Source organism: Janibacter sp. Soil728 (assembly GCF_001428305.1).
In the GTDB taxonomy this organism is placed as follows: domain Bacteria; phylum Actinomycetota; class Actinomycetes; order Actinomycetales; family Dermatophilaceae; genus Janibacter.
In genome coordinates, this window is the sequence record NZ_LMRZ01000004.1 from 1 (window position 1) to 55610 (window position 55610).

Annotated in this window: 60 protein-coding genes, 1 tRNA gene and 2 pseudogenes (1 of these 63 running past the window's edge); 49 read left to right on the forward strand and 14 right to left on the reverse strand. The window is 68.3% G+C overall.

The genetic code is table 11. The features are described from left to right. The first annotated feature begins 100 nt into the window (after positions 1–100). Positions 101–1279, forward strand: coding sequence for an IS481 family transposase (locus ASG73_RS06725; RefSeq protein ID WP_055992837.1), 1179 nt, complete (start codon positions 101–103; stop codon positions 1277–1279). An 813-nt stretch (positions 1280–2092) separates the two neighbouring features. Here the strand turns inward: ASG73_RS06725 and ASG73_RS06730 are convergent. Together ASG73_RS06730 and ASG73_RS06735 are read right to left on the reverse strand one after the other, a co-directional pair. Further along, the gene (locus ASG73_RS06730; RefSeq protein ID WP_055992840.1) at positions 2093–3028 is read right to left on the reverse strand and encodes a cation diffusion facilitator family transporter; all 936 of its coding nucleotides are present in this window, start codon (positions 3026–3028) and stop codon (positions 2093–2095) included. Continuing rightward, positions 3028–3405 (reverse strand): ArsR/SmtB family transcription factor, encoded by a 378-nt coding sequence (locus ASG73_RS06735; protein WP_055992843.1) that lies wholly within the window; start codon positions 3403–3405, stop codon positions 3028–3030. Before ASG73_RS06735 ends, ASG73_RS06730 begins: the two co-directional genes overlap by 1 nt. Positions 3406–3491: 86 nt before the next feature. Here ASG73_RS06735 and cmtR (ASG73_RS06740) point away from each other — a divergent pair, with 86 nt between their 5' ends. The 18 genes from cmtR (ASG73_RS06740) to ASG73_RS17490 all read left to right on the forward strand — a co-directional run bounded on the left by cmtR (ASG73_RS06740) (position 3492) and on the right by ASG73_RS17490 (position 19043). Next, entirely contained in the window at positions 3492–3881 is a 390-nt protein-coding gene (gene cmtR, locus ASG73_RS06740; protein ID WP_055994351.1) for a Cd(II)/Pb(II)-sensing metalloregulatory transcriptional regulator CmtR, read from the forward strand. Then, positions 3878–5845, forward strand: a complete 1968-nt coding sequence (locus ASG73_RS06745; RefSeq protein WP_055992846.1) for a heavy metal translocating P-type ATPase — start codon at positions 3878–3880, stop codon at positions 5843–5845. Before cmtR (ASG73_RS06740) ends, ASG73_RS06745 begins: the two co-directional genes overlap by 4 nt. Next, positions 5842–6486 (forward strand): DsbA family protein, encoded by a 645-nt coding sequence (locus ASG73_RS06750; protein ID WP_055992849.1) that lies wholly within the window; start codon positions 5842–5844, stop codon positions 6484–6486. The genes ASG73_RS06745 and ASG73_RS06750 overlap by 4 nt, the downstream gene beginning before the upstream one ends. Then, complete coding sequence (locus ASG73_RS06755; protein ID WP_055992852.1) at positions 6467–7099, forward strand: vitamin K epoxide reductase family protein; 633 nt, start codon at positions 6467–6469, stop codon at positions 7097–7099. Before ASG73_RS06750 ends, ASG73_RS06755 begins: the two co-directional genes overlap by 20 nt. Before the next feature lie 144 nt (positions 7100–7243). Then, positions 7244–7837 (forward strand): TlpA disulfide reductase family protein, encoded by a 594-nt coding sequence (locus ASG73_RS06760; protein ID WP_055992855.1) that lies wholly within the window; start codon positions 7244–7246, stop codon positions 7835–7837. Then, positions 7834–8592: a cytochrome c biogenesis CcdA family protein gene (locus ASG73_RS06765; RefSeq protein ID WP_055992857.1), complete on the forward strand. Its 759-nt coding sequence runs from the start codon at positions 7834–7836 to the stop codon at positions 8590–8592. The genes ASG73_RS06760 and ASG73_RS06765 overlap by 4 nt, the downstream gene beginning before the upstream one ends. Positions 8593–8820: 228 nt before the next feature. Beyond that, positions 8821–8946, forward strand: a complete 126-nt coding sequence (locus tag ASG73_RS18490) for a hypothetical protein (protein WP_268766353.1) — start codon at positions 8821–8823, stop codon at positions 8944–8946. A 35-nt stretch (positions 8947–8981) separates the two neighbouring features. Next, positions 8982–9341: a Cd(II)/Pb(II)-sensing metalloregulatory transcriptional regulator CmtR gene (cmtR, locus tag ASG73_RS06770; RefSeq protein WP_055992860.1), complete on the forward strand. Its 360-nt coding sequence runs from the start codon at positions 8982–8984 to the stop codon at positions 9339–9341. Beyond that, a complete protein-coding gene (locus ASG73_RS06775; RefSeq protein ID WP_055994354.1) occupies positions 9338–9934 on the forward strand; it encodes a cadmium resistance transporter in 597 nt (198 codons plus the stop codon). The genes cmtR (ASG73_RS06770) and ASG73_RS06775 overlap by 4 nt, the downstream gene beginning before the upstream one ends. A 385-nt stretch (positions 9935–10319) precedes the next feature. After that, the gene (locus tag ASG73_RS06780; protein WP_055992863.1) at positions 10320–10619 is read left to right on the forward strand and encodes a hypothetical protein; all 300 of its coding nucleotides are present in this window, start codon (positions 10320–10322) and stop codon (positions 10617–10619) included. Between the two features lie 414 nt (positions 10620–11033). Next, positions 11034–11273, forward strand: coding sequence for a hypothetical protein (locus ASG73_RS06785; protein ID WP_156466180.1), 240 nt, complete (start codon positions 11034–11036; stop codon positions 11271–11273). An 11-nt stretch (positions 11274–11284) separates the two neighbouring features. After that, positions 11285–11623, forward strand: coding sequence for a hypothetical protein (locus tag ASG73_RS06790; protein WP_055992869.1), 339 nt, complete (start codon positions 11285–11287; stop codon positions 11621–11623). Continuing rightward, positions 11620–14259, forward strand: a complete 2640-nt coding sequence (locus tag ASG73_RS06795) for an ATP-binding protein (protein ID WP_055992872.1) — start codon at positions 11620–11622, stop codon at positions 14257–14259. Before ASG73_RS06790 ends, ASG73_RS06795 begins: the two co-directional genes overlap by 4 nt. After that, a complete protein-coding gene (locus ASG73_RS06800; protein WP_055992874.1) occupies positions 14250–16319 on the forward strand; it encodes a hypothetical protein in 2070 nt (689 codons plus the stop codon). The genes ASG73_RS06795 and ASG73_RS06800 overlap by 10 nt, the downstream gene beginning before the upstream one ends. Before the next feature lie 17 nt (positions 16320–16336). Then, complete coding sequence (locus ASG73_RS06805; protein WP_055992877.1) at positions 16337–16831, forward strand: hypothetical protein; 495 nt, start codon at positions 16337–16339, stop codon at positions 16829–16831. Next, on the forward strand, positions 16831–17892 hold the full coding sequence (locus tag ASG73_RS06810) for a M23 family metallopeptidase (RefSeq protein WP_156466181.1): 1062 nt from the start codon (positions 16831–16833) through the stop codon (positions 17890–17892). Before ASG73_RS06805 ends, ASG73_RS06810 begins: the two co-directional genes overlap by 1 nt. 32 nt (positions 17893–17924) lie before the next feature. Beyond that, positions 17925–18152, forward strand: a complete 228-nt coding sequence (locus ASG73_RS06815; RefSeq protein WP_055992883.1) for a hypothetical protein — start codon at positions 17925–17927, stop codon at positions 18150–18152. 342 nt (positions 18153–18494) lie between these two features. Continuing rightward, a complete protein-coding gene (locus ASG73_RS17490) occupies positions 18495–19043 on the forward strand; it encodes an HD domain-containing protein (protein WP_082567068.1) in 549 nt (182 codons plus the stop codon). Here the strand turns inward: ASG73_RS17490 and ASG73_RS17495 are convergent. After that, positions 19040–19510 carry an NUDIX hydrolase gene (locus ASG73_RS17495; protein ID WP_082567069.1) on the reverse strand — a complete coding sequence of 157 codons (471 nt, stop codon included), beginning with the start codon at positions 19508–19510 and terminating at the stop codon, positions 19040–19042. The genes ASG73_RS17490 and ASG73_RS17495 overlap by 4 nt on opposite strands. A 291-nt stretch (positions 19511–19801) precedes the next feature. Further along, complete coding sequence (locus ASG73_RS06825; protein WP_055992889.1) at positions 19802–20545, reverse strand: hypothetical protein; 744 nt, start codon at positions 20543–20545, stop codon at positions 19802–19804. A gap of 971 nt (positions 20546–21516) precedes the next feature. Between ASG73_RS06825 and ASG73_RS06835 the strand changes: the two genes are divergently transcribed. From ASG73_RS06835 to ASG73_RS06865, 8 genes and pseudogenes are all read left to right on the forward strand, one after another. Next, entirely contained in the window at positions 21517–22881 is a 1365-nt protein-coding gene (locus ASG73_RS06835) for an FtsK/SpoIIIE domain-containing protein (protein ID WP_055992895.1), read from the forward strand. Further along, positions 22868–23182: a WhiB family transcriptional regulator gene (locus ASG73_RS18620; protein ID WP_082567071.1), complete on the forward strand. Its 315-nt coding sequence runs from the start codon at positions 22868–22870 to the stop codon at positions 23180–23182. The genes ASG73_RS06835 and ASG73_RS18620 overlap by 14 nt, the downstream gene beginning before the upstream one ends. Beyond that, entirely contained in the window at positions 23179–23442 is a 264-nt protein-coding gene (locus tag ASG73_RS06845) for a hypothetical protein (RefSeq protein WP_082567072.1), read from the forward strand. The genes ASG73_RS18620 and ASG73_RS06845 overlap by 4 nt, the downstream gene beginning before the upstream one ends. An 88-nt stretch (positions 23443–23530) precedes the next feature. Next, a partial coding sequence (locus ASG73_RS18625) for a replication initiator (RefSeq protein ID WP_442905342.1) occupies positions 23531–23859 on the forward strand: 329 nt, incomplete at its 3' end. Position 23860: 1 nt separating this feature from the next. Beyond that, positions 23861–24950 (forward strand): annotated as a pseudogene (locus tag ASG73_RS06850) (replication initiator); the annotation flags it as partial. Between the two features lies 1 nt (position 24951). Next, positions 24952–25278, forward strand: a pseudogene (locus ASG73_RS18630) (replication initiator); the annotation flags it as partial. Positions 25279–25302: 24 nt separating this feature from the next. Further along, positions 25303–25503, forward strand: coding sequence for a helix-turn-helix transcriptional regulator (locus ASG73_RS06860; RefSeq protein WP_055992909.1), 201 nt, complete (start codon positions 25303–25305; stop codon positions 25501–25503). Between the two features lies 1 nt (position 25504). Next, the gene (locus ASG73_RS06865) at positions 25505–26590 is read left to right on the forward strand and encodes a tyrosine-type recombinase/integrase (RefSeq protein ID WP_055992912.1); all 1086 of its coding nucleotides are present in this window, start codon (positions 25505–25507) and stop codon (positions 26588–26590) included. A 52-nt stretch (positions 26591–26642) separates the two neighbouring features. On the opposite strand, the gene ASG73_RS06870 is transcribed toward ASG73_RS06865, so the two are convergent. Further along, positions 26643–26719 (reverse strand) — tRNA-Thr (locus ASG73_RS06870). Positions 26720–26783: 64 nt separating this feature from the next. Beyond that, positions 26784–27677 carry an alpha/beta fold hydrolase gene (locus ASG73_RS06875; RefSeq protein WP_055992914.1) on the reverse strand — a complete coding sequence of 298 codons (894 nt, stop codon included), beginning with the start codon at positions 27675–27677 and terminating at the stop codon, positions 26784–26786. Positions 27678–27716: 39 nt separating this feature from the next. Here ASG73_RS06875 and ASG73_RS06880 point away from each other — a divergent pair, with 39 nt between their 5' ends. Beyond that, the gene (locus tag ASG73_RS06880) at positions 27717–28163 is read left to right on the forward strand and encodes an SRPBCC family protein (protein ID WP_055992916.1); all 447 of its coding nucleotides are present in this window, start codon (positions 27717–27719) and stop codon (positions 28161–28163) included. On the opposite strand, the gene ASG73_RS06885 is transcribed toward ASG73_RS06880, so the two are convergent. Beyond that, positions 28147–28773, reverse strand: coding sequence for an inorganic diphosphatase (locus ASG73_RS06885; protein WP_055992921.1), 627 nt, complete (start codon positions 28771–28773; stop codon positions 28147–28149). The genes ASG73_RS06880 and ASG73_RS06885 overlap by 17 nt on opposite strands. Positions 28774–28879: 106 nt before the next feature. On the opposite strand from ASG73_RS06885, the gene dacB reads away from it, so the two are divergent. The 9 genes from dacB (at position 28880) to ASG73_RS06930 (ending at position 38202) form a co-directional block, all read left to right on the forward strand. Further along, the gene (gene dacB, locus ASG73_RS06890; protein ID WP_235499382.1) at positions 28880–30253 is read left to right on the forward strand and encodes a D-alanyl-D-alanine carboxypeptidase/D-alanyl-D-alanine endopeptidase; all 1374 of its coding nucleotides are present in this window, start codon (positions 28880–28882) and stop codon (positions 30251–30253) included. A gap of 71 nt (positions 30254–30324) precedes the next feature. Next, positions 30325–31368, forward strand: coding sequence for a zinc-dependent metalloprotease (locus tag ASG73_RS06895; protein ID WP_055992926.1), 1044 nt, complete (start codon positions 30325–30327; stop codon positions 31366–31368). A 1-nt stretch (position 31369) separates the two neighbouring features. Further along, complete coding sequence (gene tilS, locus ASG73_RS06900) at positions 31370–32374, forward strand: tRNA lysidine(34) synthetase TilS (protein ID WP_055992929.1); 1005 nt, start codon at positions 31370–31372, stop codon at positions 32372–32374. Between the two features lie 28 nt (positions 32375–32402). Beyond that, positions 32403–32954 (forward strand): hypoxanthine phosphoribosyltransferase, encoded by a 552-nt coding sequence (gene hpt, locus ASG73_RS06905; protein WP_055992932.1) that lies wholly within the window; start codon positions 32403–32405, stop codon positions 32952–32954. Positions 32955–33324: 370 nt separating this feature from the next. Beyond that, entirely contained in the window at positions 33325–35445 is a 2121-nt protein-coding gene (gene ftsH / locus ASG73_RS06910; RefSeq protein ID WP_055992933.1) for an ATP-dependent zinc metalloprotease FtsH, read from the forward strand. 3 nt (positions 35446–35448) lie between these two features. Next, on the forward strand, positions 35449–36024 hold the full coding sequence (folE, locus tag ASG73_RS06915; protein WP_055992935.1) for a GTP cyclohydrolase I FolE: 576 nt from the start codon (positions 35449–35451) through the stop codon (positions 36022–36024). After that, positions 36021–36878: a dihydropteroate synthase gene (gene folP, locus ASG73_RS06920; RefSeq protein ID WP_235499383.1), complete on the forward strand. Its 858-nt coding sequence runs from the start codon at positions 36021–36023 to the stop codon at positions 36876–36878. The genes folE and folP overlap by 4 nt, the downstream gene beginning before the upstream one ends. Next, positions 36875–37729 (forward strand): 2-amino-4-hydroxy-6-hydroxymethyldihydropteridine diphosphokinase, encoded by an 855-nt coding sequence (gene folK, locus ASG73_RS06925; protein ID WP_055992938.1) that lies wholly within the window; start codon positions 36875–36877, stop codon positions 37727–37729. The genes folP and folK overlap by 4 nt, the downstream gene beginning before the upstream one ends. Next, complete coding sequence (locus ASG73_RS06930) at positions 37729–38202, forward strand: DUF3180 family protein (protein WP_055992942.1); 474 nt, start codon at positions 37729–37731, stop codon at positions 38200–38202. The genes folK and ASG73_RS06930 overlap by 1 nt, the downstream gene beginning before the upstream one ends. Here the strand turns inward: ASG73_RS06930 and ASG73_RS17500 are convergent. The 3 genes from ASG73_RS17500 to ASG73_RS06945 form a co-directional block, all read right to left on the reverse strand. Then, a complete protein-coding gene (locus tag ASG73_RS17500) occupies positions 38195–38989 on the reverse strand; it encodes a class F sortase (RefSeq protein ID WP_082567073.1) in 795 nt (264 codons plus the stop codon). The two genes, ASG73_RS06930 and ASG73_RS17500, sit on opposite strands and share 8 nt — an antisense overlap. A 158-nt stretch (positions 38990–39147) precedes the next feature. Further along, positions 39148–40368, reverse strand: a complete 1221-nt coding sequence (locus tag ASG73_RS06940; RefSeq protein ID WP_055992950.1) for a DUF6801 domain-containing protein — start codon at positions 40366–40368, stop codon at positions 39148–39150. A 159-nt stretch (positions 40369–40527) separates the two neighbouring features. Then, entirely contained in the window at positions 40528–41709 is a 1182-nt protein-coding gene (locus tag ASG73_RS06945) for an NADH-quinone oxidoreductase subunit D (protein WP_055992953.1), read from the reverse strand. Positions 41710–41764: 55 nt separating this feature from the next. Here ASG73_RS06945 and ASG73_RS06950 point away from each other — a divergent pair, with 55 nt between their 5' ends. Beyond that, a complete protein-coding gene (locus tag ASG73_RS06950; protein WP_055992956.1) occupies positions 41765–42994 on the forward strand; it encodes an SGNH/GDSL hydrolase family protein in 1230 nt (409 codons plus the stop codon). Here the strand turns inward: ASG73_RS06950 and ASG73_RS06955 are convergent. Next, positions 42977–43915, reverse strand: coding sequence for an SAM-dependent methyltransferase (locus ASG73_RS06955; RefSeq protein WP_055992959.1), 939 nt, complete (start codon positions 43913–43915; stop codon positions 42977–42979). The two genes, ASG73_RS06950 and ASG73_RS06955, sit on opposite strands and share 18 nt — an antisense overlap. Before the next feature lie 94 nt (positions 43916–44009). Between ASG73_RS06955 and ASG73_RS06960 the strand changes: the two genes are divergently transcribed. The 11 genes from ASG73_RS06960 (at position 44010) to ASG73_RS07010 (ending at position 53780) form a co-directional block, all read left to right on the forward strand. Continuing rightward, positions 44010–44912, forward strand: coding sequence for a Rossmann-like and DUF2520 domain-containing protein (locus ASG73_RS06960; RefSeq protein ID WP_055992961.1), 903 nt, complete (start codon positions 44010–44012; stop codon positions 44910–44912). Then, positions 44909–45817 carry a pantoate--beta-alanine ligase gene (panC, locus tag ASG73_RS06965; protein ID WP_055992964.1) on the forward strand — a complete coding sequence of 303 codons (909 nt, stop codon included), beginning with the start codon at positions 44909–44911 and terminating at the stop codon, positions 45815–45817. Before ASG73_RS06960 ends, panC begins: the two co-directional genes overlap by 4 nt. Positions 45818–45874: 57 nt before the next feature. Next, complete coding sequence (gene panD / locus ASG73_RS06970; RefSeq protein ID WP_055992967.1) at positions 45875–46318, forward strand: aspartate 1-decarboxylase; 444 nt, start codon at positions 45875–45877, stop codon at positions 46316–46318. Continuing rightward, positions 46311–48143, forward strand: coding sequence for an L-aspartate oxidase (locus tag ASG73_RS06975; RefSeq protein ID WP_055992970.1), 1833 nt, complete (start codon positions 46311–46313; stop codon positions 48141–48143). The genes panD and ASG73_RS06975 overlap by 8 nt, the downstream gene beginning before the upstream one ends. Then, positions 48140–49024, forward strand: coding sequence for a carboxylating nicotinate-nucleotide diphosphorylase (gene nadC / locus ASG73_RS06980; RefSeq protein WP_055992973.1), 885 nt, complete (start codon positions 48140–48142; stop codon positions 49022–49024). Before ASG73_RS06975 ends, nadC begins: the two co-directional genes overlap by 4 nt. Next, a complete protein-coding gene (locus tag ASG73_RS06985; protein WP_055992976.1) occupies positions 49021–49650 on the forward strand; it encodes an ABC transporter ATP-binding protein in 630 nt (209 codons plus the stop codon). Before nadC ends, ASG73_RS06985 begins: the two co-directional genes overlap by 4 nt. Then, positions 49643–50971, forward strand: coding sequence for a DUF6297 family protein (locus ASG73_RS06990; protein WP_156466184.1), 1329 nt, complete (start codon positions 49643–49645; stop codon positions 50969–50971). Before ASG73_RS06985 ends, ASG73_RS06990 begins: the two co-directional genes overlap by 8 nt. A 151-nt stretch (positions 50972–51122) precedes the next feature. Beyond that, a complete protein-coding gene (lysS, locus tag ASG73_RS06995) occupies positions 51123–52574 on the forward strand; it encodes a lysine--tRNA ligase (RefSeq protein ID WP_082567149.1) in 1452 nt (483 codons plus the stop codon). A gap of 1 nt (position 52575) precedes the next feature. Next, positions 52576–52782, forward strand: coding sequence for a hypothetical protein (locus tag ASG73_RS07000; RefSeq protein WP_055992983.1), 207 nt, complete (start codon positions 52576–52578; stop codon positions 52780–52782). Between the two features lie 42 nt (positions 52783–52824). Beyond that, complete coding sequence (locus ASG73_RS07005) at positions 52825–53154, forward strand: histone-like nucleoid-structuring protein Lsr2 (protein WP_055992985.1); 330 nt, start codon at positions 52825–52827, stop codon at positions 53152–53154. Between the two features lie 11 nt (positions 53155–53165). Next, complete coding sequence (locus ASG73_RS07010) at positions 53166–53780, forward strand: (2Fe-2S)-binding protein (RefSeq protein ID WP_055992988.1); 615 nt, start codon at positions 53166–53168, stop codon at positions 53778–53780. On the opposite strand, the gene ASG73_RS07015 is transcribed toward ASG73_RS07010, so the two are convergent. The 3 genes from ASG73_RS07015 to ASG73_RS07025 form a co-directional block, all read right to left on the reverse strand. Next, complete coding sequence (locus ASG73_RS07015; protein WP_055992990.1) at positions 53767–54168, reverse strand: VOC family protein; 402 nt, start codon at positions 54166–54168, stop codon at positions 53767–53769. The genes ASG73_RS07010 and ASG73_RS07015 overlap by 14 nt on opposite strands. A gap of 79 nt (positions 54169–54247) precedes the next feature. Beyond that, on the reverse strand, positions 54248–55135 hold the full coding sequence (ligD, locus tag ASG73_RS07020) for a non-homologous end-joining DNA ligase (RefSeq protein ID WP_055992992.1): 888 nt from the start codon (positions 55133–55135) through the stop codon (positions 54248–54250). Beyond that, positions 55128–55610, reverse strand: partial view of an ATP dependent DNA ligase gene (locus tag ASG73_RS07025; protein WP_055992994.1) — the 3' portion only. Its footprint extends 411 nt past the window's final position; 483 of the gene's 894 nt are visible here — the last part of the coding sequence; its start codon lies beyond the right edge, outside the window; its stop codon occupies positions 55128–55130. The genes ligD and ASG73_RS07025 overlap by 8 nt, the downstream gene beginning before the upstream one ends.

Below are 55610 nucleotides of genomic sequence, written 5' to 3' on the forward strand. Positions count from 1 at the left end.
GTGTGCTGGCTCAGGACATCGGAATAGGGTGTCTCGCGACATCGGAATAGGGGTGTCTCGGGTCATCGGCATAGCCGCGGATGGCTCGCGATGCTGAGGGATGTCGAAACGGCGCTTGGTCATCACCGCAGTTCTGTCCGGCCAATCCCAGGCCGAGGTCGCTCGCACCTACGGTGTCTCCCAGGGGTGGATCAGCCGCCTGATGGCCCGATACCGCGACGAGGGCGACGCCGCGTTCGAGCCGCGATCCCGCCGCCCGAAAACCACCCCGAACGCGAACCCAGCAGCCACGGTCGACCTGGTCCTGCAGCTACGCGACCAACTGTCCGCGCAAGGGCTTGACGCCGGAGCCGACACCATCGGCTGGCACCTGCGACACCACCACAAGATCGAGCTGTCCCGGGCCACGATCAACCGGATCCTCGTGCGCGCCGGCAAGGTCACGCCCGAGCCGAAGAAGCGCCCGAAGTCGTCCTACATCCGCTTCGAGGCCGAGCAGCCCAACGAGACCTGGCAGTCCGACTTCACGCACTTCCGCCTCGCCGGTGGCCGCGACGTGGAGATCATCACCTGGCTGGACGACCACTCCCGCTACGCCCTGCACATCAGCGCCCACACGCCAGTGACCGGCCCGATCGTGCTGGCCACCTTCAAGACCACCGTGACCGAGCACGGTTGCCCCGCAAGCACACTGACCGACAACGGGATGGTCTACACCGCCAGGTTCGCCGGCGGCCGCGGTGGGAAGAACGCCCTGGAGACCTACCTGAACAGCCACGGCATCACCCAGAAGAACTCCCGACCAGCCCACCCCACGACCTGCGGCAAGGTCGAACGCTTCCAGCAGACGATGAAGAAATGGCTCCGAGCCCAACCCGAGCAGCCCGCTACCGTCCACGCCCTGCAAGCCCTGCTCGACACCTTCCGCGACGAGTACAACCACCGCCGCCCCCACCGCTCCCTACCGCACCGCGCCACCCCCGCCACGACCTACAACGCCCGCCCCAAAGCCCAGCCGGGAACCACGACCGCAACTCACGACCGCGTACGCAAGGACAAGATCGACACATCCGGCGTCGTCACCCTGCGCCATCACGGCCGACTGCACCACATCGGCATCGGCCGGACCCACGCCGGAACCTACGTCCTGCTCCTGGTCCAAGACCTGCACATCCGAGTCATCAACGCCGCCACCGGAGAACTCCTGCGCGAGCTCACCCTCGACCCCACCCGCGACTACCAACCCACCGGTCGACCCCCCGGCCCACAAAAGCAATAGCCGGACCTACATTTCTGTAGGTCCGGCTATTCCGATGTCCTGAGACATCACATGGAGCCGCCTGTCGGAATCGAACCGACGACCTTCTCATTACATATGTCTATTGCGTCTCCTTCGGGNCTACCAACCCACCGGTCGACCCCCCGGCCCACAAAAGCAATAGCCGGACCTACATTTCTGTAGGTCCGGCTATTCCGATGTCCTGAGACATCACATGGAGCCGCCTGTCGGAATCGAACCGACGACCTTCTCATTACGAGCACGAAGGGTGCGCAGTGCGGCCCGATTGCGGGCAGTGCAGTCGGTGCGTTTCGTGAGTTCTACACCCCGTTGTGCGCCGAGGGGGTACCACGGGGGTACCAACTCCCGCGGAGGTCCATCGCCCCGATAGCGGAGCAGAGAAGAGCTCGTAGAGGTTCGGTCAAGGCCCCCTTCTTCGCGATGCCGCCCACCGCATGTTCGGGAGGACATACCTGGACCATGCAACCGAGCTGGGCCTTGACCGGTTCTCGAAGAGGTCGGATCGTCGCCCGCCGGGGAGATGGATCGGACGAGAGTCGCACCCCCACCTGCGCCGCCGACAAGCGTGCGTAGGTGGGGGTGCGCGTAGGGCGAGGAACGAGCCCGGAGCGCGGGGGTCCCTACCGGAGCGCGCGCCGGAGGCGTGCGCGCGGGCCGAAGGCCCGCCTTGAGTCAGTAGGGAAAGTCATCACACCAGGTGCTGGAGGGCGGGTTCTGGTGACGCCGCGTCGTCGGACGAACTACAAGAGTGCGAAGGGTTCCAATTCACCCCCCGAAGGGTGGTGGTTCGCTCTACGTGTGTTGAACCGAGGTGCATGCTCGCTCTCGTACTGCGGTCGTCTCCAGCTGGATGGTGGCATGCTCGAAGGAAACGGGAAAGTGCTCCTTCACACACGAAATGAGCTGCTCCAGAATCTGTGGTGCGTGGCCCGATTCGAAGCACTCGTCATCTATCACGACGTGCGCGGAGATGACGGGCAGGCCAGTGCCGATCGTGGAGGCGTGCAGGTCGTGGACCTCGCGAACATGCTCCAGCTCAAGGATGTGTGTCCGCACGGCGTCCAGGTCGACGTCCTTCGGGGTGAACTCCATCAGCACCCGCACGGTCTCGCGCAAGAGCTTGTATGCGCGGGGGAGGATTAGGGCCGCGATGAACAGCCCGGCGATGGTGTCCGCTCGTTGGAACCCTGTGGTGGCGATCACGATGGCGGCCACGATCACCCCGAGGGACCCCAAGGCGTCGTTGAGCACTTCGAGGAATGCCGCGCGCATGTTGAAGTTCGCGTCGCGACTGGAGGACAGGACCGCCATCGCGCCGATGTTGGCTATAAGTCCGATGATGCCGAAGAGCAGCAGTTCCCTGGCTTGGACCTGCGTGGGCTCAACCAGTCGGCGGACCCCTTCGATGGCCGCGTAAGAACCCACCAGCAGCAGCAACGCCGCTTGGCCCAGTGCAGCGACGATCTCGATGCGCGCAAAACCCCACGTGCGCTGGCTGCTGGGGGGCCGCAGCATCATGGTGGCTGCGATAACCGCGACCAGCAGGCCGGTGGAGTCCGATAGAGCGTGGGCAGTGTCCGTCAGCAGCGCCAGGCTGCCGGTGATGACGCTTCCGATCGCCTGCGCGATGACGATGAACGAGGTGATGCCAAAGGCAATCAGAAGGCGGTTGCGCAAGCCACTGCCCGCTTGCCCATGTGTCGGGCGGTGGTGGTGGTCGGATCCCATCAGACCTCCTCGGTCGTAAGTTGGTCGTGGTCACGGTGCTCGCGCAGGGACAACGACGCGCCCGACGCTGCCAGTAGCGCATCCGCGCTTTCGAACAGGGCACACAGTCGGGACGAATCGGTTAACGAGAACCACGACGCGCGGCCCTCGGTCCGCACCCTCACCAGCCCACAGTCCCGCAGGCACGCCAAGTGCTTGCTCACCGTCGACTGAGCAAGGTGCATGTGGTCGACCAAGTCGCGGACCCGATGCTCCCCACTGGAGAGGTGCTTCAGGAGCGCCAGGCGCGTCGGCTCGGCCAAGGCATGGAACAAGGCAGCGCAGGCGTCAGACACCTCCATCGCGACTGGATCTTCATGCTGGCTATTGATCGTCATAGAGCGATGCTACCGTCGCGGAGCGATCAATTGGCGCCCAGTACCCCGGCTGGCATACAGGTCAGTCGTCAATGTATGGTCACTGGATGCTGACTAGTGCCGCTCGACTGGACGTGCTCAATCGTTTGGGTAGAGCGATGGCGGATCCGACTCGAGCGCGGATCTTGGTGTCGTTGTTGCAGGACGCGAGTTATCCAGCGCAGTTGGCTAAGGATCTAGGACTGAGCCGCACGAACGTCTCGAATCATCTGGCCTGTCTGCGCGGCTGCGGGATCGTGACCACCGCACCGGAGGGACGTCGCACCCGGTACGAGATCGCCGACGCGCATCTGACTCGGGCGTTGGAGACCTTGATGGACGTGGTCTTGGCGGTCGACGACGGCGTCCCCTGCATGGATGCGGACTGCGATGTACCGCTGTGCTGCGGGGCCACGCCTCCACTCATCCTCGAAGAGACGAATGAGGTTGCGCGATGAGCGATGCGTGCTGTGGAGACTCTGACGAGACGGCACCCGATGACCTGGTGCCGTGGTGGCGCGATCGGGGCCTGGCCTTGCCGGCCATCGCGGGCGTTTTCTGGCTGAGTGGCTTGCTCCTGGAGTTCGCCGGCGCCGAGGTCCCCGCCGTGGTCATCTACGCGGTCGGTGTGGCGGCCGGGGCCTGGACGTTCGCCCCGAGCGCGGTGCGCCGCCTGGTCACGGGGCGGGGGAGTGGCCGGCTGGGTGTGGGCCTGTTGATGACGATCGCCGGCACCGGCGCTGTGCTTCTAGGGCACGTGGGTGAGGCTGCTGCTTTGGCCTTCCTGTTCTCGATTGCCGAGGCACTTGAGGACCGCGCTATGGACCGGGCCCGTCACGGGCTGCGGGCGTTGTTGTCCCTGATCCCGGAGACCGCGGTGGTCTCGCGTCCGGGACGTGACGAGCGGATCCCGGCTGATCAGGTCCGGCGGGGCGATGTCCTCGTCGTCGGCGCTGGCGATCGGGTGAGTACGGACGGCGTGGTCGAGGTTGGTCATTCGTGGATGGACACCTCTGCGATCACTGGAGAGTCGATCCCCGTCGAGGTCGCACCCGGCGTCGAGATCGCGGCCGGATCGGTCAACACCTCGGGCACGTTGCGCATCACAGCAGTCGCCGATGGGCGCGACAACTCCCTGACTCAGATGGTCGAGCTCGTCGAGCAGGCGCACGCGGACAAGGGCGAGCGTGCGCGCCTGGCTGACCGCATCGCCCAACCACTCGTCCCGTTGGTGCTGCTGGCCGCTGCTCTGGTTGCGGCGTACGGGTTCGTGGTGGGCGACCCACAGACGTGGATCGAGCGTGCGCTGGTGGTGCTGGTCGCGGCCTCACCCTGTGCGTTGGCGATCGCGGTCCCGGTCACGGTGATCTCAGCGATCGGCTCGGCCAGCAAGTTCGGGGTGATCATCAAGTCGGGAGCAGCTTTCGAGCAGCTCGGGACGATCCGCACGGTCGCCTTCGACAAGACAGGCACCCTGACTCGCAACGAGCCCCGGGTGGTGGCCACTCAGGCGGCCAAGGGTCACACCGACGCGGAGGTGCTCTCCTTGGCCGCGGCTCTGGAGGCCACCAGCACCCACCCCCTGGCGGCGGCGGTGGTCGCTGCCTCACCAGATCATCCTGCGGCGAGCGATGTCCATGAGCACGCCGGGCACGGTGTCACCGGGTTGGTGGAGGGACGCCGGGTACGCGTTGGCAGCCCCCGCTGGGTCGCCCCGAACGACCTGAGCAAGCAGGCCGACGCCATGGCCAGCCAAGGTATGAGCCTCATAGTGGTCGAGGTCAACGATCAAGCGTGCGGCGTGATCGGCATCCGCGACGAGCTGCGCCCTGAAGCAGCCCAGGCCGTCTCCGCCTTGCACCAGCAGGGCGTGTCCACCGTGATGCTTACCGGTGACAACACTCGCACCGCGCAGGCCATCGCTAGTGAAGCCGGCATCCGAGAGGTTCACGCGGAGACCCTGCCCCAGGACAAGGCCGACCACATCCGTGCCTCGATGGCCACGGCCCCGACGGCGATGATCGGCGACGGCATCAACGACGCGCCCGCGCTGGCCACGGCCACCGTCGGTATCGCGATGGGTGCCAGTGGTTCCGCCGCCGCAGTCGAGTCCGCAGACGTCGCCTTCACCGGCCACGACCTGCGGCTGCTGCCACAAGCCCTCGCACATGCCCGCCGCGGACGAGCGATCATGACCCAGAACGTCGTCCTGTCCGTGGCCCTGATCGCGGTCCTCTTCCCGCTCGCCCTGTTCGGCGTGCTGGGTTTGGCTGCGGTCGTGCTGGTCCACGAGGTCGCGGAGGTCATCGTCATCGCCAACGGTTTGCGAGCTATCCGCACCCAGCGCCATTCCCAGCCTGTGGCCAGAAACGATGACTACTCTGCGCGCCAGCAGCGCCCTTCGATGATTGGATCCCGATGAGCAAGAGCCTGAAACTGTCCATGGCCATGATCGTGGCGGTTCTGGTGGCGTTGGTGGCTGCGGTGACGTTCAGCCGGGCCGGCGAAGAGCCGGCACCCACGGGGTCCGGAAGCGGGGCGTCCGCGCCCTTGGTCCGCGATGACAGCCCCCGCCTGACCTCCGGCAAGAAGGCAGTGTTCGTGGAGTACCTCGACTTCGAGTGCGAGGCCTGCGGCGCAGCCCACCCCGTCATGACAGACCTGCGAGAGAAATACGGCAAAGACGTGACCTTCGTGGTGCGCTACCTCCCCCTCCACGGAAACTCGATGAACGCGGCGCTAGCTGCCGAGGCCGCCCGTGAACAGGGCAAGTTCGAGGAGATGCACGACAAGCTCTTCGAGACGCAGGCCGAGTGGAGCCACTCTGAGTCGTCCAAGGAGAAGACCTTCGAGGGATATGCCCAGGAGCTGGGGCTGGACATGAAGCAGTACCGCGCCAGCCTGAAGGACCCCGCCGCCGCGCAGCGCATTGAGCAGAGCACGAAGGACGCCCAGACACTGGGCGTCACCGGCACACCCACCTTCTTCCTCGACGGCAAAAAGATCGAGCCGACCACCATCGCCGACTTCGAGACCAAGCTTGATGCCGCAATCGAAGACTGAGCCGACCGTCGTCACCCCGGCGACTGCGGTCAACGCACGTGGACTGGGCTGGCTGTACCTCGTCGGTGGCCTGATCGGGCTGCTCTGCGCCGTCGTGCTACTCGTGGAGAAGATCGAGCTACTCAAGAACCCGGACTACGTCCCCTCCTGCAGCATCAACCCGATCCTGTCCTGCGGCTCGGTCATGGTCACCCCGCAGGCAGACGCCTTCGGTATCCCCAACCCGCTCATCGGAGTCGCCGGGTTCGCGGCCCTTGCCATGCTTGGAGCAGTCCTGGTCAGTGCCACGAGCCTTCGTGCATGGTTGTGGGTGGCGGCCCAGGCAGCGGTAACCCTCGCGGTGATGTTCATCCACTGGCTGATCTTCCAGAGCCTGTACGTCATCGGAGCCCTGTGTCCCTATTGCATGGTCGTGTGGGTCGTGACCATCGCCGTCTTCTGGCACACCACCATCCACAACCTCCAGCGTTGGCGAGCCACCACAGTTCGGCACGTTCCCCGGGTGGTAGCAATGCTCATCGAGTACCGCGCAGCAGCCCTGACCGCCTGGTACCTCGTGATCATCGTGCTCATCGCTATCAGGTTCTGGGACTACTGGGTCACGCTCCTGTGATTACTGACCCGTGGACCGAATCGCAATCACGCCGAGAGGCCGAGCTGCATCCTCCAGCCACCTCGGCACTGACGAACGACGACCCCGATACCTTGCCGCGCATCCACGCACGCGCGGCGACAACCTCAGGAGCATGAGACCCGAATGACCGCACGCTGTCCCTCCCGCCGAAGTCTCCTCGCCGCGGCCAGTGCCATCGCTGCCACCGGTGGTCTCGCCGCGTGCTCCTCATCCGGCGCCAAGGACGAGCAAGACCTCGGCTATCGATCCGGGGACGGCAGCGTGACCGCTTTCGACGAGACCCAGCGGGGCAAACCGGTTGAACTCGCTGGTAAAACGCTTGACGGCCAGACGTGGGACAGCGCCGATCACCGCGGCCAGGTCGTCGTCGTCAACGTCTGGGCCAGCTGGTGCGGACCCTGCGCCAAAGAGGCCCCACACCTCGTCGCGCTCAACAAGGAGTTGAAGGGCGATGACGTGCAGATCGTCGGGATCAACTTCCGAGAGTCCTCCGTAGCGACCGGCAGAGCACAAGCCAAGACGTGGGGCTTCACGTGGCCCTCGATCTACGACAAGTCCGGCACCACCTCGATCGCCATGCAAGGCAAGATGACCACCCAGCCCTCCACCGCTGTCCTCGACCGCCAGGGTCGTATCGCTGCGGTTGTCCTCGGAGCGACCACGCAGTCGACCCTGCGAGGCTTGATCGAGGACACCCTTGCCGAGGGGGACCGATGATCGTCGCTTTCACGACCGGGCTCAGTGACCAGGTCGCCAGCGGGGCTCTGCCTCTTGCGGCGCTCGTCGCAGCCCTCGCGGGGCTCGTCTCCTTCGCCACGCCCTGCGTGCTGCCCCTCGTGCCGGGCTATCTCGGCTATGTTACCGGCCTGTCCGACGTGGCACTGGAGAGGCGCAGCCGCGGCCGGATGGTGGTGGGCGCGCTGCTGTTCATCCTCGGCTTCACCCTCGTTTTCGTTCTTGCCTCGATGTTCGTGGCCAGCGCCGGCCGCGCGCTCGTTGAGCACCGAGAGCTGCTGATGCGCATCGGTGGCGTAGTGGTGATTCTCATGGCCCTTGTCTTCCTCGGCGCCGGTTCGCAGCGGACCTTCCGACTGCCGATCAAGCCCGCCACCGGCTTGGCCGGGGCGCCTGTCCTCGGGGCCGTGTTCGGTCTGGGCTGGGCGCCCTGCATGGGTCCGACACTCGCCGCGGTCCTCGCGCTCAACCTCGCCGGCGACGCATCGATCACCCGAGCTGTCGTTCTTGCCGTGGCCTACTGCCTCGGGCTGGGACTGCCCTTCATCCTCATCGCCGCGGCCTACGAGCGCTGGGCACCGGTCTCGTCGTGGCTGCAACGACACCAGCGCGCGATCCAGGTGGTCGGCGCAACCCTGCTGATCATCGTCGGGACACTCCTGCTCACCGGCGGCTGGGACGCAATCACCCAGTGGCTACAGATCCGCCTGATCAGCGACGTGCAGGTACTCATCTGATGGCGATCGGCACAAGACCCCCCGGGGCGATCAAAGTGGGGCCCGCGAGCTAGCCCGAGCAGTTCGGCTTCATCAGGCTATTCCTGCCGACGGGGGCGATCGACTCTCAGCTGGGGCCCGTCTCGGTCTTCCCAGACAGGCGGCGCCTGCCGTCGCGCTCAGCCTCTACACCGGTGAGTTCACCCGAACTGGCGTCCGCAGTCCGGTTTCACCCTCGACACCGAGTCCATGGACAAGGTCGAGACCACCGTGGCGGGGTCGTGGCGTGGTCTTTTGCGGCGCAGGCACGCGGCGCATCTTCGCCTGAAGACCACGATCGACACCGCACAGCGTTTCTCTTCCGCTTTGGGTTGACTGGTTGGTTCATCAAATACTGTATAGTTCACTAGATGCTGACCATTACTTCTCGACTGGACGTGATGCATCGTCTGGGCCGCGCGCTGGCCGACCCGACCAGATCCCGGATCCTCCTGACCCTGCTCGACAGCCCGGCCTACCCGGCAGAGCTGGCCCGGGACCTGGACCTGACTCGCTCGAACGTGTCCAACCACTTGGCCTGCCTGCGCGACTGCGGCATCGTGATTGCCGAGCACGAGGGCCGCAGGACGCGCTATGAAATCGTCGACTCACATCTCGCACAGGCACTGGCGGCGCTGGTCGACGTCACCCTGGCTGTCGACGAAAGCGCCCCATGCGTCGAGCCGGGCTGCTTGGTCCCGGGCTGCTGCGCAGGAGAGGTGGACGCCTGATGCTCACCACGACACTCCAGGCCATCGGCCTGTTCATGGCCACCAACATCGACGACATCATCGTGCTGTCGCTTTTCTTCGCTCGAGGAGCGGGCCAGCGCGGTACCACTACCCGCATCCTGGTCGGCCAGTACCTCGGATTCGCCGGCATTCTCGGCGCGGCAGTGCTGGTGACCATTGGGGCCGGCGCCTTCCTGCCCTCCGGGGCCATTCCCTACTTCGGGCTTATCCCTCTGGTCCTCGGGCTATGGGCTGCATGGAACGCCTGGCGCGGCGGTGATGATGATGACGACGCGAAGGTCGCTGGTAAGAAGATCGGCGCGTGGACCGTCGCCGGTGTCACCTTCGCCAACGGCGGAGACAACATCGGCGTCTACACCCCCGTCTTCCTCAGCGTGGACCCCCTAGCGGTCGTCGCCTACTGCATCGTCTTCCTCGCGCTGGTCGCCGTTTTGGTCGCACTCGCCAAATTCGTCGCCACCCGCCCACCGATCGCTGAAATTCTGGAACGCTGGGAACACATCCTGTTCCCGGTCGTCCTGATCGGCCTCGGCATCGTCATCCTCGTCACCGGCGGAGCGTTTGGTCTCTAGCTGCGAGAAGGCCGGTTAGGTCCGTGACGTTCTCGTAGGGGATCGTCACCGCGGTGCCCTCGGCTCAGTGGCATCCGAGTCTGAGCCGCGCTGAGGGGTTGCGATGGGGATAGAAAGAGAGGGGAACCCACTCACAAGAGTGGTGGACTCGATAGTGGTGATGGTCATAACACCGACGAACTTTGTCGTGCGACTGCCGTGCGAGTCACCACACGGCAAGACCCGCGCCAACGCCTTGTGCGCCGATTCCGAGGTGCAGTCCTCACCGCCTGGTACCTCGTGATCCTCGGCCTCATCGCACAGCGCTTCTGGACGTACTGGAGTGCGCTGGTCTGACGGTCTTACGCCTGAAGCCCACGGCTCGTTGTCATGGAAGGATGTGAAGATGCGCATTGATCTGCTGGTGGTGCCGGACTGCCCCAATGAACAGCCGGCCCTGGCCCTGCTACGCGAATGCCTGAGTGAAATGGGCCTGAGTGGCGTCGGTGTTCATGTCACGACGATCGACAACCAAGCAGAGGCCGAGCGGCGTGGGTTCGTCGGGTCTCCGACCATCTTGATCGATGGTGTCGACCCCTTCGCCGTCCCCGGTGCGGCCGCGGCCCTCGCGTGCCGCATGTACCCAGGTGGGCAATTGGTTCCCGACGAGCGGAAGTTGCGGCTAGCGCTGGAAGACGCACTTTAGCTCGCGGCCGATTCACCTTGGAAGCGATTTTGGGGCCCTTGAGTCCTGGTCCACTCCATGCTGAGTCGGGCGTCCGCGGGGACCGACGCAGACCACGCGCTTGCCCTGTGGGGCTGCATGGTTGTACCGCACGTGGACACGCTCTTGAATGATCTCTTCTGACGTGACCGACTGCTGGGCCGGGTTCGCGTACCCGAGGTGACCCTGTGGATAGCCGTCTGCGGCGGTCGCCCGCCTGTGATGTCCTGAGTTTGCGGGCAGGGCTTCGCACAACATCGGACCCGTCTGGCCGTGAAAGATGCGTAGTGCACTGTGCGCTGCGTACTATGGACGTGTGGCGCAGGGTCCAGCAACTGATCAGGAAGAGGAGTGGTTGTCATGGTGGGTTTCAACGTTTCGTCTCGGGTCGCTGTGGTGTCGGCTGACATCGTCAACACCGACGGGTTGAAGGGTGAGCTCTTCGGCCTGTTGGGGATCGGGATCATCGCGGTGGGCCTGGTGGCCCTGTTCGCCTTCGGGACGAAGAAGTCCGGCGTGCGCGACTTGCTGTCGACGCTCGGGGGCGTCTTGATCGTCTTCCTCATCGTCGGTCTGGCCGGCCTTGTGGGCACCGCCACGGGCCGCGACATGGTCTCAGCCATCTTCAACTTCTGAGGTGGGGTGCCGTGCGACTGACGACGGACGACCGCGTCTGGAGGTTTCAGGGGCGTTTGGTCGAGGTGGACGGGATCGAGATTCCTATGCATCCGCGGTACGTGGCCGTGTTCATCTTCCTGGCACTCGCTCCGCTACTGGCGCTGCTGTTCTCGCCTCTGGGGTGGTTCCTCGCGGGTGCCTCTGGAGCGGTATTTGGCGGGATCGGCTCCTGGGTCCTTGCCGACTTCGTCACCGGTGAAGTGCCGTTCGGCGCGTGGCTGCGGATCATCCGATCCGAGGTAGACGCGCGGCGACGGTTCCGCCGAGACCGACTCGACCACGACTCGAAGGTGGGTGACCTCAAGTGATCTTTGAGAAGCCGAAGAAGTCCGGGTCGAAGGGCCGCGGCCTGGACGTGTCCGTCCCGAAGTCTTACGACTGGCAGCTGACCGGGATCTCGGGTCACGTCACGACGGCGAAGGGCGAAGTGCGCGCCTGGTACGTCCTGCGTGAGGTGGACTGGGAGTTCCTGTCCACCGACCAGCGCGAAGGGCACATCTACAACGCTGCACGAGTCCTGACGGGTCTGGCCGGCCGCAGTGTGCACGAGCGGGTGTCATCGATGCCCTTCGCCGCGTCGATGTGGGCCGCGGCCTTGGACGCCAGGACATCGTCCCCGGTCAACGATGCCGCGTGGCGCGAGTACCTCGCTGGAGGACAACGGGCGCTGGCTTCGCGATCCTTGTCGGCGACGCCGGTCATGTGGGGTGTGTCTGTCGGCAACGAGTCCACCGTCGCCCAGATGCTCGCGAGCCTCCGCCGTGGTGACCGCGCGGGGCGTGCCGCGTCTCGTCTGAGTGCTGATATCGAGAATCTGGACGCGCTGATGGAGTCCATCGGTCGGCCAGCCACCCAGCGGGAAGTGGAGTGGCTGGTGTCGAGGTCCCGTGGTCTCGGCCTTCCCAATCCGTCGCCGTCGTGGGCGGCGGGCGCTGAGCCGGTGGACGTCTTCGATCTGGCAGGCGTGATGGACCAGGTCGAGGTTCACCCGGGTCCGATCGGGGCGCGCACGGTGCGACTGGTCGGCTCGCCAGACCGGTCTCGGACCGTTGACCCGGTCGAGACGCACGTGGCGGTGCTGTCGATGGCCAGGATGGAAGACCGGTCAATCCCGGAAACCTCCCCACCGTGGGCGGCCTACGCGCGACGCTTTGGCGGGTTCGAGATGTCGGCCCACTTCCTCGTGCGTGGCGGAGCTGCTGCAGCCAAGGACGTGGAGAAGCGGCTGCAGCTCATCCACGATCAGAAGGACCAGTTCCAGCGCGTCGACTCGCGGATGGAGCCGCCCATGCTCGGGCAGGCACACCGAGCCGCACGGGCGATGAAGCACGAGATGGAAGAGGGTTACGGCACCGAGTCCACTCGTGTCTACGCCTATGTCCGGTTCGCTGTCGCCGCTCCTACCAGCAAGGCTGCCCTGGAGCGGGCACAAGGGCTGGTCAAGCACTACGAGGCCGAGCGGATCGACCTGAAGTACATGCGCAACGTCGAGGGCGCGTACCGAGAGTTCGTGCCCGGCGAGGGCATTTCCACGACCGCCCACCTTCGGCACATGCCGGTCGCGACCTACGCGGCTGGCCTGCCGAACGTGTCCAGTCGCCTGGGCGATCGCGAAGGGCACCTCATCGGGTCAACGGTCGGTGCTGGCGGTCACCCGTTCATCTGGGACATGCATCAGGGCATGGAGCGCTCGTCCCGCTCGGGGCTGACGCCGCTGGTCTCCGGGCTCGGTGGCGGCAAGTCCACGCTCATGGGGCTCCTTTCGGCACTGGAGACGCTGAGCAATGTGTCCACAACGGTCTTCGATCCGTCCGGGCCGCTGGCACGCATCACGAAGTGGGAGCCCATCGCGCACGTCTCCAGCGCGCTGAATCTCTTGGACGCGGCTGAGGGGACCTTGTCTCCCTTCGGCGTGGTCGTGGATCCGACGGTGGAGTCGGTCGAGGCAGACGATGCGGTGCAGGAGAAGCTGCGGACTCTGGCCACGCCGCGGGATCGGACCGAGTACTTACAGCAGAAATGGTGGGACGCGCGGCAGGTGGCTCGTATGGAGCGCTCGGCGCTGGCTCTGGACGCGATGCGCAGCATCCTTCCTGAGGGCGTGATGTCCGGCCCGATGACCGAGGTCCTGCTCTCGCGTGCCCTGGCGCAGCAGGACAGCAGTCAGTACGCGTCGCTTGCGGACGTCGTGGAACTGCTCGCGGACCGTTCGCTGTTCCCCGAGGACATGGCGCGGACCTTGTACGAGAGCCTGCGGCAGATGATGGAGCACCCGCGGACTCGGCTGTTCTTCAACCGAGGCGCACCGGCGCAGTCCTCGGCCCGGCTGCTCGTCATCACCCTTCCCGGCATGGGTCTGCCGAGGCAGGACGCGGAGCGTTCGTCGTGGTCCGTGGACGAGCGCCTGTCTGTTGCAGTCCTCAACCTCGCCGCCCAGTTCGCGGCGTCGCGAATCTACTCGGGCGGCATGGACGAGCGGAAGTTCGTCGGGCTCGACGAGGCGCACCGTCTGTCGGAGTGGGCATCAGGCCGCAACCTCTTTGCTCGGCTCGAGCGAGACAGCCGGAAGTGGAACGCCCGCATCGTGACCAGTTCGCAGGATCGGCACACAGCCCTGTCGGCGCAGTCGGCCTCCAAGGCCCTCATCAGCGACGCGTTCATCGGGGCCCTGGACGACCAGGACCAGCAGGAGGACGCCCTTCGCCTCATCGGTGTGAAGACCGGTGTCGGTTACGAGCGAACACTGGGAAACCTTCGGTCGCCCGAAGGGACACCCGAGAGCGCCGAGTACCGCGACTTCGTCGCGCGTATCAACGGCAAGGTGGGCCGATTCCGCGTCAACCGGGACGTGTTGCCGGGGCTCTGGGAACTGCTGGACACCCGACCCAAGGGGCAGGATCGCCGGCACCTCGGGGCCGTCGCCAACGAGCTGGAGTGGGTCTGATGCGACACGCGTACCGAATCCTGATCTCGCTGATGGCGGCCGTAGCGGCGGTGCTCCTCGTGGGCGTCTCGCCGGCGTCAGCCGCGCCCGATCCGTTCGGATGCGAGACGGCGCCGGTTGCTGAAGCGCCGACCGACGGTCTGGGTGGCTGGCTGCTGCCTGCTCCCAAGACTGCTCCAAGCGAGGTGGACCCGACGTCGGGGGCGAGCCTGCTGCAGAACCATGGGGTCGCCGGCCTGTCGTGGTTCTCCTTCGATGACGACTGCGATTTCGGCACGGGCGATGTAACCGAGAAGCCGGGGGAGGCGATGGACGGGATCGCTTCGTCGGTCTTCCTTCCCGCGGTGCTGTCGGCCGGCGCGACGGTGTCCGCGGGCAATGCCTTCGGCAACCCCGACTGGCTCGACTTCCTCGACCCGGTTTTGCAGCACACCTCGACGGCCATGGCGCAGTCCTTCGCAGAGCCGTTGATGCCGATGTTCATCCTGCTGGCCGCGCTGTCCGCGCTCGTCTACGCCGCACGGCGTCAGGTGAGCAAGACGCTAAAGGTCCTGGCCTTCGTCCTGATCGGCTTCTGTGTCGTCGGTCTGACGGTGGGGTGGCCGATCAAGGCGGCAAAGGCGACGGACGACACCGTGTCCGCTGTTGTCCTCACCGGTCAGAAGAACATCATCAGTGGCAAGGACGAACCGCCGTCACAAGCCGACCGCGAGCAGCCCGGCGCCGTTTTCGTAGGGCCGCTCTACAAGGCACTCGTGTGGGACGTTTGGCTTCGAGGGCAACTGGGCTCCGACGACTCGGCCGTGGCGCAGAAGTACGGCTACGAGCTCTATGCCTCCCGCACCCTGACCTACGCAGAGAAGGACGCGGTCAACCGCGACCCGAGTGGGGCCGGGAAAGAGATCTACGAGGCCAAAAAGAAGGACTTCAAGAAGGTGGCCGCGAAGATCAAGGACGAAGACCCCAGCGCCTACCAAACCCTGACGAGCTCCAACTTCGGGCAGCGAATGGGGCTGGCCATCGGCGGATCTCTCGTCGCCCCGATGGCGTTCTCCCTCCCGTTCCTCGCCTTCGTCCTGCTCCTGCTGTGCTTCCTGTACTGGCGCTTCACCGTCATCCTGGGGCCGATGCTCGGCGCGGTCATGGTGATGATGCCCTCCGTCGCACGCTCCGTGGCACGCAAACTGGGCGCAGTCGTGCTCAACACCGTGATCTTTGGCCTAGGTGCGGCGGTGTACATCGCGCTGGCCCGCTTCATCACAGAAGCCGACGAGATTCCCTTCGGCTGGCAGTGTCTTTGCGTCGCGGTCTTGACCTTGGTCGGCTGGGTCGTGCTCCACCCAGTGCGGGCGCTGACGCGGTTCACGTCTTTGAACATGCCTGGCGCCGACGGGTCGCAGTCTGGCGGAGTCATCAAGATCGCCAAGACGGTGCTGACCATCGCGGCGGGAACCAAGATCGGTGGCGGTGGCGATGACGACGACGAAGAGGGAGACGAAAAGGAGCGCGAGGAGCCGGAAGAGGGTCGCGGTTCGCCTCCAGGGCAAAAGCACCAGACCCACCAGTGGGGCGACGAACCACTCGAGCAGGAGGAGGACGACGACTCGTCTCGACGGTCTGATGCCGAGAAGGAACCGCACCCCGGCGTGAAGCCGGAGGAACTGCCGACTCACCGCTACTCGGGCAACCCAGACATGCGCGATGGCGATGACCGGGAGAGTGGCGACGGACTTCCTGACGTCGTGATCCAAGTCGACGGCCTCCGGGACGAGGCGCCGGCGGAGGAGTTTGAGGCCGGCCGCGAGGAGAAGGAATCTGCTGACCAAGCGGTGACGCCCGTAGTTTTCATCGAGGACACGTCCGGCGGCCCCTTTGAACAGGCTCCCAATCAGGAAGGGAATGCCTCCCATCCTGTGGCCAGACGCTACGACGAAGGTGCAGAGGTTCACGACGTGCGGGCCAATCCTGACGAGGCCGGGTGGGTCATCTACGACGCAGCGACCAAGACCTTTGTGGCGAGCAACGGCTTGGACGAGGTGCAGCGAGGTGAGATGTCGTGAATGGCCGGAGTCGTCTCGTGAAGGCCGCGCTCATCGTCGCTGCCATGATCGCGGCCGTCGTGGTCACGCGCTTCATCCCGCAGCCCGAGCAGAGAGCGACGGTGTCATACGTCCGGCCTGCCGTCGCGATGAGTTCCACCCCCGCAAGCACTCGTGCAACCCGACCACCTGCGACGTCCGACGCGACCGATGCGCAATGGCAGTCCGTCGCTCGATCGTTCATCAGCCGCTACGGCAATCAGAAGGGGGGACGCGTGGCTTGGTTGAAGCGCCTTCGACCCGTGGTGAGTCAGGCCATGTGGGAGAGCCTGCACACGGTCCGGCTGGCCAACCTCCCAACGGGAACCTTCGGCGTGGGTGAGGTCCTCTCGAGCGCGGAGGTCGGGGGCACGATGCGATTCCCTCTTCGTGGCGGTGAGATCGGTGGCGCGGACGTCACGGTGTCGGTCACCGACGAAGGGCTGTTACGTGTCACCGGCCTCGTTCCGGTGCGGCTCCAGGAGGTGCCGTGATGGACCCGTGGGTGGTTGGGGCTCGCCTCGCGTGGCAGTTCCGTGGGGTGATCAGCGCGGCGTTGGTCGCATTCGCTGTTACCACGTGGCTGTTCCTCATCGTGGTCATGGGGGCGCTGACCGGCGGCTTCTCAGCCAGCAAAGAGTTCGTTGGGGCTTCCTCGATCACTTGTGTCGGTGCTTCGCCGAAGGGGGTCGGACTCACGCAGGAGCAAGCAGGTAACGCCGCCAAGATCTTGGCAGTGGCTCGGCGGCTGAAGATTCCCCCACGAGGGCAGGTCGTCGCGATCGCTACCGCCTTGCAGGAGAGCACGCTCGTCAATCTTGGCCACGGTGACCGGGACAGCCTCGGCCTCTTCCAGCAGCGTCCCAGTCAGGGTTGGGGCTCACCCGCGGAGACTCAGGACGTTGTGAAGTCGACCGAGGCGTTCTTCGGGCGCGCGAAGCACACGAACAACCGTGGGCTCCTCGACGTCAAGGGGTGGCAGACGATGCCGGTCACTGTGGCAGCCCAGACCGTTCAGGGATCGGGCTTCCCCGAGGCCTACGCCAAGCATGAGACCCAATCTGTCGCCATCGTCGAAGCTGCTACTGGCACTTCGGGGCTGTGCGAGCAGGTGTCGCTGGGTGGCGACGGGAAATGGGAGGCGCCGCTGCCGGCTGGTGGCCTCGTGCCAGGCTCACCTTTCGGGATGCGCGTGCACCCGATCACCGGGACGGCTCGCATGCATGAGGGCACGGACTTCGCCGCAGCACAAGGCACGCCGGTGTTCGCGATGAGCAGCGGCAAGGTAACCCATGCGGGACCGATTGGCGGATACGGAAACCTCGTCATCGTCGACCATGGCGGTGGTGTCACGACGCGCTACGCGCACATGAGCCGCGTTGACGTGAAGACAGGACAGCGCGTCAGGGCAGGACAGCAGATCGGTGCCGTGGGAAGTACCGGGCAGTCGACCGGAGCTCACCTCCACCTCGAGGTCCGGGTACGCGAAGAAGCAGTGGACCCTCTGCCGTGGTTGAAAGACAAGGCCCTCGATCTCGATGGAAGGGAAGCCTGATGTGGCCAAGAGTGCGCCTATACGCTGAGCGAATGACGAAGGTTGACCGGACCGACCTGCTCCGCCAAGCGCAAGCAGCTGCTGCTGAGGTCGAGACGCTGGAGGGGGCACTCGCAGTTGCCCTGGAGAAGCGGAACGCCCTCTTCCTGGAGATCGCGGCAACCGGGATGTCGGCCAGCCAGATCAGTCAGACAGTTGGTGGCAAGCTGGGCACGAGTGGGGTCAGGTACGGCATCCTGAAGGCTCGAGAGTCACGCTAAGGAGGCGACAAGGGTGCGCAGTGTCGCGAGATTTCCGGAGCTCCGAGACGACGGAGCCCTGTGGGTTCCGCTCGCACCGCCACCTGCGCCGACCTACCGGCAACTCGACAGAGAATCGAAGGATGTTGTTGGTCTCCCTGCTGTCGTGTCCTACTCCACGGAGTGGCTGCTCAACCTGCGGATTCTCTCGGAGCCGTACGCGGAGCACACTGATAAATCCCGATGGGTTGTGGAGTTGTGTGACGAAGAGGCATGGCACGTGCTCAGACGTCACGGCACGCAGCCTGAAAGTCATGAACTGATCATCGCCTCGGTGAGGTTGGTCTACGTGATTGAGGTCCTGTGACGTACACGCAGGCGGGCGCGGCCAGTCTTGCAATGACGCTGCTCGAAGGTGTCGAGCCGCGCCGCACTCACGTCCGCGGTGTCGGAGAGCTCGCCGAGTCTGCTCACCGCAAGCATCCCGATCTGGTTGCGGTCGGCGTGGTCGCCGCAGCTTGGCTCCACGACGTTGGCTACGCCAGCCTGGCCGTGAAGACTGGTTTTCACCCGTTTGATGGTGCTAATTTTCTTCGAAGTCGAGGCTGGTCACCCCAAGTATGTAACCTCGTGGCTTTTCATACCGGGTCGGAGACCGAAGCGGAGGAGCGTGGGATCGAAAAAGTGTTGATTTCCTTCGAGCGTCCATCTGAACCTGATCTGGACATGCTCACGCTGTTTGACCTTTCTGTTGGACCGGAGGGTCAGTCGCTCAGTCCAAAGGAACGGGTCAATGAGATCTTGCATCGTTATGAGGGGCATGACCCAGTGCATCGGGCCGTGCGTCGCTCGGGTCGCGATTTGATCGAGTCGGCGAATAGGGCCAGAAAGCGATTAGCGCAAGGATGCTAGCGGATAGTCGCTGATCCTTGAAAGTTCACTGCATCGTCTATGCGTTGAAGCATCGACGGATGCACATTGCGTTGGCCCACCTCTTCGCGAGAAAGCCACTCAACAACATCACTCTCACTGCTGGTGCGCGCTTTCCCGCCTACCACGTGCGCGAGAAAGGCAATGGAGAACTGCTGCCGAACTTCGCCGTCGTCGTAGGCCATGACGTGCCGTGGGTTGGTGTAGATTCCGGTCAGTTCGTCCACTTCGACCGTAAATCCCGTCTCCTCGAAGACCTCGCGAACCACTGTCTCTGAGATGCTTTCCCCCAGATCGTGCCCCCCGCCAGGCAGTGCCCATTTATCATTATCAGTCTTGTGAATCATGAGGATAAGCCCAGAGGGATCCCGAACGATTGCAACCACGGAGGGTACTACGCTATTGATCTTGGGCGCATTGACATCATTGATGTAGTCGCGACGGGTCATGGTTCCGCAGTCTAGGGCCCCCGGTCCGATCTGCCACTGGGCGGCACGGGCGATGTTGTCAAGGGGCTGGGTAATCCAACTCCATAGCGAGCGAGGCGGTGGATGGCTGTACCTCTGCGACTCGGATGGGTGCATCCCCCTTGGACAGCCAGGCTGACCATTACGTTACGTCGTTGGGCGGATGACCTTGACAACGGGTCGATTCGACATGGATCAACCACACATCATTCTCGCAGTGGGCATCATTCGAGGCTGCAGGGTTCTGCACGTTGCAGCCTCAGGCGCCTGCTCCTAGACCTGATGCGGTCGAGCGAGATCCCAAGCCCTGCCGAGGCTCGTGAGGTAGTGGTCGAAGAGCCGACCTCCGCTGAGTTTTCGAATGTGCAGCACTGGCGAGTGGCTGGCGGGGGATCCGAGGGCATGGGGGTTGACGAGTGCCACGTCATCGAACCGGAACATCGAGGCGTAGACGGTCACATCGTGCATCCTGGCCTCGATGCCAGGCTGACTGAGGGCCGGCGTCAGGTAATTCCAGGTCAGCCTGCAGCGGGACGCAAGGAGATCCCCGATCCCTTCCTCCTCTCCTCGCGCTGCAACGCTCGGAGAACTCGGATCGCCAAAGAGGAGGCGGACTCTCACCCCTCGTCGAGCGGCGTTCGTGAGATGGTCGCCAAATTCAGGAATTGCGTCGTGGAGGAAACTTCCAGCGAAGGCCCACAAGTCGATCTGGGACGTGGCACATTCGAGAAGGTGCACCCAGGTCTCGATGGGAACGGCGCCACGGTTCGGGTAGAGATGTGCAAGCTCGCTCTCCGTGGCCCTCAAGGCGCGCGGGTCCGAGGCGACGTCTGGCCAAAGGAAGTACTCGTCCTCGCCGAGGACTGAAGCGATCTGCACTCGGTTACGGCGGTGCGGAGTTCTGCCGAGTGTCACCCATCTTTCGACTGACTTCGGGTCGACTCCCAGTCGCTCGGCCAAGTCTACGTAGGTGATGCCTGTGGCGCCGAGGGCGCTGCGTAGTCGTTCGTTTGACATGAGACTCCTTCGCGGACGTATAGGGACGTTTGAAGCATAGCAAAGACGTCCTAGAACGTCCTTCCATGACCTGTCGGCGTCCCTTCGGCTCCTAGTTGTGTAGGAGCAGCGCGAGGCAATGGGCTTCGCCGAGGCAAGGAGAAGGTCATGGCTGTTAGCCGTCGCATGGAGGTTCTGTTCCGATCGGTCTTCCCGAACGGCGCGTACCTGGTCGGAGACGTCGAGCCCGTGCAGGACTACAACGCGGACCAGCGCCCCGACGGAACTCGTCCTCAGCAGGTGGACCCGGACACGGGAGAGCTGATCTGGACGGTCCCGGTCCTCGACGCGGACCCGCGCCATCTCGGGCGCCGAGCTCGGCCACCTCGACGAGACCTNGACGTCGAGCCCGTGCAGGACTACAACGCGGACCAGCGCCCCGACGGAACTCGTCCTCAGCAGGTGGACCCGGACACGGGAGAGCTGATCTGGACGGTTCCGGTCCTCGACGCGGACCCCGAGGCCCGTAAGAACGAGAAGACGATCAACGTCAAGATCATGGCTCGTCAGCAGCCGGTGCCGCCGGCCAACCCCGGTGACCTTCCCTTCGTCCCGGTGGAGTTCGAGGGTCTGACCCTCACGCCGTGGATCGATGACAACGGGGTGCGACCCAAGCTCGCGTGGTCCGTCCGGGCCAAGGCCATGACGGCGCCGGGCAAGTCGTCCAAGAGCACGGCGACGGGTCGCTCGGAGTCGGCGGCTGCGTGATGACTGCTTTGGGTGCGTGGGGTGGCCGTCTGGCTCGTGGGCTGATGCTTGCGGGTCGGGCGGCTGCCCCCGGGGTTTGGCGTCTGGCCGTCGCGTGGGTCGCGTTGGTGGTCCTGGCTGAGCTGGTGGCTGCCGTTCCCGGGCGGGTCGATCAGTTCGACATCCTCCCGGTGGGGCCGTGGGACACGTCGTGGGTCGCACCCTGGGCAGGGTTGCTGCACGCTATGGCAACTCTCGTCGTGTGGCTCCTCGTCGCACTCGTGGTCCTTGTGCTGGCGTTGTCGCTCGTCCTGCGGGACTCGGTCACGGCATGGATCGGTCGGCGGGACGTGCGTCGCTCCTTCGTCGAGGTCGCTCGCTCTGCCGGGCTGTCGGAGCGAGTGGACGACGGCAACGAGTCGCGGTGGATCGATCCTCGGTTGCTTCGGGTGACTTCGCAGGGCGGAGTTGTGACGGCTCGCGTTCGCGCTCGTCGTGGGCAGACGTCCACCGACCTCGTGGCGGGGGCCGAGAAGCTTGCTGCCGGTGTCGGTGCCGCGGCCTTCCGTGCCTCCTCGGTCTCGCCCTCGGTCGCTGATGTGCGGCTGACGATGATGGATGCCTTGGCCGGGTCGTCGACTGCGGCCTTGCCCACGGATCGTCCTCTGGGAGCGGTGCTCGAGCCGGTCGAGGTGGGTCGCGATGAGTCCGGGATGCCGTGGCGGCTTTCGCTGGTCGGCAAGCACACCCTCGTGGCGGGCCGCTCGGGATCGGGCAAGGGGTCGGTCCTTTGGGGTGCTGTCGCTTCGCTCGCCCCGTGGATCGCCCAGGACACGGTTCGGGTGCACGGCGTGGACCTCAAGCGCGGCGTCGAGATCGCGATGGGCGACGGGCTGATGTACCGCACCGCCTACCGGCCCGAGCAGGCACTCGTGGTCCTGCGTGACCTCCTGACGATCATCGACGAGCGAGCCTCGCGCATGGTGGGACTGTCCCGGCTGCACGAGCCCACGCCGGGCGACCCCCTGCACCTCCTCGTCATCGACGAGCTCGCGGCGCTGACCGCATACGCCGACGCGGAGGTGAAGAAGGAAGGGAACCGGCTGCTCGCGGAGATCCTGACCCAAGGGCGGGCCATGGGCGTTGTCGTGGTCGCCTTCGTGCAGGACCCGAAGAAGGAGACCGTCCCGGCGCGTGGCCTCTTCACCCAGACCATCGCCCTTCGTCTGGCATCGGCCGACGAGGTCCGGATGGTGCTCGGTCAAGGCATGGGCGACGAAGCGCCTGCCCACCGGATCCCGGCCGACATGCCCGGGACCGGATACCTCGTCACGGAAGAGGGCTCGGTCGCTCGGGTGCGCGCGCACTACTGGTCGGATGCCCTGATCAAAGCAACGGCCGCGCATTACCCAACCGCCGAACGGTGGATACCGCCGCTGGATCAGATCGCAGCCGCGGGACCCGTCCACCACGTGCAGACCACCCAGACCGAAGGGGGCGAGCCCTCACGACCTCGTGAACGCAGGCCTCGCTCGCCTCGCTCCAAGACGGCAGACAACGAGACGACGAACGTCGTTGCACTGAAAGGAGCTCGTGATGGTGCCCAATGAAAGGTCCGGCGCAGCGAATCGCACGCTGGCAACTCTGAACACCCGAGGGGCATGTGTGGGTCACCCGCACCCCGACTGGTGGTTCCCCGAGCGGGACGAAGACGTGACACACCGGGCTCTGCAGGTGTGCGCCTCGTGCCCGGTCCGCACGTTGTGCAGGGACTACGCCCAGGAGTGGGAAGAGGAAGGGGTGTGGGGTGGCGTCATCGTTCATGCAAGCGATGGGCAGCCCTTGGCCAAGCTTCCCAAGGAGTGGGCCGGCCTGACGCTGCCAGGTCTCGAGCTGGGTGAGACGGCATGAGTTGGATGTTGGCAGTGGCACCCTCGCAGGTGCTCCCCCTTCGCTCGTCAATCGGACGCGGTGCTGCGGTCGCCTGTGACGAGTGCGGAACCGTCTTCGTCCGGCGGGCCGACGCTCGGGTGGTCTTCTCGTCGGCCTCAGACGCCATCGCGGCAGCCACGACCTTCTGCGAGGGATGGTCCTACGTCATCGGCAACGGACGAGACCACCTCGTCTGTATCGACTGCGTGACGTCGCGCGACGCGGTGGGCGATATCTGATGCAGCACCCCGGCCGGAGTCGCCTCTCATGGATCGCCCTTGCCTTCCTACTCCTGGCCGTGGCACGGCTGATCCTGCACGTGGCCGGATGGTTGTCGTGACCGCCACGGCGCAGCTCCAACAAGGTCTGGACGGGCTCACCGAGCGGGCTGCCTCGGCCGTGTATGACCTCACGACTCGTGGGGCCTTGGGCAAGTTCACTGAGGCGGCGAGCCGGGTCGGTTTCTGCCAGAGGCCGATTCGCTTGGCAGGGCGCGCGATGACCGTCGACACCCGCACCGGAGAAGCGACCTCGCACTACTCCTCGGCAGACGCGCCGCTGGGAGTTCTCCTGACCCGCTGCGGCAACCGTCGCGAGTCGGTGTGCACCTCGTGCTCACGGGTCTACGCCAGGGACACCTTCGAGATGATCCGCTGNCGGAGAAGCGACCTCGCACTACTCCTCGGCAGACGCGCCGCTGGGAGTTCTCCTGACCCGCTGCGGCAACCGTCGCGAGTCGGTGTGCACCTCGTGCTCACGGGTCTACGCCAGGGACACCTTCGAGATGATCCGCTGTGGCCTGGAAGGGGGGAAGGGAGTTCCAGAGCGCGTCGCGGAGAACCCTCTCGCCTTCGTCACGGTGACCGCACCGTCCTTTGGCCCGGTGCACTCGACGCGTGGCGGTCGCATGTGCCACCCTCGAGGCAACACGACGTGCCCTCACGGACGGTCCTTGTCGTGCACGAAGACGCACCCGAAGGATGACCCCGCGGTGGGCTCGCCCATCTGCCCGGACTGCTACGACTACCTCGGGCACGTCGTCTGGCAGTACCACGCTCCTGAGCTGTGGCGGCGCGCCATCCAGGACGTCAGCCGCCAACTCGCCGCCCGGCTCGGTGTACCGGTCTCGAAGGTCTCCAAGGTCGTCTCGCGGCAATACGGGCGAACCGCGGAGATGCAGGCCCGAGGTGCCGTGCACTTCCACGCACTCTTTCGCTTGGACGGGCCGCTGGACGAAGGGATCGGGGCAGCGTGCGGCGTGGGTGTGGACGTCATGGTGGAAGCCATCGAGGCGGCCTTCTCGAGAGCCCAAGTCCAGGCACCGCCGACGTTCGAGCACGACCTGACTCGAGTCCTGCGTTGGGGCGAGCAGATCGATATTCGCATCGTGCGGGAGGGAAACCGCACCGACGACCCGGACGCCCCGATCACGGGCGAGCAGGTGGCGGCGTATCTGGCGAAGTACTCCACCAAGGACACCTCCTTGGCGGTGCCTGACGGTGCGCACGTCCACCGGATCAAGCAGACCTGCGCAGAGGTCCACGAAGCGGCCATCCTTCGCGCCGAGAGTCGTCGAGCCGGTGAGGAGGTGGCAGTGCCGGTCGATTCCGAGGGCCGCGATCACTACGTGCTGATCGGCAAGTGGGCCAAGGAGCTCGGCTATCGGGGCCACTACTCGTCAAAGTCGCGGTGCTACAGCGTCACCTATCGGACATTGCGCCGGCGTCGGGCTCGGTTCCAGCAAGTCNAAGGAGCTCGGCTATCGGGGCCACTACTCGTCAAAGTCGCGGTGCTACAGCGTCACCTATCGGACATTGCGCCGGCGTCGGGCTCGGTTCCAGCAAGTCATGCAGGAAGAGACTGAGAGGGCCCAGCGCTCGGGGAAGCCCGTCGACGTCGAGGCAATCGAGCGGGCTCTCTTGGTTGAGGAGGACGAGTCCGAGACCTCGGTGGTCATCGGCATGTGGGAGTTCGTCGGCGTCGGGTGGTCCAACGAGGGCGAGGTCGAGATCGCCACGGCTGCAGCAGCTCGGGCTAGGGAGTACGCCCAGGTGCGAGCCGAGACGCGGAACTAGCCGAACAAGGGGAAGGTGAAGAGGATGAGTGCGGTTGAGCAGGATCTGGAGATGCCGGTCTATCTGACGACGGCGGAGCTGGCGAAGGTGACGAAGGTGGACCGATCGACGTTGTCGCGATGGCGCCAGCGCGGGGAAGGGCCTCGAGTGACGTGGTTGTCCTCGACGTGCCCGCGCTACCGGTGGGAGGACGTGGAGGACTGGCTGCGGAAGTCGGCGGCGTGAGATGACGGTCATCAAACGCAACGGGCGCTACTACGCGAAGTTGAAGTCCGGTCGCGAGTTCCTTGCCGGGCGAACCTTCGACACCCAGCGGGAGGCCAAAGCATGGCTGGCGCGCGAGCGTGCAGCCCTGGACGGGGGAGTGGACCCTCGAGCCGGGCGTGAACGGATGCGCGATGCCGTGCAGCGGTGGCTGGAGATCAGACGAACCACCGTCGCGGTCAAGACGCATCGGGCCGACAAGGACGTTGCCCGGTTGACGCCGCCGAGCCTGCTGGCGCTGCACCTCTCGGCCATCTCTGAGCGGGAGGTGAGCCGGGTCTTTGTGCAGCTGCTCGCCTCTGGCCTGGTCGAGTCATCGGTCGTGCGCTACCGGGSGAGCCTGTCCGCGTTCTTCGGGTGGTGCGTGCGGGAGAAGTTGATCGGCCAGAACCCGGTGACTCGGGTAAAGGTGCCCAAGGGCTCCGAGGAGCGCACCGAGATGCATCCCTTCACTGAGGATGAGCTCTGGGAGGTCTACGAGGCGTGCCGGTTGCGCAACGAGCGTCTGGCCAGCATTGTTCTCGTCCTGGGCTGGACCGGCCTGCGGTGGGGCGAGGCGCGAGCGATGACCGTCGGTGATGTCGTCGAGGTGCCCACTCCCGGTCTGATGGTCCGCCGCTCGAGGTCGGAGGGGATCGGCGTGAAGTCGACGAAGGGTCGGCGGTGGCGTCGGGTCCCGGTGCCTGACGGCATCCTCCCGTTCGTGCAGGACCTGGCCGATGGCAAGGCGAAGGGGGATCCGCTCTTCACCACCGATGCCGGCGGGCTGCTGAACCGTACGGCGGTGATCCGCACCCTCGACTGGAAGAAGACCGGCCACGGACGACGTCTGCATGACCTGAGGCACACGGCGGCGTGCCTGTGGCTTGCTCGAGGAGTCGACCTCGGGACGGTCCAGGCGTGGATGGGGCACGAGTCGGCGGCCACCACGAATCGGTACCTGCACTTCCTTGGAACGGCAGCCGATCGAGCAGGTCTCGACCGCCTGAATCTCGAGTGGGGGTACCAGGGGGGTACCAATGTCGAGGTGGACGGGGACCTGTCGTGACTGCTTTTGCCGTAGAACCGACGAAGCCCCCCGAGTTACCGGGGGGCTTGCGTGGAGCCGCCTGTCGGAATCGAACCGACGACCTTCTCATTACGAGTGAGACGCTCTAGCCGACTGAGCTAAGGCGGCGTGCGCCCGAGGACGCGAGGCACGAGTATACGGATCCGAGCCCGTGCGACGTAATCGACCCGGCTCAGGAGGCAGCGTCCTCCGCGGCAGGGGTCGCGATGCGCTCCAGGACGACCTCGGCGATGGTCTCGGGGTGGGTCTCCATGAGCCAGTGGCCGGTCTTCAGCTCGCGGGTGATCGCCAGCTCCGGCCGGTCGCCGGCTCGACGGCGCATCTCCTCGACCGTGTAGCTCGTCGACGCCTCGGCGAAGGCGGCGTCCTTGGTGCCCCACACGTATGCGGTGGGGATGACGCGGCGGTGCACGCTGCGGCGACGAGCCCCCTTCGCCCGGCGCTTGCGCCACATCAGGGTGGGGGAGAGGGCCGCCCGGTACCAGGCGAAGGTGCCCTCGGCGGCACCCGGCGTCTTCAACCGGCGAGCGTCGTACGCGGCGCGCTCGCGCGGCATGCCGATCTTCTCCAGGATCTGCTGGGCGAAGAGCCGGAAGAACAGCACCGGCAGCACCGGCAGCGCGAAGAGCGCCATGTACCAGCTGTGCTTGTGCTGCTCTCGGACGCGGAACCCGTGCGCCATCCCGGCGGGGCTCGGCGTCGACAGCACGGTCAGGGTCGCGACGCGCTCCGGCTGGCGTGCGGCGATCGCCCAGGCCAACGCTCCGCCCCAGTCGTGCCCGACGATGTGCGCCCGCTCGGCGCCGACCTCGTCGAGCAGCGCGACGACATCGGCGACCATCTGGGTGATCTCGTAGTCGAGGTGGTTGCCGGGACGGGCGCCGGGGGAGTAACCCCGCAGGTCGGGCGCGATGACCCGCACGCCGGTGGCGGTGAGCAGCGGCGTCACCCTGTCCCAGGCCGTCCGGTCCTGCGGCCACCCGTGCAGCAGGACAACGAGGTCCGCGCCCTCGGGACCGGAGTCGTCGACGTCGAAGGTCAGGCCGTCATGGGAGTAGTAGCGCACGACTCGAACCGTAGTTCATGTGTGCGGTTGGATTGGGGTGTGACCCCGCAGCGCTTCGTCTTCCACCACGAGTGGTCCCTGCCCGGACCGGCTGAGCCGGTCATCGACGCGCTCGCCGACATCGAGCACTACCCGCGGTGGTGGCCCCAGGTTCGATCGGTGGAGTCGCTCGATGTCATGTCCGGGCGGGCCCGGATCCGCAGCCTGCTGCCGGTCACCCTGCATCTCGTCCTCACCCGCGAGATCGAGGACCGCGAAGGGGGCCACCTGCGTGTTGCCCTCGACGGTGACCTCAGCGGGTGGGCCCAGTGGTCGGTCGCCACGAGCGGGGAGATGACGACGGCGACCTTCGACCAAGAGGTGAGGGTCGCCGCCCGGTTGTCCCGGGCGGCGACCCTCGCGCCTGCTGTCCTGCGAGCCAACCACGCGTGGATGATGCGGCAGGGCCGCCACGGGTTGGCTCAGGAGATCACTCGCTGTCGCTGAGCGGGTTCTCCTTGGTCGCGAGCTCGTCGCGTGCCCGGGCAGCGGCGGCCTTGATGTCTTCCTCCGAGTGGGTCACGTCCTTCTGGGGCGTGTGACCGGCCGGCATGTTCCAGCGGGCAGTGCTCATGCCATTGGCCTTGGCGCGCTCGATGGCCTCGCGGACGGTCTGCTCGGCCTCCTCGCGGCCGACCCAGTGGGCGCCCTCGACGGACTTGCCGGGCTCGAGGTCCTTGTAGGTCTCGAAGAAGTGCTGGATCTCGAGGCGGTCGAACTCGCTGATGTCCTCGAGGTCCTTGATGTTCTCCTTGCGCGGGTCACCCGCGGGCACGCACAGGACCTTGTCGTCGCCACCGGCCTCGTCACGCATGTGGAACATGCCGATCGGCCGGGCGCGCACGAGGCAACCGGGCCAGGTCGGCTCGTCGAGGAGGACGAGCACGTCGAGCGGGTCGCCGTCCTCGCCGAGGCTGTCCTCGACATAGCCGTAGTCGCTCGGGTAGGCCATGGAGGTGAAGAGCATGCGGTCGAGGCGGATGCGCCCGGTGGCGTGGTCGACCTCGTACTTGTTCTTCTGGCCCTTCGGGATCTCGATGGTGACGTCGAACTCCACAGGTGTACCTCTTGTCCGTGATGGGTGAACTACTCTCGAGGCCAGTGTTCCACCACCACCGCCAAAACACCGCAGGGGGCCACGCGTGCGACGCGCTCTGATCGCCGTGACCTCTGTCGCAGCCCTGGTCGTCGGCTACGGCGTGGCCGATGCGCATGACCGGGTCCCGGGCGTGCTGACCATCGACGAGGCCGTCTCCGAGCAGGTCCCGCGGCCCGTCGAGCCGTCCGTGGTCCTGCCCCCGGCGTCCAAGAGCGCTCCAGCCCCGACGGAGGTCGGCCTCACCCGCGCCCTGCGCGCGGACGTGCGCAACAAGCAGCTGGGCCCGCGCGTCGGTGTCGTCGTCCGCGACGCGCTGACCGGCGAGACCCTCTACTCCCGGGGCGAGGACCGCCCCCAGACACCCGCCTCGACCGCCAAGCTGCTCACGGCCGCCGCGGTGGCCGAGCGTGCCGATCTCAGCACGACCATGACCACCACGGTCGTGCGTGGCGAGGACGACGAGCTCGTCCTCGTCGCCTCCGGAGACACGATGCTCGCCAAGGGCGCGGGCGATCCGACCAAGGTCGAGGGCCGTGCCGGTCTGGCTGACCTGGCCAAGCAGGTCGCCACCTCCCTGGGGACGAAGGGGGGAGCCCGCCTCTCCCTTCGCCTCGACGCCACGTACGCGGCCGGCGAGCGCTACGCCCCGACCTGGGACATGGCCGACGTCGCGGCCGGCTACACCCAGGGTGTGTCGATGGTGGGACTCGCCGGTGACCGGCCCGAGCCCTTCCGGCCCTCGCCCAGGTTCCCGGAGAAGGCCGTCCTCAAGGCCTTCGCGGCGCAGCTGAAGAAGGCGGGCGTCAAGGTCACCGTCGACGACTCCGCGGCGTCGTGGAAGCAGGCTGCCCCGCAGGGCGCCGAGCAGCTCGGGGCCGTCGAGTCGGCGCCCCTCGGTGACGTGCTCGCACTCGCGCTCGACGACAGCGACAACGCCCTGACCGAGAACGTGGCGCGACAGGCTGCGGTCGCCGACGGCGCGGGCGCCTCCTTCGCCGAGGTGACCGCCTGGGTGAGGGCCACCCTCGAGAGTGCCGGGATCGACCTCACCGGGGTCAGGCTCAAGGACAACTGCGGCCTCAGCTCAGGGCAGCTCGTGCCGGCGCGGGTCACCTCAGATGTCATGCAGCTGGGCATCACCGGATCAGCACGGACGATGAGTCTCGTGCTGTCGGAGCTGCCGATCGCCGGGCTGACCGGGACCTTGCACGAGCGCTTCCAGACCAGTTCCTCGCACGCCGCCGCGGGCATCGCCCGGGCCAAGACCGGCACCCTCACCGGCACCTCGGCGCTGGCCGGGACGACGACGACGCAGGAGGGGCGACTGCTGTCCTTCGTGATCGTCGCCGATCGCGTCCCGTCGACGACGGGCACGCTCGGCGCTCGGGCCGGCCTCGACCAGATCGTCGCCGACCTGACGGCCTGCGGCTGCCGCTGATCAGTCCGCTCGGCGCACTGCCCCCGACATCGCGGGTTGGGCGAAGGGGGTCTGCTCCGTAGTGTGGGCCCGTGACCCAATACGTGGACTGGAAGTTCGCCAAGACCGCAGGCGCGCGGCTCGTCCCGCCCGGGCCCGACGTGAGCCACGACGAGGCAGCCGAGACGGTCGCCGAGATCCGCGAGCTCGCAGCCGCAGCAGTCGCACCCGTCGCGGCCACCTCGCGGCTGACGGCACCCGGGGACGCGCCGGCCCCGCTGGTCGTCGACCGGCCGACGTGGATCGAGGTCAACGCCGACTCCATGGCAGCGCTGCTCGACCCCGCGATGCAGGCCATGGCGAGCCGCAAGAGCAAGGAACCGTGGGGGCCGGCCCAGGCCATCGGGTCCAAGCTCACCGGTGCCGAGGCCGGCGGCATGCTCGCCTTCCTCTCCACCAAGGTCCTGGGGCAGTACGACATCGCGCCCGACGGCACCCCGGCACTCCTGCTCGTCGCGCCCAACATCGTGACGACCGAGCGTGACCTGTCCGTCGTGCCACGAGACTTCCGCTTCTGGGTCTGCCTCCACGAGGAGACCCACCGGGTGCAGTTCACCGCGGTGCCGTGGCTGCGCGGTCACATCATCGACAGTGCCCGGAACCTCGCCGGTGACCTCATGCCGGATGCCGAGTCCCTGAAGTCGCGCCTCGAGCAGATGGCCACCCAGGTGCCCCGCGTGCTCAGCGGCGACGGTCAGGGCCTGGCCGAGCTGGTCATCACCCCCGAGCAGCGTGAGCGCATGGCCGAGGTCACCGCCGTGATGTCCCTCCTCGAGGGCCACGCCGATGTCGTCATGGACGACGTGGGCCCCGATCACGTGCCGACGGTGGCGACCATCCGCGAACGCTTCACCACGCGCCGCAAGGGTGCCGGAGCCGCAGACCGCCTGCTGCGTCGCCTGCTCGGTCTCGAGGCCAAGATGCGCCAGTACCGGGACGGCGCCGTCTTCGTCCGCGAGGTGCAGGACACGGTCGGTGTCGACGGCTTCAACGCCGTCTGGACCTCTCCCGAGACCCTGCCGACCGCCCTCGAGATCACCGAGCCCGCCGCCTGGGTGCGCCGGGTCCACGGCTGAGGTGGGTGCCGGTCACCCCTCCCAGGCCGACTGCCGAAGGGGGGTCCGTGCGGTCCTCGCCGGGCTCCCGGCCGGCTCGCTGGTGCTCGCCGCGGTCAGCGGTGGCACCGACTCCCTGGCCCTCGCGGGGGCACTGGCCGCAGAGGGATCAGCCCACGACGTGACCGTCGGAGCGATCGTCGTCGACCACGGGCTCCAGGAGGAGTCCGCCGACACGGCCGTGCTCGCCGCCCAGCAGTGCGCGGACCTCGGGCTCGCCCCGGTCGCTGTCGTGCAGGCCGTCGTCACGACCTCCGGCGACGGGATGGAGGCCGATGCCCGCGACGCGCGGTACTCCGCGCTCGCCGAGACCGCCGCAGCGATGGGGGAGGAGCACCCCGCCCACGTCGTCCTGCTCGGTCACACCCGTGACGACCAGGCCGAGCAGGTGCTGCTCGGCCTCGCCCGTGGCTCCGGCGCCCGGTCGCTCGCCGGGATGGCGGACCTCGTCGTGCGGGAGGGGACTCCCTTCGTCCGGCCCTTGCTGCACCTGCCCCGCACGACGACCGAGCAGGCCTGCGCGGCATGGGGGCTCGTGGCGTGGGAGGACCCGATGAACTCCGACCGGGCCTACACCCGAGTGCGTGCCCGGCAGGCACTCGCGGCCCTCGAGGAGGATCTCGGTCCGGGACTCGCCGAGGCGTTGGCGCGCAGCGCCGACCTGCTGCGCGACGACGCCGACCTGCTCGACGACCTCGCCGAGCAGGCCCTGCCCGACGACGACCCGGCCGGCATCCCGGTGACGGACCTCGTCGAGCTGGCCCCCGCCCTTCGCTCACGGGTGTGGCGTCGGCTCCTCGTGCGGGCCGGTGCGCCGGCGGGGGCCCTCAGCGCCGCGCACGTCGCCGGCTGCGACCGCCTCGTCACCGACTGGCACGGCCAGGGCCCCCTCCACCTGCCCGGCGACCTGCGGGTGCGTCGAGCCGACCACCGGGTGCACATCGGGCGCACACCTGGTGGACAATGAGACCGGCCCGACCCGACAAAGGAGAGCTGTGGACTCCAAGGACATCCAGGACGACCTCGTCGAGGTCCTCATCACCGAGGACCAGATCCAGGCGAGGCTCGCGGAGCTCGCCACCGAGGTCTGGGAGCACTACCAGGGCAAGGACGTGCTGCTGGTCGGCGTCCTGAAGGGCGCCGTCATGGTGATGGCCGACTTCATGCGCCACCTGCCCGGCTCGGCACCCATGGACTGGATGGCGGTCAGCTCCTACGGCTCCGGGACCAAGTCCTCCGGTGTCGTGCGCATCCTCAAGGACCTCGACACCGACATCAGCGGCAAGCACGTGCTGATCGTCGAGGACATCATCGACTCCGGCCTGACGCTGTCGTGGATCCGCGCCAACCTCGACTCCCGCTCGCCCGCGTCCGTCGAGATCCTCACGCTGCTGCGCAAGCCCGAGGCCGCCAAGGTCGAGATCGACACCCGCTGGGTCGGCTTCGACATCGCCAACGAGTTCGTCGTCGGTTACGGCCTCGACTACGCCGAGGGCTACCGCAACCTGCGCGATGTCGCGACGCTCGCGCCGCACGTGTACTCGTAGGTCGCCACTCGTCGTCGCTCGCCGCTCGTCGTCGCGGTCACGAGCTGCGAACGGCGCTGGGGATGAAGCCCCGCTCGTCGGTCCCCGCCTCGCGTGATCGTGAGGCGGGGCTTCATCCTTGAGTCGCGCCGCCCCGCACCTCGTGCCGCTCCCGTCATGGGTCCCGCGGTCGCGCGCCGCCCCGCACCTCGTGCCCGCCTCAGGTCGGTCACTCGCGTCCGTGGGAACCCGTGGGAACACCTCCGCGCAGGTGGTCGTTGGTCTGGTGACCGCTCGATGCCGGGGTTCAGGTAGTTTCGTCCTGATGTCCCCGCTGTCGCTGGGGTCGCCACGTCGTCGAGTCAGGAAGTCCGGGAAGCCCCGTACCCGTATGAACGCCAAGAAGATCTTCCGCGCACCCGCATTCTGGGCACTGCTGCTCATCGCAGTCTTCGTCCTGATGTTCACGACGCGAAACAGCAACGAGTACTCGCGCGTGGACACGTCTGCCGCCGAAAAGCTCGTGACCACGGGCAAGGTCAAGGACGCCCACTTCACGACCGACAACCTCTTGCAGCTCGACCTCAAGGACGGGGAGACCTACTCCGACGGTGAGTCGGTCAAGGACGCCACGAAGGTCGAGACCGAGTTCATCGACGCGCGGGCAGGTCAGATGCTCAACCTCGTCGAGAAGAACGTCGACGGGGTGCAGAACGACACGGTCGAGACGCCGAGCGTCTGGTCGAGCCTGCTCTTCTCGCTGCTGCCCCTCGTGCTGCTCGTGGGCCTCTTCTGGTTCATCCTCAGCCAGGCCCAGGGCGGCGGCTCCAAGGTCATGCAGTTCGGCAAGTCCAAGGCCAAGCTCGCCAGCAAGGACACCCCCAAGGTGACCTTCAGCGACGTGGCCGGTGCCGACGAGGCCGTCGAGGAGCTGCACGAGATCGTCGAGTTCCTCCGCGAGCCCAGCAAGTTCCTCGCGGTGGGCGCCAAGATCCCCAAGGGCGTGCTGCTCTACGGCCAGCCCGGTACCGGTAAGACCCTGCTGGCGCGCGCCGTCGCGGGCGAGGCCGGCGTGCCCTTCTACTCCATCTCCGGCTCGGACTTCGTCGAGATGTTCGTCGGTGTCGGTGCCAGCCGCGTGCGCGACCTCTTCGAGCAGGCCAAGGCCAACTCCCCGGCGATCATCTTCGTCGACGAGATCGACGCCGTGGGACGTCACCGCGGCGCCGGCATGGGTGGCGGCCACGACGAGCGGGAGCAGACGCTCAACCAGCTGCTCGTCGAGATGGACGGCTTCGACGTCAAGACCAATGTCATCCTCATCGCGGCGACCAACCGCCCCGACATCCTCGACCCGGCGCTGCTGCGCCCGGGCCGCTTCGACCGGCAGATCGCCATCGAGAACCCCGACATGATCGGTCGCCACCGCATCCTCGAGGTGCACGCGGCCGGCAAGCCGATGGCCCCCGGCGTCGACCTGCTCACCGTCGCCCGTCGCACCCCCGGCATGACCGGCGCCGACCTGGCCAATGTCCTCAACGAGGCAGCGCTCCTCACGGCCCGTCTCGACAAGCAGTTCATCGACGACGAGATCCTCGACGAGGCCATCGACCGCGTCATCGCCGGCCCGCAGAAGCGCACCCGGATCATGAGCGCCCAAGAGCGCAAGATCACGGCTTACCACGAGGGTGGGCACGCGCTCGTGGCCGCGGCGATGAACCACACCGCTCCGGTCACGAAGATCACGATCCTCCCGCGTGGCCGCGCTCTCGGCTACACGATGGTCATGCCGCTGGATGACAAGTACTCGACCACGCGCAACGAGATCCTCGACCAGCTCGCCTACGCCCTCGGCGGTCGCGTCGCGGAGGAGATGATCTTCCACGACCCGTCCACCGGTGCGTCCAACGACATCGAGAAGGCCACGGGCATGGCCCGCAAGATGGTCACCGAGTTCGGCATGAGCGAGAAGATCGGTGCGGTCAAGCTCGGCCAGTCCAGCGGCGAGGTCTTCCTCGGCAAGGACATGGGCCACCAGCGCGACTACTCCGAGGAGGTCGCGGGGATCATCGACCACGAGGTCCGACGATTCATCGAGGCCGCCCACGACGAGGCCTGGCACGCGCTCAACGACAACCGCGACGTCCTCGACGCTCTCGTGCTGGAGCTGCTCGAGCACGAGACGCTCAACACCAAGGACCTCGAGGTCGTCTTCGCCGACGTGCGCAAGCGTCCCAAGCGCCCGACGTGGCTGAGCAGCGAGTACCGCACCATCTCCGACATCCCGCCGGTCCTCACACCCGCCGAGCAGGCCGCCATGCGCGCCCGTGACGGCGAGCAGCGCCAGACCGGGGCGTCGCAGGGCGACCCCGGCATCACCGAGGCCATCGACCGCGCCGCCGAAGAGGGCGCGACGATCCCGGCGGACGAGGCGGACGAGCGTCCCGCCACCGAGATCCGTCAGGTCGCACCGGGCGAGGCCGTCGACGGCGACGACCAGGGACGCGGCTGACCGATGGCCGATGTCGACCTGGACCGCATCGAGGCGGCCGTGCGCGAGATCCTGATCGCGGTGGGTGAGGACCCTGACCGCGACGGTCTCGTCGAGACCCCGGCCCGGGTGGCCCGCTCCTACGCCGAGGTCTTCGCCGGGCTGCGGGCCGAGCCGGCCGAGCTGCTCTCGACGACCTTCGACATCGATCACGACGAGCTCGTCATCGTGCGCGACATCGAGCTCTACTCCACCTGCGAGCACCACCTCGTCCCCTTCCACGGGGTGGCGCACGTCGGGTACACCCCGGGGCCGAGCGGCAAGGTGACGGGGCTGTCCAAGCTCGCGCGCCTGGTCGACATGTTTGCCAAGCGACCGCAGGTGCAGGAGCGGCTGACGAGCCAGATCGCCGACGCGCTCGTCGAGCACCTCGACGTCGCCGGCGTCATCGTCGTCGTCGAGGCCGAGCACCTGTGCATGTCGATGCGCGGGGTGCGCAAGCCGGGGGCCAAGACGATCACCTCCGCCGTCCGCGGCCAGCTGCGGGACTCCACCACCCGCGCCGAGGCGATGGCACTGCTCGCCGGGGCCGCTCGGTGACCCACCCGGTCCTCGCACGGATCGCGACTGCCCACGGGCGGCCCGGACCGGTCGTGATGGGGGTCGTCAACGTCACGCCCGACTCCTTCAGCGACGGTGGTCGCTGGATCGAGACCGATGCCGCGATCGCCCACGGTCACCAGCTGGTCGCCGAGGGCGCCACGGTCGTCGACGTCGGCGGGGAGTCCACCAGGCCCGGTGCGCAGCGCCCCTCCGAGGCCGAGGAGCTGCGACGGGTCGTGCCCGTCGTCAAGGCCCTCGCGGCCGACGGCATCGCCGTCTCCGTCGACACCATGCGCGCCCGCGTGGCCGAGGCCGCCCTCGAGGCAGGCGGCGTCATCATCAACGACGTGAGCGGGGGCCTCGCCGACCCGGCGATGCCGGCCCTGGTCGCGGCGAGCGGCGCTCCCTTCGTCGTCATGCACTGGCGAGGTCACGCACATGACATGCAGACCAAGGCCGAGTACGCCGATGTCGTCGCAGAGGTCTGCGCCGAGATGATCGCGCGGGTCGACATGCTGCTGGCAGCAGGAGCCTCGCGGGATCAGCTCGTCCTCGATCCCGGCATCGGATTTGCCAAGACGGCCGAGCACAACTGGCACCTGCTCGCCGGCCTCGAGCGGGTCGTCGACCTCGGGTACCCGGTGCTCCTCGGTACCTCGCGCAAGGGTTTCCTGGGCAGCGTGGGGCGTGCGCCGGGTGAGGAGCGTCCCCTCGACGCCCGGGCCGTCGTCACGGCCGCCACGAGCGCACGAGCGGCCCGCGCCGGCGTGTGGTGCGTCCGCGTGCACGACGTGAGCGCCACGGTCGACGCGATCGACGTCGCCACGGCCCTCGGCGAGGTCCAGCCGTGAGTGACCGGATCAGCCTGCTCGGTGTCCGCGCCCGCGGGTTCCACGGTGTCCTCGCCGACGAGAAGCGCGACGGCCAGGACTTCGTCATCGACGTCGTCCTCCACATCGACCTCCTGCCCGCCGGGACCACCGATGACCTGGCTCTGACGATCAACTACGCGGAGGTCGGCGCCGACGTCGTCCGCCGCATCGAGGGCCCCTCGCTCGACCTGATCGAGTCCCTCGCCGAGCAGGTCGCCGGCGACGCGCTGTCCCGACCCGGCGTGCGCAGCGTCGAGGTCACCGTGCACAAGCCGTCAGCGCCGGTCGGCGTCCCTTTCGGCGATGTCGCGGTCACCATCGAGCGCACCCGGGCCGTCCCGGTCGTCATCGCCCTCGGGGCCAACCTCGGGGACGCGCCCGGCACCCTCCAGCGCGCCATCGACGACCTTGGTGACGCCGTGCAGTCGGTGCGCAGAGCCCCCTTCGTCAGCACGGATCCGGTCGGTGGACCCGACCAGCCGCGATACACCAACACCGTCCTCCTCGCGACGACCGCGCTGGCCCCGCACGAGCTGCTGGCCCGGCTGCACGCCGTCGAGGCGCGTCACGGACGCGTCCGCGAGGTGCGGTGGGGCGCCCGCACGCTCGACCTCGACCTGATCCAGTACGGCGACCCGGCATCGGGCGCCGATGTCGTGAGTGACGACCTGCTGCTCACCCTCCCGCACCCGCGGGCGCACCAACGCGGATTCGTGCTCCAGCCGTGGTCGCGGGTCGATCCCGATGCGGTCCTGCGCGTCGGTGACCGGGTCGTGCCGGTGGTCGAGCTGCTCGCTGGCGTCGACGCGAGCGACATCGAGGACGTCTGATGCTCGACAGGGGACTGAGGTTGTCGACGGTGGCCACAGTGGTCGCCGCAGCCGGGGTGCTCAGCTGGGCCGGTGGTCGCTGGTGGATCGCCGGGGGTCACGCGCCGATGCGTGTCGGGTGGCTGGCCGGCGTGCTGCTGCTGGGCATGGGGCTCGTGGTGGTCGCGGCCGGTCGCCGGATGTGGCGGATGCGCAGAGGGCAGGGCCACGTCGAGCCGCTCGTCGCCGCGCGCGTCCTCGGGCTGGCCCAGGCGAGCGCGCTCACCGGAGCGGTCATCGCCGGGCTGGACCTCGGTCAGGCTCTCGCGCTGGCGCCCGACGCAGGCTTTGCCGGGCGGGGTGGGCTCGCCCTGAGATGGGCGGTCGGCGGAGCCGGGGCGCTGGCACTGGTCGCGGCGGGTCTGCTCGTGCAGTCGTGGTGCCGCCTCGACGACGATGACGACGAGGACCAGTCGCGCTCGGGAGTCAGCTGACCATCTGGTCGGCCCAGACGACCCAGTTGCCTTCGTAGTGACCGCCGCTCAGCGGAGTCCCGGGGTCGCAGGTGATCAGGCGCAGGACCGGCTTGGGGTTGTCCCAGTCCCAGATCGTGTCGTCCTTGGGGACGCCCGTCTTGGGAGCCGCCTCGGAGCGGGTGATCTTGAACTTCACCTGGCTGCCCGAGCCGTAGGTGACGGTGACCAGGTCACCGAGCTTGACGCTCGGCAGGTTCCAGAAGACATCGGGGTTGCCGCCGTGGTTGATGTGCCCGACGAGGATGCTGGCGCCCTTGTGGCCCGGCTTGGGCCAACCCGGCTCGGCATACCAACCTGCGGTGCCGAAGGGGGGAGCCAGCACCTTCTGCGCATCGAGCTTGGTCGGCCCGAGGCTCGCGTCGACGAGCTCGCGTCCGCCCGAGGTCACCTGGACCCGGGTCGGGCTCCCGGGTGGCGCCTGCACCGCGGGTGCAAGAGCGCTCGCGCTCGAGGAGCTGCTCGTGGACGTCGAGGCACTCGTCGAGGACGAGGTCTTCTTCTTCGAGGTCTTCTTCGCAGTCGTCGTCGTCGACGACGGAGTCTGCGAAGTCGGCATGATGCTGCTGGGGGGCACATAGGTGCCGGGCGAGACGGTGGCCTCGTCGTCCTGCTGCGTGGTCCACCAGGTGCCTGCGGCGACGCCACCGCCGAGGAGCACGGCGGTGGCCGCGGCGAGGACCGCCGTCGTAAGGCGGTACCGCTTGCGGTCCCGCCACCGCTGACGGCGCGTCGGTGGGGTCGTCACAGGTGTCCTCCTGGTGCTCGCGAGCGGCTCACGGGGTGGAACGCGCGAAGGGGGCGTGAAGTTCCCCCTGCCTCAACGGTACGGGCCGCCGGGTGCGGGAGTGATCCCGACCCGACGGCCCGTACCTTCAGTCACTGACGAGGGTCAGCGGTGCGACCTCAGTGCTGGGCGCCCTGGCGGCGACGCGCCAGGACGATCGAGCCCGCGCCCGCACCGGCGAGCAGGGCCCCGCCGAGGAGGAAGGCGGCCGTGTTGTTGCCGGCCGGCTCCTGGACGCGGGTGAAGCCGTCGGTCTGGACGACGCCCGGGGTCTCGGGACCCGTCGGAGCGTTGTCGTCACCGTCGTCGGTGCTGGTCTCGCTGTCGTCGGGGTTGACCCAGGGGGCGTAGTACTCGACGTTGCAGCCGCTGTCGGAGACGGAGCCGTCGTTGCCGTCAGCGTCGACGCAGTCCTGCGACACGATGCGCACGTAGCCGGTGCCCTCGGCGAACGAGAACTCCTTGGTGTTGGAGCCCTCGGTGACGTCCCAGCTGATGGTGCGCAGGACCTTCTTGTCCGCGTCGAGCAGGACGACGTCGATCGTGCCGGCATGGTCGGCCGTGCCGGTGATCGAGAAGTGCTTCTGGTCCGACGTGATCGGCAGGCTGCTCGGCTCGTCGAACCAGTCGTCGACCTCCACGGTCGGCTCCGGGGTGGTGGGCTCCGGGGTGGTGGGCTCCGGGGTGGTGGGCTCCGGGGTGGTGGGCTCCGGGGTGGTGGGCTCGTCGGTGACCGTGACCGTGTCGATGACCTTGCTACCCGAGTTCGGGACGTAGGTGCAGATCGACGCGATCGGGCTCAGGGTCCCGGTCTCGCCCGCGGCGTTGAAGCCGTGGAAGGTCGTGTTGAAGGTGTCAGGGGCGCTCACGGTGTAGCTGCCGGCCTGCGCGATCGCCGTCGACTGGGCCGTGCCAGTGATCGGCAGGTCGGGGGTGGAGTCCGTCACCCAGGTGCCGTTGGTGAAGATCGTGGTGCGCGGGATGGTCAGGTCGGTCGTGAAGTCGGCGCTGTCCGTGCCGTTGCTGATCGTGGCGACGACGCCCGGGATGTCCGCGGACACGTCCTCCCAGGCGAGAGCCCCCGCCATGCCGTTGGAGATGTTCTCGTTGAGCGTGACAGTGCCGCTCGGCGTGATCGTCAGGGCCTCGCCTGTGGTGGCGGTCTCCGGGGCGTCGGTGTCGAGCGTGACGTCCAGGACCTGCGGCCCGAGCGGAGTGGTGCACGAGTACTGCATCGTGGCGGCGGCCTGCGCCGGCACGGCCGTGGCGAGGCCCATCATGCCGAGTCCGGTGACGAGTGCTGCGCCCGCTGAAATGCGGGTCTTGAGGCGGTTGGCCATGTGTGATTTCCCCTTGAAGCTGTCCCTGCGGCCCCAGTGGCAGGCGCCGTCGCAGTGAAACTTACCGACTGCTGAGAAGGTACTCAAGGTTTTCTCAGACTTTTGTCAGCAGGCGGTCTTCAAGACACCGTCGACGGGCCGCCGTACCCATCTCGGCGCCTACTTGTCGACGTCCCCCACCACGAAGAACATCGAGCCCAGCACGGACACCATGTCGGCGACGAGGCAGCCGGGCAGCAGCTCGCGCAGGACCTGCACGTTGTTGAAGGAGGCCGAGCGCAGCTTCAACCGCCACGGAGTCTTCTCGCCGCGGGAGACGAGGTGGTAGCCGTTGAGGCCCAGAGGGCCCTCGGTCGAGGTGTACCGCTCGCCCTCAGGCACCTTGAGCACCTTGGGCAGGCGCTGGTTGATCGGTCCCCGCTCGAGGGAGCGCAACCGCTCCACGCACGCGTCGGCGAGATCGAGACTCACATGGGTCTGCTCCAGCAGGACCTCCAGCCGGGCCAAGGAGTCGCCTGCGGTGCGGGTGACGACCCGGCCGGGCCCCCCTTCGCCGAAGAGCTCGCCGTAGGACAGGTAGGGAGCATCACGACGCAGGTCCATGTCCACACCGCTCGCCCGGGCGATGGGCCCGGAGACCCCGTAGGCGCAGGCGAGCTCAGCGGGCAGGACGCCGATACCGCGGGTGCGCCCGTCAAGGATCTCGTTGCCGACGATCAGCGACTCGAGCTGCGGCATACGGGCGCGCACCGCGGCGACCGCCACGGCCACCCGGTCCAACCACCCGGCCGGCAGGTCCTCCTTGAGCCCGCCGACGCGGTTGAACATGAAGTGCATCCGCCCGCCGGAGATCTCCTCCATGACGGCCTGGATCTCCTCGCGCTCGCGGAAGGAGTAGAAGATCGGCGTCATCGCGCCGAGCTCGAGGGGGTAGGAGCCCAGGAACATCAGGTGGTTGAGCACCCGGTTGAGCTCGGCGAGCAGGGTCCGCGCCCAGGTGGCCCGCTCGGGCACCTCCATGCCGAGCATCGCCTCGACGCCCAGCACGACACCGAGCTCGTTGGCGAAGGCCGAGAGCCAGTCGTGCCGGTTGGCCAGGACGGTGATCTGGCGATAGTCGCGCACCTCGAAGAGCTTTTCGGCGCCACGGTGCATGTAGCCGACGATCGGGTCCGCCGAGATGATGCGCTCGCCGTCCAGGACGACCCGCAGACGCAGGACCCCGTGGGTCGCGGGGTGCTGCGGGCCGATGTTGAGCACCATGTCGGCACTCGCGAGGGAGCCGTCGCCCACCCCGACGTCGAGGGTCCGGGTGCCGTCGGGGCCCGGTGCGCTCGTCATGCCCGCCAGTATGCGTCAGCCCGGCACGCGGAGGGCGGTTTGGCACGATGGCCGGATGGCACGCGCGACGCGACGAGCAGGTGCGGGGCTGGTGGCCCTGACGCTCGGTCTCGGCCTGCTCGGTGGCTGCTCCGACACCTACGGCGAAGGGGAGAGCGCCACCGGTGTCGCGGCGGTCGAGTCCCCAGCGGTGCTGGACCCGTGGTTCGAGGCGGTAGGACGCGACGACCGCGCCGCGGCCCGCGTCGTGGTCCTCGGCGACTCCGTCAGCGAGGGGTACGGGCTGAGTGACCACCTGGAGCGGCGCTGGCTCGATCGGGTGCAGGCAGGACTGCGCACGCGGTCAGGCACGTCCGGCTGCCCGACGAGCGCCGGTGGGTGGTACGGCACCACCTCGCTGATACCCACGGACTACCGGGCACCGACACTGCCCGACCCGCTCGTCACGGGCCCGACCGAACCTGCCCCCACGCTGGGACCGGGGGGACGAGGACGCACCCTCGAGCCCGGCGGCGCGATCACCTGGACCGTCACGGCTGACTCCGTGGACATCGGCTATCGCACCCGATTCGCCGGCGGCCCCTTGCGCATCGAGATCGACGGGACCGTCCCCGCGCACGGCCTGGCGGTTCCTACCGACACCGACCCGAGGGCCGAACGCAAGGTGTGGTCGTCCGGCGACCTCGGCCCCGGAACCCACACCGTGACAGTGCGCAATGCCCTCCCGGCGACGAGCCCGACGTGGGCCACGGTCACGGACCTCACCCCCTTCCGCGGGGACCGGGACCGCTGCGTGCACGTCCTCGACGCCTCTCGGTCGGGGGTGTCGGCGCAGACGATCGCCCGGACGCCGACCTATCTCAGGGACTCGCTCTCCCTCGACCCCGATCTGCTCCTCGTGGCACTGGGGTTCAACGACCTGCGCGCGGACATCCCGGCTGCGCAGTTCGGCAGCAGCCTCGACTCGCTCGTCCAGCAGGCGCGCGGCATGGGGTACGAGGGCCCGATCCTGCTCGTCGGCTGGTTCGCCCCTCAGCACGTGCCGGGCCAACCCGCATGGTCGGCGTACCTCCGACAGATGCAGGCCAGGACGGTGCACGAAGGGGTGAGCTTCGTCGACCTGTCGGCGGTGCTCCCACCGGCTGACCCGAGCTCGCGATACTTCATCGACGGGCTGCACCCGTCGGCAGCCGGGCAGCCGCTGATCGCCGCCAGCCTGACCGAGATCCTCGCGCCGAACGGGGAGAAGGCCACCACGGGTGGCGCCTCATCCGACGCGTCGTAGGGCCCAGAGGAAGTCGCCGGCCCCTGATCCCGTGAGTGCCGAAGCGTGCGACGCAGCGGCGAGACCGGCGAGGTAGCGGGCCGGGTCGGTGCTGGCCAGCTCGAGCGGCGGCCGCGCGCCGTCGACCCCCAGCTCGCGCAGCAGATCCCGCTGGGTGCGCAGCTCGTCCGCACCGAGGGAGTCCATCGCCACGTGGGCGGTCACATCGCAGCTCCCGTCGGGCACCGGGGGACAGGCGCTGCCCTCGGCGAACCCGATGAGGGTCCCTGCGGTCGGGCGAGCGGCCACGGTGTGGCCGTAGTCGATGGCCACCACCAGCCCGGAGCCGGTGCGGGCGACCAGGGCGTCGAAGGCGGCGTCGCGGGTCCGGCCCACCTCGACCCGGTCGCCGGACGCGCGGGGGCCGGGCCAGCGCGTGTCGGACCACGCCCGGTCCTCGTCGGGGAGAGGGCCGCCGAGGGTCTCGATCCCGTCCTCGTCGACGAGGACGGTGCGCAGCACGCCGTCCTCGTCCGCCTCGGCGATCGGGCAGGGCACGACGTCGAGCCACTCGTGAGCGAGGACGAGCGCCTGTGCGGGGGAGTCGAGATCTGGCAGCTCTGCGCCGCCCGGTGAGCGCACCCACTCGATGCGCTTCGGGAGGTCGGCGGGTCGGTCGACCACGTCGACGCCGACCAACCGCACCGATGGATCTGCTTGTGCAGCAAGGCTGCCCAGCAGCTCGCCGCGCCCGCAGGCGACGTCGACGATCGTCGTGAGTGACTCCCTTCGCGCCAGCTCGAGGAGGGCGCCGGCCAGCAGGTCGGCGGCTGGCCCCTGGGCGGAGGTGGCGAAGTGGCCCGCCGGCCCCTCCGGGCGCCGGTAGAAGCCCGCCTCGCCGTACAGGGCCTCGCCCCACGCCTGCTCCCACGTCCGCACCATGCGCACGACCTTAAGGAGATGCGGCCTGGAATGCGCACGACCACAAGGAGATGCGGAAGGGGGGAGGACTGGCCGGGCGGGTACCGTCTGGCCGGTGAGCATCCCCGCCCCACCACCGATCCCCGCCCGACCGACCCTGCGGATCGGGGTCGTCGGCGCCGGTCGGGTCGGCGCCGTCCTCGGCGCGTCACTGCGCTCCGCGGGCCACGAGGTCGTCGCCGTCTCGGCCGTCTCCGAGGAGTCGCGCGATCGCGCCGACCTGCTGCTGCCGGGGGTGCCCGTGCTGCCCGTGCCCGAGGTCGTCCAGGCTGCCCAGCTCGTGATCCTCGCCGTCCCCGACGACGCCCTGACCGACCTCGTCGCCGGACTGCACGCCACGGACACCTGGGTGACCGGGCAGCTCGTGGCCCACACCTCGGGCAGGCACGGGCTGGCCCCCTTCGCCCCGGTGGCCGACCGGCTGCTCCCGATGGCGATCCACCCGGCCATGACCTTCACGGGGACCAGCCTCGACCTGCACCGGCTGACCGAGTGCTGCTTCGGCATCACCACACCGGAGGCGCTGCGTCCCGTCGCCGAGGCGCTCGTCGTCGAGATGGGCGGCGAGCCGGTCTGGGTGCCTGAGGAGTCCCGCGGTCGCTACCACGCGGCGCTGGCCCACGGCAGCAACCACCTGGTCACCCTCGTCGCCCAGGCGATGGAGATCCTGCGCTCGGCCGGCATCGACCCTGCGGACCGCGTCCTGCGCCCACTTCTCCAGGCCAGCCTGGACAACGCGCTCTCCTCCGGGGACGGGGCGCTCACCGGTCCCGTCGCACGGGGTGACGCGGGTACCGTGGCGGCGCACCTGAGCGAGCTGTCCACCCTCTCGGAGGACATCGCCCCCGCCTACCGGGCGCAGGCACGGGCGACCGCGCTGCGCGCCTCGCGCAGCGGACGACTGCGCGACGATGCTGCCCAGACCATCTTGACCACCCTCGACGAGGAGACCAGATGACCGCCGCCCCTGTCGTCGCCCGCACACGCGACGAGCTGGCACCCGCCCGCGCCGCCCTCACCCGCGGCGACGTCGCGGTCGTCATGACGATGGGCGCGCTCCACGAGGGGCATGCCCGGCTGATCCGCACCGCCCGCGAGCGAGCCGAGCACGTGATCGTGACGATCTTCCTCAACCCCCTGCAGTTCGGGCCCAAGGAGGACCTGTCGCGCTACCCGCGCACCTTCGACTCGGACCTGGAGATCTGCACCCGCGAGGGGGTCGACCTCGTCTTCGCGCCGACCCCGGACGTCATCTACCCGGACGGCGACCCGGGCGTGCGCATCTCCGCCGGGCCGCTCGGTGACGTCCTCGAGGGGCAGTCCCGGCCGGGCCACTTCGACGGGATGCTCACCGTCGTCGGCAAGCTCATGCACCTGACGCGTGGTGACCTCTTCTACTACGGGCAGAAGGACGCCCAGCAGCTGCTCCTCATCCGACGGATGGCGCGCGACATCGACTTCCCCGCGACCGTCGTCGCCGTGCCGACCGTGCGCGAGGAGGACGGGCTGGCCCTCAGCAGCCGCAACATGTACCTCTCCGACAGCGACCGGCAGACCGCGCTCGCGCTCTCCAGGGCGCTGCAGGCCGGAGCGGCCCAGGCCGAGGAGGGACCGTCGGCCATCCGTCGCGCTGCCCGTGGGGTGCTCATCGAGGAGCCCCTGGCGCTCGTCGACTACCTCGCGCTCGTCCATCCGACGACGCTCGACCACGTGCCCGAGTGGTACAAGGGCGAGGCCCTGCTCGCGGTCGCGGCCAAGGTCGGCAGCACCCGCCTGATCGACAACATTCCCGTGCTGGTCGGCCCCGGTGGAGGAGCGCGTGAGGTCTTCTCGGACAGCCCCGAGGCGGCGCCACGCGGGTGAGCCGTGAGGTTCTGAGAGACTGAACCTCGGTCATCCGCCGATCAGAAGGACATCCCCGTGCAGCGCTTCATGCTCCACAGCAAGATCCACCGGGCCACGGTCACGCAGGCCGACCTGCACTATGTCGGGTCGCTCACCATCGACATGGACCTCATGGACGCGGCCGGGATGCTCCCCGGCCAGCAGGTCGACGTGGTCGACGTGGACAACGGCAGCCGTCTGACCACCTATGCCATCGAGGGCGAGCGCGGCAGCGGCATCGTGTGCATCAACGGTGCGGCCGCCCGGCTCGTCTCACCCGGCGACATCGTCATCATCATCGCCTACGCCGCGATGGACGACCAGGAGGCGAGGACCTTCGAGCCCAATGTCGTCTTCGTCGACGGGGACAACAGGATCGTCGAGCAGTACCACGACCCCGGTGACGTGCCGGACGGCTTCGGGCTGAAGACCTCGGCCGTCACCCACCGCGAGCACCCGGAGGGCGCAGCAGGTGCATGACCCTGCGCCGGTCGTCCTGCCGCGGTACCTGACCTCCCCGACCCCGGGGTGGACGACCCGTGCGGACGTCCTCGTCGTCGGGTCCGGCATCGCCGGCCTGACCTGTGCGCTGCGGCTGCGCGAGCACGTCGACCGGGTCATCCTCGTCACCAAGACCGAGCTGTCCGCCGGCTCGACCAGGTGGGCGCAGGGCGGCATCGCCGCGGCGCTCGCTCCGGAGGACTCGCCCGAGGAGCACCTCGACGACACGCTCGTCGCGGGTGTCGGGCTGTGCGACGACGCGGCCGTGGAGGTCCTCGTCACCGAGGGGCCGGTCCGGGTGCGCGAGCTCATCGGTCTCGGGGCGCGCTTCGACACCGACGCGGCCGGAGAGATCACCCTCACTCGCGAAGGGGGCCACCACCGCGACCGCATCGCCCACGCCGGCGGTGATGCCACCGGTGCCGAGATCTCCAGGGCGCTCATCGCCCAGCTCGAGGCCGTGCGGGCCGACCCGGGCATCGAGATCATCGAGCACGCGCTGGTCCTCGACCTGCTCACCACGTCCGACGGGACGGTGGGCGGAGCCACGGTGCACGTCATTGGCGAGGGCGAGATCGACGGCATCGGGGCGGCCCACGCCCGCGCCGTCGTGCTCGCGACCGGTGGCCTGGGCCAGATCTACTCCGCGACGACCAACCCACCCGTCGCCACCGGCGACGGGATGGCCGCGGCGCTGCGGGCCGGGGCGGCGCTCGCGGACCTCGAGTTCGTCCAGTTCCACCCCACCGTCATGCATCTGGGCAAGGGCGCGACCGGGCAGCAGCCACTGGTCTCCGAGGCGGTGCGCGGCGAAGGTGCCGTGCTCGTCGACGAGGCGGGCGAGGCCTTCATGACCGGCCTGCACCCGATGGCCGATCTCGCCCCGCGCGACGTGGTCGCGCGCGCCATCCTCGAGCGCATGGAGGCGACCGGCACCGACCACGTCTACCTCGACGCGCGGCACCTCGGCGCAGACTTCCTCGAGCAGCGCTTCCCGACCATCGTCGCGCGCTGCCGCGAGCTCGGGATCGACCCGGCGACCGAGCCGATCCCCGTCGCGCCCGCGCAGCACTACGCCTCGGGCGGGGTGCGCACCGACCTGCGTGGCCGGACCAACCTGCCCGGTCTCTACGCCTGCGGCGAGACGTCGTGCACCGGGGTCCACGGCGCCAACCGGCTGGCCAGCAACTCGCTGCTCGAGGGCTTGGTCTTCGCCCACCGCATCGCCGAGGACCTCACGCAGCGGCTCACGGCCGGTGAGCTGCCCGCTGTTGATCTGCATTCCCCTATGGCAATGCAGGAGGACGGGGAGGCCGGTGTGCATTCCCCTAGGGCAATGCAGGAGGACGGGGAGGCCGGTGTGCATTCCCCTAGGGCAATGCAGGACGAAGGGGGGACCGGGCTGCTCGACGCCCGTCACCGCAGCGAGGTGCAGCGCACGATGACGCGCGGGGTCGGTCCGCTGCGCTCCGCGGAGTCCACCAGCCAGGCACTCGCCGAGCTGGCCACCCTGGCGGCGCTGCCCTCGGGCACCGCCGAGCCCGGTCCGCTCTCGTGGGAGACGACCAACCTGCTGCACCTCGGGCAGGCGCTGGCCACGGCCGCGCACCTGCGCGAGGAGACCCGCGGTGGTCACGTGCGCCGCGACCACCCCGAGCACGACGACGCAGGGTGGGCCGCCCATCTGCTGCACGTGCGCGACCCCGATGACGGCGAGCTCGCCGTCATCAAGCTCGACGTCGACCTCGCCTGGCCCGAGGCTGACGACGACGCAGACGAGGACCCGCAGGAGGGGATGCAGTGACCACGCCCGACTTCCCGATCGACGATGCCCGACGGCTCGTCGACATCGCGCTCGACGAGGACCTCGGTCCCCACGGGCTCGACGTCACGAGCACCGCGACGATCCCCGCCGACCAGATCGCGACCGGCCACGTCGTGGCCCGCGAGGCCGGAGTCCTCGCCGGTGCGCCGGTCATCGCCCTGGTGCTCGAGGGGGTCGCCACGAGGACCGGGGGGATCCCCCCTTCGCTCGACGTGCGGATCGCCGACGGCACGCGGCTGGTGCCCGGGGACGTCATCGCCGTCCTCGACGGACCGGCCCAGCAGGTGCTCATGGCCGAGCGGACCCTGCTCAACATCATGTCGAGGCTCTCCGGTGTCGCCACCCACACCCGTCGTTGGGCGGACGCGCTCGAGGGGAGCGGGTGCACCGTCCTCGACACCCGCAAGACGACGCCCGGGCTGCGCGTGCTCGAGAAGTACGCCGTTCGCGCCGGAGGTGGCACCAACAAGCGGATGGGCCTCTTCGACGTCGCGATGGTCAAGGACAACCACGTGCTCGCCGCCGGGGGAGTGGGCCCGGCCTACGCCGCCATCCGCGAGCGGTACCCGGACGTGGCCGTCGAGGTCGAGGTGGAGACGACCGAGCAGGCGCTCGAGGCGCTCGAGGCCGGCTCCCGCTTCCTCATGTGCGACAACATGCCCACCGACCTGCTGCGGGCGACCGTGATCGCCGCGCGGGCCTGGGCGGACGAGCGGGGCGAGGACGTCGAGATCGAGGCGACCGGTGGGCTGACCCTCGCCGTCGCCGCCGAGTACGCAGCCACGGGGATCGACTTCATGAGCGTCGGTGCGCTGACCCACTCCTCGCCGATCGTCGACCTCGCGCTCGACCTCGCATGAACATCCTGGGCGTCACGGGCCTGACCAAGGGATTCGGTGGGCGGTCCGTGCTCGTGGGTCTCGACCTGGAGATCGCCGCCGGTGAGGTCGTGGCCCTCGTCGGGCCCAACGGCGTCGGCAAGTCCACCGCCCTGCGGTGCATCGTGGGAGCGGACACCGCCGACGAAGGGGAGGTCCTGCTCGGCGACCACCGGCTCGACACCCGTCAGCCGCAGACCCGGCGTGCGGTGTGCGCCGTGCTGGGGGATCTCGGGATCCTCCCCGACCTCACGGTTGCCGAGCACCTCGACCTCCTGGCCCGCGGGCACGCCGTCGAGGACCCTGCTGCGGTCGTCGCGGGCGCGCTCGACGAGGCGCAGATCGACCACGTCGCCGACCAGCTCCCGGGGACCCTGTCGTCCGGTCAGGCCCAACGCTTCGCGCTCGCGACGGCCATGGTGCGGCCGTGGACGCTGCTCCTGGCCGACGAGCCGGAGCAGCGGCTCGACGACGCGGGACGGGCATGGCTCGGTGACTGGCTGGCTGGTCACGCCGCGACGGGCCGCGCTGTGCTCGTCGCCTGCCACGACCCGGAGGTGGTGCGGCGCAGCGGTGCGCGCATCGTGACCCTCAAGGGTGATGTCTGAGGTGAGCACCGAGTCGCTCACCGGTGACCGGCAGGCTGCCAAGGAGGTGCTGCGCACGCGACGCCGGGCGACCCACGCGCCCAGCCCGCTGCAGGTTCTCCAGGACTGGTACGTGGGCCTCTTCATCGCCGCGACACTGCTGACGATGCTCTTCGCCGCCACCGGGCCGGCCATCCTGCAACCCGACTGCGACACCGCCGTCTGCCTCGACGCCGGCGGCCATGACGTCGTCGCGCTCGTCGCGGCAGCGCTCGGCCTCCTCGCAGCAGTGGTCGGACTGCGGGCCGTCGGGCCGGTGTCCGCGGACCCTGGGCAGGCGAGCTGGCTGTTGTCCACGCCGGCGGACCGGGCACTCCTGCTGCGCGGCCAGGTCCTGCGAGTACTGCTCGTCGCGGTGGTGGCCGGTGCCTCGTGGGGTGTCCTCGTGGGGTTCGCCGTCGCCAGCGGGGCCGGCCTGAGTGCGGCCCCGGTCGTCTCCGTCGTCGCCTGTGCGGCCGTGGGCCTGCTCGTGTGCCTGCTCCTCACACCCATCACGCTGCGCCGGCAGGGCGGCTCCTTCGTCTCGGCGCGAGCCGCACGGGCCGTGCCCGACGGCGAGCTGGCCCGAGCCGGACAGGTGGTCCAGGCGGTGACTGCCGCGACACTCATGCTCGACACCGTGGCCCTGGAGGTGCTGGCCGCTCGCCGACGCCTCGCCCGACGCGGGAGGTACGCGAGCCGCCCCGGTGCCGGTGGCCCACTGCCGAGCATCCTCGTCCACGAGTTCCACGCACTCGCCCGCCGATCCCGACAGCTGCTCACCGCCCTGCTCTCGTGCGTGGGCGCGCTCGTCGTGGGCCTCCTCCTCGGGCGGCTCGCCGGAGCAGTGCTCGCGGCGCTGGTCGTCTTCGCGGTCGCCCGCACCAGTGCCGGCGGCCTGTCGACGTGGCTCACCACCCCGGGGCTGCGTCGTGCCCTCCCGGACCACCCGGGCGCCGTCGCGGCGGTCCTGGCGGTGCCCCCCTTCGTCATGGCGGTCGTGGGGTCGCTCATCGCGGTGGGTGCCCTCGGTCTGCCGTGGTGGGCCCCCGTGGCCTTCGCCTTCGCCGCGATGGCCGGGGCGATGCGCGCCTGCGACCCGCCGCCGGATCTCGGGGCTGCCTTCGCCACCCCCGGCGGAGCCGTCCACGTCGGGTTGATCCAGCGTCTCGTCCTCGGTCCCGACATCGTGCTCGCAGGCGCCGCGGTGGTGCTCATCGGGGCCGCGGTCGACCAAGGACCGCTCGCTCTGCTCGCCTGCGCCGGCCTCGCGGCCTGGCAGCTCCTGCGCCCACGGGACTGACGGGCGGCCGTCGGCCCGGCAGGGCACTGGCCGGCTGCGTGGCGAGCGCGACAGCGTGCGGATTCGGGGTCCGCAGAGGTCGCGGATATCGTGGTGACCCGTGAGTGACAACCCCACCGGCCCCCCCGTCGACGACGAGCTGCCCGAGCAGATGCGCATCCGTCGCGCCAAGCGCGATCGTCTGCTCGCCGACGGCCAGCAGGCGTACCCGGTCACGGTGGGCCGCACCCACTCCTTGGCCGAGGTCGACGAGGGTTGGCAGCAGCTCGAGACCGGTGAGGAGACCCAGGACGTCGTCACCGTCGCCGGCCGGGTGATGTTCGTGCGCAACACGGGCAAGCTCGCCTTCGCCGCTCTCCAGGAGGGCGTCGGGACCAGGTTGCAGGTGATGCTCTCCCTCGCCGAGGTCGGCGAGGAGTCCCTCGCGCGGTGGAAGGCCGATGTCGACCTGGGCGACCACGTCGCGGTCACCGGTCGGGTCATCCGCTCCCGCCGCGGCGAGCTCTCCGTCATGGCGACGGCGTGGACGATGGCATCCAAGGCACTGCGCCCCCTGCCGGTCCTGCACAAGGAGCTGTCGGAGGAGGCCCGCGTCCGTCAGCGCTACGCCGACCTCGTCGTGCGCCAGGAGGCGCGCGACATGGTGCGCCTGCGCGCCGGCATCGTGCGCGCCATCCGCGAGACCCTGCACGCGCGCTCCTTCATCGAGATCGAGACGCCCGTCCTGCAGCTGGTGCACGGCGGCGCGGCTGCGCGCCCCTTTGACACCCACATGAATGCCTTTGACCAGAAGATGTCGCTGCGCATCGCCTTGGAGCTGCCCCTGAAGAAGGCCGTCGTCGGTGGCATCGACAAGGTCTACGAGATGGGTCGCCTTTTCCGCAACGAGGGTGTTGATTCGACGCACTCGCCCGAATTCACCTCGCTCGAGGTCTATGAGGCCTGGGGTGACCAGTTCACGATGGCCGAGCTCATCAAAGAATTGCACCTGGCCGCGGCGAAGGTCGCCGGGTCCACCGTCGTGAGCACGCCCCTTGGTGACGCAGACCTCAGCGGTGAATGGCGCTGGCTCTCTTTCTACGACGGCTTGAGCGAGGCCGTCGGCGAGAGCGTTGACGTGGGCACCCCGCTGGAGCGCCTGCGCGAGATCGCCGACGCGAAGGGGGTCCAGCTCGACCCCGCGTGGGACGCCGGCAAGGCCGCCATGGAGCTGGTCGCCGAGCTCGTCGAGCCGACGTGCGTGCAGCCGACCTTCATCTGCGACTACCCCGCCATCGCGCAGCCGCTCGCTCGCCCGCACCGTGACAAGCCGGGTCAGATCGAGGCCTGGGACCTCTTCATCGGCGGCGTCGAGCGCGGTACTGCCTTCTCCGAGCTCATCGACCCGGTCATCCAGCGGGAGGTCCTCGAGGACCAGTCGCGTCGCGCGGCCGCCGGTGACGACGAGGCGATGCAGCTGGACGAGGACTTCCTGCGCGCCCTGGAGTTCGGCGCACCGCCCATGGGTGGTCTGGGGCTGGGCATCGACCGGCTCATCATGCTCTTCACCGGTGCGGGTATCCGAGAGACCATCCTCTTTCCGCATCTGAAGCCTGAGGCCTGAGATGGACTTCATCAATGAGTACTGGCCCTATGTGGCGGCATTGCTGCCCACAGTCGGTGTTGCCTTTCTCTTCTACTGGATCATTCGCTACATGATTGAGGCCGACCGCAGCGAGCGAAAGGCGCTCGCCAAGTGGAATGCAGATCACCAGGCGGCGGCTGACAAGGCGGGCTCTGGGGATAACTCGGGAGATTCCCCGAATTCATGACTATTGTGGGGGTCAGTCATTTACCTCACGATTGGAATTCCCATGGCGCAGCGTGTCCAGATCATCCTCGAAGACGACCTTGATGGCGGCGACGCCACCGAGACCGTCACCTTCGCTCTTGATGGCGTGACCTACGAGATCGACCTCAACGACAAGAATGCCGCGGCCCTGCGCGACGCGCTCGCCGGATATGTCGGCGCCGGTCGTCGGGTCTCCGGTCGCAAGAGCAGCGGGACCTCGTCGGCTGCTCGCTCCAGCAGCGGTGAGCTGAGCAAGATCCGTGAGTGGGCCCGCAGCAACGGCCACGACGTCTCCGACCGCGGGCGGATCAGCCAGAAGGTGCGCGACGCCTATGCCAAGGCCAACGGCTGAGTCACTCACCCATGACCGCTGAGCTGCGCGATGCGGTCACGCGGCTGGGCCGGTCCCTTGCCGTGCTGCAGGTCCGGGTCGCCGATGAGGGCGACCCGGACCTCGGCATATCCCTCGCCGGAGTCCACGAGATCACTCCGGGGTGGATCGACACCTATCGCGAGCTGACGATCGAGCAGTGGGGCACGGCTCCGCCGGGGATGCCGTCCGCCTTCGTCCTGCAGTACCTCATCGACCCGCTGGCCACGGTCATCTCCGCGGCGGCGACCGGGACCCCCTTCGCCCTGTCGGCGGACCCAGCGCTCTGGTCGATCGGTCTCGAGCCCACCTATCTCTATCCCGTCACCGCGCAGGTGCGCGTGGGCGACCACCGTCGCGTCGACGACGACATCGAGCGGCTGGACATCGCCTACGAGGGCTACCGTGCGACGGCCAGCGAGGTCGCGACAGCGCTGCCGTCCCCGACGAGGATGAGCAGCCGCCAGCGCCTCGGCATGGTCGAGGACATGTGGGAGATCGCTCTGGCCCGCCTCGTCGGCGCACCACCACCGGAGCGGCTCTCCTGTTGCCTCATCTACTCGCTGCCGGGCTGCCAGCCGTGCGCCGGTTGCCCTAGACGTCCTTGACGGGCGTCGTGACCAGCCACTGCGTGCCCCACGGGTCGACGAGGCGTCCCGCACGCGCACCGTAGGGCTGGTCGTCCACGGGGATCAGCACCGTCGCGCCGTGAGCGACCGCCCGCTCGGCGAGGGAGTCCGGGTCGGCACACACCACCTCCACGATTGCGCCGGGCGTCGGCACGGGATCGTAGGCATCGGCGTCCTTGAGGCTGAAGGCCCGACCGGCCACGGTCACGCTGGCGTGCTGGACGGCGCCACCGCTGCGGTGGACCGGTCCCGGACGCGCGTCGAGCACGTCGACCATGAAGGCCATGGCAGCGGTGGCGTCACTGACCACCAGCTTGGGTGAGATCTCCATGTCGTCCATGTCGTCCATGTCGTCCATGTCGTCCATGTCGTCCAGCGTGCCCTCTGGGGCGCCGGGTGTCTTGGACGAATCGGAAGGTGCGCGCCGGATGCGCGTGGCCGGAGCGTCAGTCGGCGAGCAACGGCGCGAGCAGGTCGCCGTGCTCGTCCAGCCGCTCCAGCACCTGCTCGAAGTCCAGCTGGGTGAGTGCGTCGGCGTCCTGCGCCCCCGCCTCGACCTCGTCCCACGTCCGTGGAGCGGCGACCCACGGGTCCTCCCGGCCGCGCATCGAGTAGGGGCAGACCGTGGTCTTGGCCGCGACGTTCTGGCTCCAGTCGATGAAGATCTTGCCGGGCCGCAGCGTCTTGGTCATCTTCCACAGCACGAGGTCGGGGTGCTTGTGCGTCATCTCCTGCGCGAGCTGCTGCGCCAGGTCACGGACCTGGTCGCTCGTGAGGTCACCCCCGAGGCGGGCATACAGCTGCATCCCCTTGCTGCCCGAGGTCACCGGGTGCAGGTCGAGACCGAGCCCACCGAGCCGCTCGCGCAGCAGGAGCGCGACGCGGGCGCACTCGTGCAGACCGGCCGGCTTGCCGGGGTCCAGGTCGATGACGAGCCGATCGGGGTTGCGCCGCTCGCCGTCCGCGTTGACCCGCCACTGCGGCACGTGCAGCTCGATGCTGTTGAGGTTGACCAGGTAGGTCAGCTGCGCGAGGTCCTCCACGAGGGGATAGGTCACGTCCGAGACGTCCACCCTCGGCAGCCAGCTCGGCGCGCCGGAGGGCAGGTTCTTCTCGAAGAAGCTCATGTCCTCCACGCCGTGCGGGAAGCGCACCCGGGTGACGGGTCGCCCCGCCAGGTGCGCCAGCACCGTCTCGCCGGCTCGGGCGTAGTAGGAGAGGATCTCGCCCTTGGTCGTCTCGGTCGCGGGGTACATGACCTTCTCGAGCGAGGTCAGGCGCATCGTGCGCCCGGCGACCTCGACCCGGGTGGTCGTGCCCTTGGGGTCAGCCATCGGTCGTCTCCAGCAGGTCGGCGGCGGTGAGGTCGGAGCGCACCCGCTGGTAGGACGGCTGCCGCAGTCGCCCGCCACCGCTGCGCCCCAGGCTCGCGACATCGAGGACGACCTCGGGCTCGATCCACGTGGTCCCTTCGGCGTCCTCGCGCGGCACCGGACCGGCGAAGGGCGACGCCGCTCGCTCCAGCGGACGCAGCCGCGTGAGGAGACCCGCGCCGGCACGTCCGGCCAGGCCGGCACCGACGCGCCCGACGAACTCCCAGCCGCCCTCGCCCGGGCGGCCGACGAGCACGGAGCCCAGCCGGTTGCCACCCGTCTCTGGCCGCCAGCCGCCGACGACGACCGAGAGGGTGTCGCGGTGGGGGCGCTTGAGCCAGTCGGGGGAGCGGCGCCCGGGGGCGTAGGGCGAGCTGCGGCGCTTGGAGACGATGCCCTCGAGACCCTGCTCGGCGGTGGCGGCGAGCAGGCCCTC

Coding starts and splice junctions, on each gene's coding strand:
- ASG73_RS06725 (WP_055992837.1), top strand. CDS start 101: ATGTCGAAACGGCGCTTGGTCATCACCGCAGTTCTGTCCGGCCAATCC.
- ASG73_RS06730 (WP_055992840.1), bottom strand. CDS start 3,028: ATGGGATCCGACCACCACCACCGCCCGACACATGGGCAAGCGGGCAGT.
- ASG73_RS06735 (WP_055992843.1), bottom strand. CDS start 3,405: ATGACGATCAATAGCCAGCATGAAGATCCAGTCGCGATGGAGGTGTCT.
- cmtR (WP_055994351.1), top strand. CDS start 3,492: ATGCTGACTAGTGCCGCTCGACTGGACGTGCTCAATCGTTTGGGTAGA.
- ASG73_RS06745 (WP_055992846.1), top strand. CDS start 3,878: ATGAGCGATGCGTGCTGTGGAGACTCTGACGAGACGGCACCCGATGAC.
- ASG73_RS06750 (WP_055992849.1), top strand. CDS start 5,842: ATGAGCAAGAGCCTGAAACTGTCCATGGCCATGATCGTGGCGGTTCTG.
- ASG73_RS06755 (WP_055992852.1), top strand. CDS start 6,467: ATGCCGCAATCGAAGACTGAGCCGACCGTCGTCACCCCGGCGACTGCG.
- ASG73_RS06760 (WP_055992855.1), top strand. CDS start 7,244: ATGACCGCACGCTGTCCCTCCCGCCGAAGTCTCCTCGCCGCGGCCAGT.
- ASG73_RS06765 (WP_055992857.1), top strand. CDS start 7,834: ATGATCGTCGCTTTCACGACCGGGCTCAGTGACCAGGTCGCCAGCGGG.
- ASG73_RS18490 (WP_268766353.1), top strand. CDS start 8,821: ATGGACAAGGTCGAGACCACCGTGGCGGGGTCGTGGCGTGGTCTTTTG.
- cmtR (WP_055992860.1), top strand. CDS start 8,982: ATGCTGACCATTACTTCTCGACTGGACGTGATGCATCGTCTGGGCCGC.
- ASG73_RS06780 (WP_055992863.1), top strand. CDS start 10,320: ATGCGCATTGATCTGCTGGTGGTGCCGGACTGCCCCAATGAACAGCCG.
- ASG73_RS06810 (WP_156466181.1), top strand. CDS start 16,831: ATGGACCCGTGGGTGGTTGGGGCTCGCCTCGCGTGGCAGTTCCGTGGG.
- ASG73_RS06815 (WP_055992883.1), top strand. CDS start 17,925: ATGACGAAGGTTGACCGGACCGACCTGCTCCGCCAAGCGCAAGCAGCT.
- ASG73_RS17495 (WP_082567069.1), bottom strand. CDS start 19,510: ATGACCCGTCGCGACTACATCAATGATGTCAATGCGCCCAAGATCAAT.
- ASG73_RS06825 (WP_055992889.1), bottom strand. CDS start 20,545: ATGTCAAACGAACGACTACGCAGCGCCCTCGGCGCCACAGGCATCACC.
- ASG73_RS06835 (WP_055992895.1), top strand. CDS start 21,517: ATGGCAACTCTCGTCGTGTGGCTCCTCGTCGCACTCGTGGTCCTTGTG.
- ASG73_RS18620 (WP_082567071.1), top strand. CDS start 22,868: ATGGTGCCCAATGAAAGGTCCGGCGCAGCGAATCGCACGCTGGCAACT.
- ASG73_RS06845 (WP_082567072.1), top strand. CDS start 23,179: ATGAGTTGGATGTTGGCAGTGGCACCCTCGCAGGTGCTCCCCCTTCGC.
- ASG73_RS06860 (WP_055992909.1), top strand. CDS start 25,303: ATGAGTGCGGTTGAGCAGGATCTGGAGATGCCGGTCTATCTGACGACG.
- ftsH (WP_055992933.1), top strand. CDS start 33,325: ATGAACGCCAAGAAGATCTTCCGCGCACCCGCATTCTGGGCACTGCTG.
- folE (WP_055992935.1), top strand. CDS start 35,449: ATGGCCGATGTCGACCTGGACCGCATCGAGGCGGCCGTGCGCGAGATC.
- ASG73_RS06930 (WP_055992942.1), top strand. CDS start 37,729: ATGCTCGACAGGGGACTGAGGTTGTCGACGGTGGCCACAGTGGTCGCC.
- ASG73_RS06940 (WP_055992950.1), bottom strand. CDS start 40,368: ATGGCCAACCGCCTCAAGACCCGCATTTCAGCGGGCGCAGCACTCGTC.
- ASG73_RS06945 (WP_055992953.1), bottom strand. CDS start 41,709: ATGACGAGCGCACCGGGCCCCGACGGCACCCGGACCCTCGACGTCGGG.
- ASG73_RS06950 (WP_055992956.1), top strand. CDS start 41,765: ATGGCACGCGCGACGCGACGAGCAGGTGCGGGGCTGGTGGCCCTGACG.
- ASG73_RS06955 (WP_055992959.1), bottom strand. CDS start 43,915: ATGGTGCGGACGTGGGAGCAGGCGTGGGGCGAGGCCCTGTACGGCGAG.
- panC (WP_055992964.1), top strand. CDS start 44,909: ATGACCGCCGCCCCTGTCGTCGCCCGCACACGCGACGAGCTGGCACCC.
- ASG73_RS06985 (WP_055992976.1), top strand. CDS start 49,021: ATGAACATCCTGGGCGTCACGGGCCTGACCAAGGGATTCGGTGGGCGG.
- ASG73_RS06990 (WP_156466184.1), top strand. CDS start 49,643: ATGTCTGAGGTGAGCACCGAGTCGCTCACCGGTGACCGGCAGGCTGCC.
- lysS (WP_082567149.1), top strand. CDS start 51,123: ATGCGCATCCGTCGCGCCAAGCGCGATCGTCTGCTCGCCGACGGCCAG.
- ASG73_RS07000 (WP_055992983.1), top strand. CDS start 52,576: ATGGACTTCATCAATGAGTACTGGCCCTATGTGGCGGCATTGCTGCCC.
- ASG73_RS07005 (WP_055992985.1), top strand. CDS start 52,825: ATGGCGCAGCGTGTCCAGATCATCCTCGAAGACGACCTTGATGGCGGC.
- ASG73_RS07010 (WP_055992988.1), top strand. CDS start 53,166: ATGACCGCTGAGCTGCGCGATGCGGTCACGCGGCTGGGCCGGTCCCTT.
- ASG73_RS07015 (WP_055992990.1), bottom strand. CDS start 54,168: ATGGACGACATGGACGACATGGACGACATGGACGACATGGAGATCTCA.
- ligD (WP_055992992.1), bottom strand. CDS start 55,135: ATGGCTGACCCCAAGGGCACGACCACCCGGGTCGAGGTCGCCGGGCGC.